We start from the raw sequence: 57671 nt of genomic DNA on the forward strand, positions 1-57671 counted from the left end.
GCGCACCGCCGTCTACGTGCCCGCCTGGCTGCGGCTGGCCCAGGTGACGCGGGCCGCCCTGCCTCCCCTGGTGCTGCGCCGGTGCCGACGCGAACTGCCGCGCCTGGAGGCCGAGGCGGCCCTGCGCCCCACGGGCCTGCTCGGCGCCGGCGGCCGGGCCGACCGCGGCGCGACGACGACGGCCTGACGGGCGTACGGCAGTTCCTCACCCGATGTCGGCCACCGGCCTCCGGCGCAGCACGAGCAGCGCGGTGTCGTCGCTGGCCGTGCCCGCCGAGTGGCGCCGCAGATCGCGGTAGACGGTGGCCGGCACGTCACCGGGGCGGATGTCGCCCCAGCTCGCGGCACGCTGCTCGAGGGGGTAGAAGCCGCCGGAGGGGTCGCGGGCCTCGGTGACCCCGTCCGTGCAGAGCAGGAGCGTGCTGCCGGACGGAAAACCGAACCACTCCACGGTGCGCGGCTCCGGAGCCAGGGCGTCGAGACCGAGCGGAACACATGGCTCGCCCCGGAGAACCGGTCCCGGCCGCTCGGTATGGAGCAACAGGGGCGCGACATGCCCGCAGTTGATCACCTGGACCTCCTCCTCGGAGCCGACGCCGAGCACCAGCGCCGTCACGAACCGCTCGCTCTCGCCGACCCGCGCCGCGAACGAGTTGTGCCGCAGCACCGCGTCCTCCAGGGCGTCGACCACGCCGGTGAGCGTGGGCTCGGACACGGCCGCCTCGCGGAAGGCACTCAGGACCGCGAAGGCCGCGCTGATGGCCGGCAGGCCCTTGCCCTGGACGTCGGCGATGAAGACACGGCTGCCGTAGGGGGAGGCCACGACCTCGTAGACGTCGCCTCCCACCCGGCTGTCCTCCTCCACCGGCTGGTAGAGGCCATGGACCAGGAGTTCGTCCGTCACCAGCGGGAACGGCCGCAGAAGCTGCCGTTGCAGGGCGGCCGCGGCGGAGCGCAGCCGGGCGATCTCCCCCTCGTCGCGGACCCGCTGGGCCGCCCGCGCGACGCTGAGACCGTTGAAGACGAGGGCGAAGACGACGGTCGCCACGCCGGCGCCGACCGAGTCCTCCGCGGCGTCGAACAACGCCCCGATGATCATGACCGTGGCCCACCCGGAGGCGACGGCGGTCTGCCGCACGGTGCCTCGCCCGGCGACCAGCGCGGGCACCACGACCAGGAACGGAGCCAGCCTGGTCTCACGGTCCAGGAACACCCCGACGACCGCCAGGACCACCGTGAGACCCACCAGCCAGAACAGCACGACGGACCAGCGCAGAGGAGGCGTCGTCCGGCCCCCACCGCCGACCGCGGACGCGCCGTCCGGATCCCTCGACGTACCCACCGTCCCTCCCGCTCGTGAGACCTGGGACGAACCCCTCGACAACACCCTCCCTCACTATCCGCCCACCGTCGCGGCGTGACGGTGGGCCGGGACCGCGCGCATGCGCCACGAATCCCGGGAAACCGTCCGCGAAGCACTCCGGGAACTCCGGGGGGAAAGCTCCGGGAACTCCGGGGAAAGTGGGGGAGGGAAGCCGCCGAGTGACAGGGCAGTGCCGGGGATCGGGGCGGGCGCCCGCTTCGAGGACGGCGCCCTCGACTCCGGGCACCAAAGGGCCTACGAGGCACCGGACGCCCCGGCCGACGCCCCGGCCGCGTTCCGGCGGGCCGCGCACTCGACCGCGCCCGGCGCCCGGCGCTCTTCCGCGGCCTGGACGAACGCGGCGCCCGACACACCGTGGGCGAGGCGACGCCCCGAGCGGGCCCCCGGCGGGCAGCCCCGCCGCGTGCGGAATACTGCCTCCGGACGACACGGCACAGGCGGGGGTATCGGTGCGACCGTTGGGGAAGGACGATCCGCGGCAGATCGGCCCGTTCCGCATCATCGGGCTGCTCGGGGGCGGCGGCATGGGACGGGTCTACCTGGGCCGTGCCACGGACGGCCGCACGGTAGCGGTCAAGACCGCGCGGGCCGAACTCGCCGACGACCGCGGTTTCCGCACCCGTTTCGCCCGTGAGGTGGCCGCGGCCCGGCGGGTGGGCGGCCCGTTCGTCGCCCCGGTCGTCGACGCCGCGCCCCACGACGACGTGCCCTGGATGGCGACCGACTACGTGCCGGGTATCTCGCTGACCGACGCCGTGCACGACCACGGACCGCTGCCCGAGCACACCGTGCTGCTCCTGACGGCAGGCCTGCTGCACGCCCTGACGGCGGTGCACGCCCAGGGCCTGGTGCACCGCGACCTCAAGCCGTCGAACGTCCTCCTCACCGCCGACGGCCCCCGTGTCATCGACTTCGGCATCGCGTACTCCGCCGCGCACACCGCCCTGACCACGACCGGCACCGCCCTCGGCACACCCGGCTTCATGGCCCCCGAACAACTGGTCATGTCGGGCCCCGACGTCACGGCCGCGACGGACGTCTTCGCCCTCGGCGGCGTGATCGTGTTCGCGGCGACCGGCGTCGGCCCGTACGGGACCGCCGAACCGCACGCCCTCATGTACCGCACCGTCCACGAGGAGCCGCGCCTCGACGGACTCCCCGGCAGTCTGCGGGAGTTGGCGGCGTCCTGCCTCGCCAAGGACCCCGGGCTGAGGCCCACGCCGGCCGCCCTCCTCGCCCGTGCGGACACACCGGACCGGTACGGCGACTGGCTGCCACGCCCCGTCGCCCTGGAGCTGCGCCGCCTGTCCGACCGGCTCGCCGACCCCAGATCCGCCCACGCCCTCACCGCGCGCCCCACCCCCGACGGGTCCCCGGCCGTGCCCGACGCCCTCCTGCCGGCCGGTACGACCGCGGTCACCCCACCGTCCGGGCCGCCGTCCGCGGCCGCACCACCGCCGGGCGCCCCCGCACACACCCCGCCCGGCGCGCCGCCCACCCCCTCGAAGTCGGCTGCCCGGGGCCCGAGCAGGCGCCGTGTCCTCACCGCGCTCGCCGCGGTCGGGACCGTCGCCGGCGGCGGAACGCTCGCCCGCGCCCTGCTCCCCGACGACACGGGCGACGACAACGGCGGCGGCACCGCGGGCGCCACTTCCACGAGCCGGAGCCCGTCGCCCGGGGCGCTGTACGCCCGGCTGCCGCGGGGGATACGAGAGAAGGGCGCCATCGTCGTGGGCTCGGACCTCGCCTACGCGCCCATGGAGTTCCTGCGCGACGGCGAACCGACGGGCGCCGACGTCGACCTCGCGCAGGCCCTCGGCGGCGTGCTGGGCGTACGCGTCGACATCCGCAACGCCGCCTTCGACACGCTCCTCGCCGGCCTGGCCGCGAGCCGCTTCGACCTGGTCGTCTCGGCGATGACCGACAACGAGGACCGCCGGGAGGGACGCGTGCACGGCACGAAGACCGGCAGCGGCGTCGACTTCGTCGACTACCTCAACGCCGGGCTCGCGCTCGTCGTCCGCAAGGGCAACCCGGAGGGCATCGACAAGCCCGGAGACCTGTCCGGCACGACGGTCGCGGTGCAGCGCGGCTCGACCGCCCACGCCTACCTCGACGACCTCGGCCGGGAGTTTCCCGACCCGCCGACGCCCAGAGAGTTCGACTCGCAGGAGGAGATCTACGCGGACGTGTCCGACGGCCGCTCCTCCGCCGGCCTCGACGACTTCCCCGTCGCGGCCCACACCGTCGCCACCCGCACCGGCGGCACCCCCCTCGAACTCACCGGCGCCCAACTCGACCCGCTGTCCTACGGGATCGCCGTCGCCAAGACGGCCCCGGCCCTGCGTGACGCCGTACGCCAGGCCCTCGACCGTCTCATCGCCGACGGCACGTACACCAAGATCCTCAGGAAGTGGCACATCGAGGACGGCGCGGTGACGCGAGCGGTCGTCAACGCGGGCCGGTAGACGGGTCCCGCGCACCGGACGCCGCCGGTGCGCGGGACCCGCGCGTCACGCCCGACTCCGCCCGCCCGCTACTCCTGGACGCCGCGCCGGCGCCGGACGAGGAACACCACGGCCGCGGCCACGACGAGGACCGCGGCGACGATGCCGGTCCAGGCGGTGGCGGACAACCCGCCGTCGTCGCCCTGCCGGCTCTCGGCCGCCTGCGGGGTGGGCGAGGCGGTCTCCCCCGCGGTCGGTGTCACCGTGGCGGAGGGGGTCGGCGACGCGCTGGGGGAGGGGCCGACGGTCCGCGCGCCGGGCGCGGCCGCCCTCAGCTTCAGCACGGGGGCCTCGTTCCCGTGGCCGTGACCGTGCTCGTCGCCGCCGGACCCGCCCAGTTCGATCCAGCGGTCGATCGTGCCGTCGCCGTAGGTCTGGAGCGTCTTGAACGCCAGCTCCTTCGCATCGGGCAACTGGCGGACGACGATCGAGTGCTCGGCGTTCTCGCCGACCTTCACGGCGGGGCCCTTGACGGTGTAGCCGTCGTCCTCGGCGGTGAACGTCCAGCCCGTGGGGCCCTCGCCGTACACCACGTCGGCGGGCTCGATGCCCTCGGGCAGGACCACCCGCAGCTGAGTGATGCCGGCCGTGGCGGACTCCGACTCGGCGACGAAGGTGATCTCGACGTTCTCCGCGAGGGCCTGGGCCCGGTCGGACTCGACCTCGACGTGGGCGGCGGCCGGAACGGCGGTGAGCAGGACGGCGGTCGTCGCGGCGGCCGCGGCGACGGTCAGACGCCGCGCGGCGCGCGGCAGGGTGATGCGGGACATGGGGGTCTCCAGGCACGGGGAAGGACGGGGCGGCCGTACGGCGATGCCGGACCGGCGCCCCGGCGGGGTCGGTCGACGCGAGCGTTCGGCGCCGGGGGAGGACCCCGCCGCACCACCGTGTGGGCGAGGACCGGCCCCGCGGCCGGCGGTCCGTCGCCCTCCGCCGTCAGCGGGCGTGGCGGCTTCCGTTCCCGGCAGACCGCCGGCTGCCCGGAGGCCGGGCGGCGGACGGCGGCCAGACGGGTGCGCAGCGCGTGGAGCGCAGCCGTCACTCCGTGGGTCAGCGTCCAGCACGCCGCGTCCGCCCGGTGCAGGAGGACCGCGACGAGGACGGCGACGAGGGCGTGGGCGACCGTCATGGCCAGCGAGTCGTGCACATGCCCGTGCCCGGGCCGGCCCGTGGGGACGTCGAGGACGCCGACGGCGTCGTGGACGTGTCCGCCGTGCGGGTGCGAGGACGTCGCCGTCGTGGGCCGGGGGCGCGCGGTGGACGTCAGCCACAGGTGCAGCGCGTACTGGGCGACGACGCCGAAGACGACGACCGTGACCAGACGGCGCGGGCGGCGCGTGCCGGCCAGCCCCAGTCCGAACAGGACGACGGCCGCGGCCGTGCCCGGCGCCCACGGCACCGGCCCCTCGGCGAGCAGATGGTGGGCGCTCATCCCCAACACCGTGCCGACGACGGCGAACACGGCGGCCCGCAGGACGGGCAGGGGCGCGCGGGGCGTCGTGACGGGCTGGTGCATGTCCCGCTCATCATGGGGCACGGCCCGGCCCGTCGGCAGGCAGGTCGGGGAAAGACGCCGACACGTCCCCGTCCGCACCCTTCGAGCGGTTCAGCCGTTTCGAGCCGGTTGGCGCGGACCCGGACCCTCGCGTACGACCGACCCCGCCGGATACCCGGATACCATGTCACAACATGACAAAACGACCAAGTGGCAGAGGGAGAGTGACGACCGAGGGGATTCGATGTCCCGCAGGCCGCGCGACCACTGCGCAGGGGCGTACCGTCCCCGTAGGGGCGCGGTCGGACGGCCGCACGCAGCCGTTCCGGCAGCCGCCCCCGTGACGCTGGAGGTGCCTCGTGACCAGCACCGGTGATCCGGCCACCGGCACCGAGGCACTGGATGCCGCGTTCGCGGAGACGGTGCGGCGCACCGGCGCGTCCATCGGTGCCCTGTATCTGCTCGCCCCGGACGAACAGGTCCTGTGTCTGGACGTGTTGTGCGGGGTGCCGGCCGGGATGGCCGATCCGTGGGCGAGGGTCGCGCTGGCGGCTCCGGCCCCGGTGGCCGAAGCGGTACGCGAGGACCGGTTGGTGTGGGTCGGAAGCCAGGGCCAGATGGCCCACTCCTATCCGCGGACGGCGATGGCGCTTCCCTACCCGCTGGCGATGGTCGCCGCGCCGGTCACCGGCAGCCGGCGGTGGGGAGCCCTGCTGCTGATGTGGCCGGCCACCCGACCGCCCTTCATGACCCGGCGCGAGCGGGGTCACATCGAGTCCAGCTGCCGGCGTCTGGCCCGGCTGATCGAGGACGCCGTCGAGCACGGCAAGCCCCCGCCCGGTGGCGAACGGCCCCGGGTCCTCGCCACGGGAACCGGTCACCGGCTCGCGAGCCCGGCGTTGGCCGCCGCCGACTTCGTCGAGCGACTCCCGGGCGGCAGCTGCGCCCTGGACCCGGAAGGACACTTCACCTACCTCAGCTCCGGTGCCTGCGTCCTGCTGGGCCGCACCGCCGGTCAGCTCCTGGGCACCCTGCCGTGGCAGTCCCTGCGCTGGCTGGACGACCCCACCTACGAGGACCGCTACCGTGCCGCCGTGATCGGCCGTGAGCCCGTCTCCTTCATCGCGTGCCGCCCACCGGACCAGTGGCTGGACTTCCACCTCTATCCCGACGCCAGCGGCATCAGCGTCCGCATCGTTCCCCTCGGTGCCGCGCCCCCGCCCGCACCGGCGCCCCGCCAGTCCTCGGGCACGTCCACCCCGGCCCGCGCCGGTCAGCTCTACCAGCTCACCCACCTGGCGGCCGCCCTGACCGAGGTCGTCGGCGTCCAGGACGTCATCAACCTGGTCGCCGACCAGATCCTGCCCGCCTTCGGCGCCGAGGGCCTGGTCCTGTCCATCGCCGACGGCGGACGGCTGCGGATCACCGGGTACCGCGGTTACACCCCCGAGGCCATCGAGCAGCTCGACGGCCTGCCCCTCGACACCTCCCTCACCCCGGCCGGGCAGGCCATCGGCAGCGGCATCCCCGCCTTCTTCTCCGACCCCGAGGAGATGCGGCGCATCTACCCGGACGCGCCCCTGACCAGCGGCAAGCAGGCCTGGGCCTTCCTGCCGCTGATCATCTCCGGGCGTCCCGTCGGCATCTGCGTGCTGTCCTACGACCACCCCCACGAGTTCCCGGCCGAGGAACGCGCCGTCATGGCGTCGCTCGCCGGGCTCGTCGCCCAGGCACTCGACCGCGCCCGTCTGTACGACGCCAAACACGAGCTCGCCCACGGCCTCCAGCAGGCGCTGCTCCCGCGCACCCTTCCCCGGGTCACCGGCCTGCGGGTCGCCGCCCGTTACCTGCCCGCCACCTGGGGGATGGACATCGGCGGAGACTTCTACGACGTGATCCGGCTCGGCGACACCGCCGCCGCGGCCGTCATCGGCGACGTCCAGGGCCACAACGTCGCCGCCGCCGCGCTGATGGGACAGGTCCGTACCGGTGTCCACGCGCACGCGACCCTCGGCACGAAGCCCGACCACGTCCTGTCCAGGACCAACCGCCTCCTCACCGATCTCGCCCCCGACCTGTTCACCAGCTGCCTCTACGCCCACCTCGACTTCGCCGGCGGGCGCGTGACCCTGGCCAGCGCCGGTCACCCGCCCCCGCTCCTGCGTCTCGCCGACGGCGACACCCGGCCCGTCGACGTGCCGCCCGGACCGCTGCTGGGCATCGACCCCGACGCCGTATACCCGGTGACGGAGATCCCGCTCACGCCGGGGCTGATGCTCGCCTTCTACACCGACGGCCTCATCGAGACCCCGGGGGTCGACCTCGACGACGCCATCTCCCGCCTCGCCGGCCACCTGGCACACGCCGACGACCGGGACCTCGACCGGCTCATCGACGACCTGCTGAGCAAGGCGGGCACGACCGGGCAGCGCACCGACGACATCGCACTCCTCGTCCTCCAGTACGTGCCGGGCGCCTGACGGGGGTTCGGGCGGCCGGGCCCGACCGAGCCGGTGGCCGGACCGAGAACGGCCCGAGCCTGGGCGCCGCCGTCCCGGCACCTCGGCCGCCGCCGGACACCCGCGCACGCCCACGGCGCCGGACGGCGGGACGGGGCGTCGACTCCGGGTGGAGGAGCACGCGGGGGTGCCCGCAGGCCGGCGGTCGGCGCGTGCCCCTTCACCCGCGGAACCGGGTCACCGCGGACGCGTCACGCGTCTCAGCGACGCGCCCCCGTACCCACCAGCTCGGGCAGCGGGTTGACGAGCCCGTCGCCCGGTGTCTGCCGCTGGGCGGAGGGCCCGGTCGGCCAGACCGCGGGGCAGTGGGTGCCCTTGCGGGGGGCCTTCAGGGTGATGAGGTAGGTGTCGATGGCGTCCCGTGCGCACGGGCTCAGCCAGTAGTCGCCGTGACCGACGCCGTCGTACGTGAGGAACACGGCCTCACGGCCGATCTGGCGGGCCGCGTTGGAGCCCCAGGAGTGCGGGGTGGCCACGTCGTAACGGCTGTTGGTCACCAGGATCGGCGGGGTGCCGTCGACACGGAGCCGGTGGGGCGGGTTGGTCACCTCGGTCGGCCAGTCCTGGCAACCCGTCAGGTCGGTCCACGCCAGCGAGCTGAGACGGGTGACGGGGGCGAGGCGGGCGAGTTGGCGCTCGAAGCGGGCGAGCGTGGCGTACGACGGCACGTCGAAGTCGTAGTCCTGGCACATCACCGGCAGGTACGCGAACTCCGTCGGCTCGCCCCGCGCCTTGAGGGACCGTGCGGCCGCGGGATCGGCGGCGTCGAGCTGGGCGAGTTCCTCGGCGAACCGGAACCAGGTGAACGGGTCGTACATGTAGCCGAAGGCGAGGCCCTGGATGTCCTGGGGGGTGACCGTGTAGGGCGGCTCGCCCGGGAGGACCAGCTCGCCGGCGTCGGCGCGCCGGTAGAGCGAGTCGAAGAGGGCGCGGGCGTCACGGTCGTGGAGCGCGCAGGACGGAGTGCGGGCGCACCAGTCGGCGAACTGGCCGTACGACTCCTCCATCGCGACCGTCTCGGTCTTCTGGTAGGCCCACCGGTCGAGGCTGTGGTCCATGTTCGAGTCGAGGGTCATCGCGCGGACGCGGTGCGGATAGCGCTCGGCGTACTGCTGGCCGATGCCGGTGCCGTAGGAGACGCCGTAGTAGCTGATCCGCTTCTCGCCGAGGCCGACGCGGATCGCCTCCATGTCGCGGATGACGCTCGCGGTGTCCATGTGCCCGACGAGCGGGCCGGTGAGGTCGCGGCAGTTCTCGCCGAGCGCGCGGTTCGCCTCGCGGAGGGCCGCGAAGGAGGCGGCACTGTCCGGGTAGAGCAGCGCGGCCTGCGCGGACACCCGGTCCTCGTCGCACAGCACCGGGTTGCTCAGGCCCACGCCACGCGGGTCGAAGCCGACTATGTCGAAACGCTCGAGCAGTTCGGGCGAGAAGGCGTCGGGGGCGCTGAACGCGAAGCCCACCCCGGAGCCGCCCGGCCCACCGGGGTTGATGAGCAGCGAGCCGATGCGGCGCTCGGGGTCGGTGGCCGGGTGCCGGGTGAGCGCCAGATCGATGGTGGCGCCCCGCGGCCGCTTCCAGTCCACGGGCACCTCGAGGGTGGCGCACTCGAAGCCGCCCTCACCCGAGGGCGACGCACAGGGTTCCCAGGCCATGCGCCCGGGGGACGGGGTGTCGGTCGCGGGCGCGGCGACCGCGGGACCGGTGAGTAACTGTCCGAACAACGCGGTGACCAGGGCCCCGAGGGCCAGTCTCCGGCGCCCCTTGGAGCGCGTGGCCGGTGGGGGGTTGGAAGGCAAGGATGTTCCTCCATGCGTCAGGGTTCACAGACGGAACACAGCATGGTGTGAAGATCCTTGTGGGACAAGGATGGTGATGGTCAGTCAGGTTTTTCCGGGACGTCGTTCCTCGCGGTTCCCGTGGCGAAACGGGCCGGATGTCGGGTGGAGGTGTTCGGCCGTGGGACGCCCGCCCGGGCGAAGCGGGGAGTGATGCGGTGACGGCGGAGCCGATCGCGCAACCGCGACCGGTCGAGGCCACCGCGCTCACGCCGGGCGGAGCCGGTCGAGAACGGCGGGGTGGCCTGGGGGACCTGCCGGCCCCCGGAGCTCCGGGGCTCGCGCCTGCGGCTCGCGCCTGCGGCTCGCGCCTGCGGTCCCCGCCGGTTGTTCCCGCCCGTGATCCCCGCCGGTGGCTCGCCCCTGCGGCTCCCGCCGGTGATCCCTGCCGGAGGCTTCCCCTGTGGTCCCCGCCTGTGGCTCACGCCTGTGGTCCCCGCCTGTGGTCCCCGCCTGTGGTCCCCGCCTGTGGTCCGCGCCTGTGGCTCACGCCTGTGGCTCACGCCTGTGGCTCACGCCTGTGGCTCACGCCTGTGGCTCACGCCTGTGGCTCACGCCTGCGGCTCACGCCTGCGGCTCACGCCTTTGGTCCCCGCCTGCGGCTCACGCCGGTGATCCCTGCCGGTGGCTCCCCCCTGCGGCCCGCACCCGTGGCCCCACGCCCGTGGCCTCCACCTGCCGCCCCGCCCGTGGCCGGCCTTCACCTGCGGCCCCGCCCGTGCCCCCTGCCTGCAACCCCGCCCGTGGCCCGCACCCGTCCGCGGCCCCCATCCCCCATCCCTCGCCGCCGCACGACTGCCCGTGGCACGACCTCCCCCGGAAAGCCCCCCGGGAAGGGGCCGGACGGGTCAGGCCCGCCCGTGTGCCTCCTGTGAGCGTCGGGAGAGGGAGTCGATGACGACCGCGGCGAAGAGGACCCCGCCCGTGATGACGAACTGGAGGGCGGCGGGTGTGTCCGTGATCGCCATGCCCGAGGCGATCGACTGGATCACCAGCATGCCGAGCACCGCGGACCAGGTCGTACCGCGCCCGCCGAACAGGCTGGTGCCGCCGATCACGGCCGCCGCGATCGCGTTGAGCAGCAGGACGCCGGAGCCCGAGTTCTGGCTCACCGAGGTGATGCGCGAGGCCAGGAACAGGCCGCCGACCGCGGCCATGGTGCCCGAGACCGCGAGCACCGCGGTCCGTACGCGGATCACGCTGAGGCTGGCGCGACGGGCCGCCTCGACGCTGCCGCCGAGTGCGTAGACCTGCCGCCCGTAGTGCGTGTGCCGGAGCACGATGTCGAGGCCCGCCACCACCACCAGGAAGATCAGGAGGGCGAGCGGCAGCCCCTGGAACCGGTTGAGCAGATACGCGGTGGCGAAGGCGATCACCGCGACCACCCCCGTGCGGAACGCGATGGCCCGGAGCGAGCGGTGCGGCATGCCCACGGCCTTGCGGCGCTGCCGGTCCTGGTGGGAGACGAGGAAGACCAGGCCCGCACCGACCGCCGCCACGCCGTAGGCGACGCCGTCGTGGGTGAAGTGGTAGCTGGTCAACCGGGCGACCAGCCCGTTCTCCTCGAGGTTGATCGTGCCGCTGGTCCCGAGGATGGACAGCATGAGGCCGTTCCAGGTCAGCAGCCCCGCGAGCGTGACGACGAACGCCGGCACCCGGGTCTTGGCGAAGGAGTAGCCCTGGACGGTTCCCGCCACGGTGCCGGCGAGCACCCCCATGACGAGGGCGAGCCACTCCGGCACCCCGTGGTTCACGTTCAGGACGGCGAAGACGGCCGCCGCGAGGCCGCTGATCGAGCCGACGGACAGATCGAGCTCCCCGAGCAGCAGCACGAAGACGATGCCGACCGCGATCAGCCCCGTGCCCACGATGTCCACGCTGAGATTGGACAGGTTCCGGGGGGAGAGGAAGTTCTCGTTGAGGGACTGGAAGATGATCCAGACCACGGCCAGGACGAGGACGACGGGGAGCGAGCCCAGTTCACCGGCGCTCAGCCTGCGCCGGAAGGCGGCGACGCCGTCCTCCACCGCCCGCATGACGGCCAACCCGCGCCGCGGCCGGCGCTCCTCGGGTTCGGGCGTGACGGGTTCGGCCTGAGCGGTGTCCGCCTTGCCACGCGTCCCTTTCACCACGCCGCCTCCTGGGGGGCCGACCGGCGCGGCACGTTCTCCGTGGCGCCGGTGATCGAGGAGATGATCTGTTCCTGGGACGCGGTGTTCACGTCGAAGAAGCCGTTGTTGCGACCGAGCCGCAGCACGGCAGCCCGGTCCGCGAGAGCCTTGACGTCCCCCATGTTGTGACTGATGAGCAGCACTCCCAGACCCCGGTCGCGCAGCCGGTCGACGAGGTCCAGGACCTCGGTGGTCTGCTTGATCCCCAGAGCCGCCGTCGGCTCGTCCAGGAGGAGGACCCGTGGGTCGCCCAGGAGCGAGCGGGCGATGGCGACCGTCTGCCGCTGCCCGCTGGACAGGGAGACGACGGGGGCGCGCAGATCGGGGAGGTCCCGGGTCAGGCGCTCCAGCAGCTGCCTGGTGCGGCGCTCCATCTCCATCTCGTCGAGGAACCCGAACCGGCGGATCTCCCGCCCCAGGAACAGGTTGCCGACGACGTCGAGGTTTCCGCACAGGGCGAGATCCTGGTAGACGGTGGCGATGCCGAGATCCCGGGCGTCGTGGGGGCGCTTGATGTGGACCGGCCGGCCCTCCCACTCGACGGCTCCCTTGTCGGCGGGGGCGACACCGGAGATCACTTTGACCAGGGTGGACTTGCCGGCCCCGTTGTCGCCCAGCAGGGCGACGACCTGTCCGGCGTGGATCTCCAGCTCGATGTCCTTGAGCACCTCGACGACGCCGAAGCGCTTGCACACCCCGTGGAGCGCCAGCAAGGGGGTAGCCGGCACGGAAACCACTCTCCTTCCCGGGTCCGGATCCGGTGGCGCCCGCCCGTCAGGTGAGTCCGGCCCTGCTGCACGCGGCCCCGAGCCGGGCCGGGCAGATCTGCTGAACGGTGTAGAGGCCGTCCTTCACCAAGGTCTCCTTGATGTTGTCGACGGTCACGGACAGGGGAGTCAGCATGAGGGCGGGAACGGTCCTCCCGCCGCGCGTCCTCACGGTGTCCGTGGCCACCCGGTCGAGACTCTCGCCGCGGGCCGCGGCCACGGCCATGGCGGCGCCGCCGGACGCCTCGGGGGCGAAGGGCTTGTAGACGGTCATGTACTGATCGCCGCTGACGATGCGCTGCACGGCGCCCAGCTCGGCGTCCTGCCCGGTGACGGGGGGCAGCGGGTCGACCTTGTTCGCTCGGAGGGCGGAGATGCTGCCCGCGGCGAGGCCGTCGTTGGCGGCGTACACCCCGTGGATGTTGCCTGCGCCGAGAGCGGAGATCGCGCCCGACATGTTCATGTTCGCGGCCTCCGCCCTCCACTGGAGGGTGTCGTACGCTTTGCCGATCTTCACGCGGCCCGTGAGGACGGACAGCGCGCCCTTCTTGAACGAGACCGCGTTGGGGTCACTGGGATCCCCGTTCATCATCACGATCTGCCCGTCCGCCACCTTCTCACCCATGCCCTTCAGCAGGGCCCTGCCCTGGAGCCGGCCGACCTCCTCGCCGTCGTAGGAGACGTAGCCCGAGATCGGCCCCTCGGAGAGCCGGTCGTAGGCGATGACCGGGATGCCCGCCTCGTCCGCCTTCCTGACCTCGGCGCCGAGCGATCTGGCGTCCACGGCCACGAGCACGATGGCGTCGAGCCCCTTGGTGATCATCGAGTTCATCTGCTGCTGCTGGAGGGCCAAGTCGCCCTTCGCGTTGGTGTGCTCGACCTCGCAGTCGCCGCACAGCTCCTTGATCTCCTTCTCGAGCAGGGGCCGGTCGTGGGTCTCCCAGCGGGCCGTGGTGGCGTCCGGCAGCAGCAGACCGATCTTCGGTGCGTCTCCCCCGCCGGAGTCGGTCCCGGTGTTCTCCCCGCAGGCCGCCAGGGCGACGGTCGTCGAGATCGCGGTCACGGCCAGGGCCGCGCCCCGTATGCAGGCCCTCATGCGAAAGACCTCCCTTCGACCGGCCTCCGGCGCGAGGCCCGGGCGTCCTGACGGGCGAGGTCGGCGCGGGGTGCGGACGCGGGCGCGGCGGGGGCGCGGAGTGGCGTCGAGGACGCGTGTGCGGGACGGTGGGGCCGTACCGGCGGCAGCCGGCGGGGCGCGGGGGCGGAGGCGGCCGGGGTGATCCGGATGGCCACGTCGGCGTGGACGGGCTGGCGCGGCTGCGGCGCTCGTGGAGCAGCCGACAGACGACGACGCGGGCGCCGACCGTCCGCCTGGAACGCACCGCGCGGAAGCGGCAAGACGGCCACGTCGTCAGTGTGACACCGGCCACGGCGATCGGCGAACGCAGTACAGCCACCCGATCTGTCCACTTGGTCCGTGTATGCGATTCTGGTGGGTGGGTGCCGGATCTCCACCTGTCGACACCCGCTGCCTGTACGGGGAGGTAGGTCGCGGACATGCCTCATGACGGCCGTGCCCGTGCCGGACTCTCGGAGCCGCCGGCTCCCGGGGCCGGCGCCGCAGACACGGGGGCACCCCCTCCGGCGCCCGAGTCCACCGCGAGCGAGCGGGCCCTGGTCTTCGCCGGAGCGGTGCTGGCCGCCGTCTACGTGCCCGACCGGGGGAGCGGAGAGCTCCGGCTGGTCGAAACGGCCGGACGCACCCCGTCGGCGTACGGCCTGCCGGAACGTCTGTCCCTGTCGGGCCGTTCACCCGCGGCCCACGCCTTCCGTACGAACCGGCCCCTGTGGCTGAACTCCGCGGCCCTCGCCGCCTACGGCGAGGGCGTGCCGACGCCGCCGCGGTCCGACGTGTCGCTCGCCGCGCTGCCGCTCGGCACGGAGGGCGGACAACTGGGCTGCCTCGTCGTCGCGGGGACCGACGCGCAGGGCTTCGAGGACGAGCGACGGCGCTTCCTGGAGCGGTACGCCGACGCGGTCGCGGGAGTGCTGCACCTCGGGGCCGGCCGCCCCGGGCCGTCGTCGCTCCTCGGCCCCGCCCTGCGGAAGCTGGGCGTCGGCTCGTTCGTCCTGGTGCCGGACATCGGCCTGGTTGAGGCGGACGAGACCCTGCTCGAACTGGTCGGCATCACGCCGGACTCCTTCGACGGCAAGGCGGAAACCCTGCTCGCGCACGCCCTGCCGGAGGACATGCACGCGCTGATGTCGGTCCTGGAACCGACCACCCAGACGTTCGGCCGGCGGGAACTGGACTTCCGTGTCCGCTGCCCCACGGGCGAGACGCGCTGGCTGAGCCTGTGGTGCCAGGTGGTGACGGGCGCCGACGACCTGTCGGAGCGGGTGCTGGGGGTGATGACGGCGGCCTCGGTCCTGCGCCGCGGCGCCGGCGACGTCTCCAGGATCCAGTGGCTGACCGCCGAGCTCGACGAGGCCATGACCGTCCCGGCCGTCGGCCGCATCGTGGTGACCGCGCTGCGGGACCAGCTGGGCGCCGACCGGGTGGTGCTCGCCGAGGCGCAGGGCGACCGGCTCACGGTCAGCGTGCTCGACCCGCCGGACCCCGCCGCGTGGCCGGAGCCATGGCGTGCCGCGTGGCGCCCGGAGCGGCCCGGCCTACCGGTCGGCGCCCTGCCCGTCCTGCGGACGGCCCTGCGGGACGGCCGGATCGATCTGTGGCCGCCCGGGACGGCGCTCGAACCCGGTCTCGCGGGTGTCGGCACCGGCGGTCTGGCCCTCCTGCCGCTTCCCGCCAAGGGCCGGGTCGTCGGCGTGTGCCTGGTCGGCTGGGACCAGGCGCACGAGTTCGTCTCCGAGGAGCGGTCCTTCCTGACCGCCGTCGCGGCGCTCGTCGGACAGGCCCTCACGCGTGCGCACGCGCACGACGCGGAGGAGGAACTCGCGACGATGCTCCAGCGCAGTCTGCTGCCCCGGCGGCTGCCCGAACTGCCCGGCGGGACGGCCGTCGCCCGCTATCTGCCCGCGCGGCAGGGTCTCCAGGTGGGCGGTGACTGGTACGACGCCATCGCGCTCACCGAGGACCGCGTGGCGCTGGTCATCGGCGACGTCCAGGGACACAGTGCCGCAGCCGCGACGATCATGGGCCAGATGCGTACGGCGGTCAGGGCGTACGCGGTGGAGGGCCACCCGCCGGACGTGGTCATCTCGCACGCCAACCGGCTGCTGGTCGGGATGGAGACCGACCTGTTCGCCACCTGCTGCTACGCCGAGGTGGACATGGAGGAGGGCACCATCCTGTTCGTCCGGGCCGGGCACCTCTCACCGCTGGTCCGCCATCCCGACGGCAGCACCGAGGAGGTGCAGGTGGAGGGCGGGCCCCCGCTGGGCGTGCTCGCGGAGTCCGAGTTCCCCATGACCACGTTCGCCCTGGCCCCCGGGACGGTGCTCGTCCTGGTCACCGACGGCCTGGTCGAGGCCTCCGACCTGCCCCTGGACGAGGGCATGCACCGCACGCGCGCCGCGCTCGCGGCGGCCGAACCGGCGGACCCCGGGCGGATGGCCGACGCGCTGCTGGGTGACGTCGGCCGCCGCGAGGACGACGTGGCGCTGTTGCTGCTGCGCTACGACGGCATGAAGACCCGGCCGATCAAGGCCGGCTGGGCGGTGTGGCGGCTGCCGGACGCGGTCATGCACGCCCGCCGTTTCACCGCGCGCACGCTGCGCCGGTGGCAGGTCGAGGACACGGCCGACGCGGTGCTGCTGGTCGTGTCCGAACTCGTCACCAACGCCCTGGTGCACACCCAGGGCCCGGTCCGCATCGACCTGATGCTCCGCGGGGACCGGGTCCGCGTCTGTGTGAGCGACTCCTCGCCGCGCGCGCCCGCCAAGCCGGTGATCGTGGACTGGGAGTCGACCGGCGGACGAGGCCTGCTGCTGGTCGAGGCGATGTCGGACGCCTTCGGCTCGGTGCCGGTGGCCGGCGGCAAGCAGGTGTGGAGCGAGATCGTCGTGCCCCGGCGCGAGCCGGCTCCCGCGGACCCGGCGCACCTGACGCCCTCAGGAGGGCCGCCATGAGAGCCCGTACGCGACACCTCACGGCGGCACTCCTCGCCGCCCTCATGGCGATGTCCCTGGCCTCCTGCGCGGGCGAGGAATCCGGGGACACGGACGGCTTCACCGTCGGCCTGCTCCTCCCCAGCCGGGCGATCCCGCGGTGGGAGCACTCCGACAAGCCCCTGATCGAGAAGCGTCTGAAGCAGCTCTGCCACCGCTGCACCATGGAGTACGCCAACGCCGAGAACGACGCGGCGCGGCAGCGCCAGCAGATGGTCTCCATGATCACCAAAGGGGTCCGGGTGCTGATCCTGGACGCCGCCGACACCAGGGCGCTGCGCTCCTCGATCCAGGAGGCGCGCAGGGCGGACGTCCCCGTCGTCGCCTACGACCGGCTCGCCGAGGGCCCGATCTCGGGCTACGTCAGTTTCGACGGCGCCCAGGTCGGCCGGCTCCAGGGCGAGGCCCTGCTGAAAGCCATGGGGGACAAGGCCGACACCGGGAACGTCGTCATGATGAACGGCGATCCGACGAGCCCCAACGCGGCGTGGTACCGGAACGGGGCGCTGTCCGTCATCAAGGGCAAGGTGAGGATCGGCCGGTCCTACGACACCCGGGGCTGGAGCGCGGACAACGCCCACGCCAACATGTCCGCGGCCATCGCCGCCCTGGGCCCGGACCGGATCCAGGGCGTCCTCGCCGCCAACGACGCGATAGCCGCGGGCGTCATCGCCGCCCTCAAGAGCGCCGGCGTCAAGGAACTGCCGCCCGTCACCGGCCAGGACGCCGACCTCGACGCCGTACGGCGCATCGTCAAGGGCGAGCAGTACATGACGGTCCACAAGTCCTTCGAGGAAGAAGCCGCCGCGGCCGCCGCCATGGCCGTCGCCCTGGGGCGCGGCGAGGACATCCGCGACACCGCCACCACGACGACCGACAGCCCGACCACCCAGGACATCCCGTCCGTCCTGCTCACCCCCACCGCGGTGACGCTCGACACCATCGAGGAGACCCTCGTCAAGGACGGGGTGTACACCGTCGGCCAGATCTGCACCCCGGCGCTGCGGTCCGCCTGCGAGAAGGCCGGGCTCGGCCGGTAGCGGAAGATCCGGACCGCGGACCCCCGTCGTCACTCACCGTTCGTACGCTGTGGCGCTGTGTTGCGGGGTCGGGTGCCCGGTGCGACCGTGGACCGGGGGAAACGCCGACGCCCGCGGGACAGCCGCGCGGACGTCGGCCCGACGCACCGGCACACGGCCGAGCCGCGCGCCCGCAGTCCGGGCGCCTGCCCCCGCCGCGCCGGCGCGGGTCCACCAACCGGGGGACGTACACAGAAAGCGGGAAACCCAGATGGCGAACGCACCCATGGACAGACGTGCCTTCGGCGAGCACCCCGACCGACCCAACGGCCACGTCACGGGCCACGGCACGGAGTACACCGGGCGGTATGTCGTCCTGTTCGACATGAACAACCAGGAGAGCGGACTGAACGCACTGCGCTCCGCCGCCGGCATATCGACCGTCGAACGCGTCCGCGGAACCGAGATCACCAACGTGGCCGAACTCCTCCAGCGCCCCGACGTGTCCGTGCTCTTCGAGGAACTCGCCGCCGCCGTCGTCGAGGTACGCCCCGAGCAGCGCCACGCTCTCGTGACCACGGCGGAGACGGAACCCTCGATCATCGCGGCGGAGCCGGAGCGCCTGGTCTACGCCTCGCCGATCACCGCCCCCCAGCAGGCCCCGACCGAGTTCTTCCCGGCCTACCGCAGCGACGAGGAAGTGGTCGCCCGCCAGAGCAGGGCCGAAGCCGCCGCGGTCCTGGGCCCGGCCTGGGACGAACAGCACACGACCTGGGGCCTCCAGGCGATCAGGGCCAACCTCTCCGGCATGACCGGCCGCGGAGTGAAGATCGCCGTCCTCGACACGGGCGTGGACACCGACCACCCGGACCTCGTCGGGTGCCTGGAGGAGACGATGTCCTTCGTGCTCGGCGAGACCGTGGAGGACACCTTCGGCCACGGCACGCACTGCATCGGCACCGCCGCCGGGCCGGCCCAGCCCCAGCACGGGCCCCGCTACGGTGTGGCACCCGAGGCCCGCATACTCGCCGGGAAGGTGCTCGACAACAGCGGCACTGGCACCGACGGCCAGATCCTGGCGGGCATGGCCTGGGCGGTCTCGCGGGGCGCACGGGTGATCTCCATGTCGCTCGGCGCCCCGGTCCAGCCGGGTGAGCTCTTCCCGCAGACGTACGAGATCCTGGCCCGGCGTGCGCTCGAGCGGGGCACGGTGATCGTCGCCGCGGCGGGCAACGAGAGCCGGCGTCCCAGGGTCATCATGCCCGTCGGCCGCCCCGCCAACTGCCCCTCCATCCTCGCCGTGGGCGCCCTCGACAAGGCGCTGACGACGGCGTTCTTCTCCTGCCGTGGCATCAACGGCCAGGGCGGCGAGGTCGACATCGCCGCGCCGGGCGTCGCCGTGCGCTCGGCCGTCCCCGGCGGCGGGTACGACACGAAGATGGGCACCAGCATGGCCACGCCGCACGTCGCGGGTGTCCTCGCCCTGCTGGCCCAGGCGAACCCCAACGCCTCCGCGGCCGACCTGAAGGCCGCTCTGCTGTCCAGTGCGTTCCCGCTGCCGCAGCCCACCAGCGACGTGGGCTCGGGTCTGCTCCAGGCTCCGTGAGCGGGTCGTCCCGGTCCGAGCCGGTCGGGGTCATCCTCGCGGTCGACCCCGACCGGTTCGCGGAAGTGGTCGAGGCGCTGCGGCGGGCCGGGTTGACGGTCACGGGCGAGCAGCAGGTCCTCGGTACGCTCTCCGGCACCGTCGCGGAGGACCGGATACCGGTCCTGCGGGCCGTCGACGGCGTCGAAGCGGTCGATCGGGAGCGCACCGTCCGGCTGCCCCCGCCCGATTCCCCGATCCAGTGACCTCGCCGATCCTCCTTCCGGTGGACACCCCGGTCCGGCTCAGCCGCCGAGGCGCCCGCCGATCGACCGGGCCACCTCGGCGTGGGCGAGGTACTCCACGATGTGGTGGGCCCGGTCACGGGCGTTGAGGACGGCGAGGTCGGTCGGCCCGTCCGCCCAGTCGTCGCCGAGCGGGCACCCGATGGCCACCGCATCGGTCGGGCACCAGGCGTTGAGCCAGTCCGCCACCTTGTCCGGACGCTTGGGCCCGCCGACCAGGAGTCTGCTGTACACGCTGTCCAGGCCGAGCGGGCTCCCCGCCGTGGTCAGGTGGACGAACTGCACACCGGGGGACAGGCGCGTGATGAGGTCCATGCCGACGACCGAGCCGAGGCTGTGACCGACGAGGACCACCTCCCCCGCCTCCGGCATCGTCTCCAGCACGCGGTCCAGGACCTCGTCCCGGACGCGTCGGTCGTCGAGGTACGCGGCCACGTCACGCAGGACCAGGGCGATGGCCCACGCGTCGAGATCGCTCCGGGCGGCCAGCCAGCTCAACTGCCGTTGCAGCGCCCCCACCACGCCGCTCAGGCCGATCCGTTCGGTGGCCAGCTGCCTCTCGTGCGGCATGTTCCACTTGGTGGCCGCCTCGCCGACGATCTCCTCGTACACCGCACGGGCGGAGGGAGTGACGGGCGCGACCACCTCCGCCGCCGTGGCGGTCGGAGCCTCGACGACGCGGGGGACGGCCTCGTGCTCGGCGAGGGACCGCACCAGGGTGTCGCCGTAGTACGGGAACCACACGTCCGCCGGGTCGACCGTGGGGAGCCCCGCGCGCACGAGCCCCTGATTGAGTCCGGCCGCCCATTCGCGGCGCAGGCGCTCCGGGTCCTTGCCCTCCTGGGAGCGGCCGTGCAGGAACACCAGGTGCCGGTGGCCGCCGAACGCGCCGTCCCGGGCGCGCAGCCCCGCACGCGCCGCCGCCGCCTCGGCGGCCGGGCGCGGCGCGGCGGCGGGAGCCGGGGCCGCCACCGGACTGACGACGGTGGCCGGGGCCGCCACCACCGGACTTAGGAGGGAAGCCGGGGCCGGCCCCGGTGCCACGGCGGCCTCCGCGAGGCCCAACTGGGCCTCCGGGCCCATCTCGGCCAGCAGCAGACGCTCGCGGGAGGTGAGCGGCAGGGCGGCGAGGTGCTTCAGGAGGGAGCTGACGCGTACGCCCTCGTTGGCCACCCAGTCGATGGCGTCGTCGCCGTCACCGTGCTGCCAGACCCGTCCGTCGCGGCGCAGGACGCGGCCCTGGTCGTCGGTCCGCGGCACACCGCTGTGATGGAGCGCGACGACCTCCCACTGGTCGTTGAAGACCGGGGAACCCGAGTTGCCCGGCTCGGTGTCCGTCCGGTAGTGGACGAAGTCGTCGAGGCGCACCAGGGCGACGTTGTCGCGTACGGCGATCTCCTTCAGCCGCCCCATCGGGTGACCGATGACGTTGACCGGCTCGCCGATCACCAGCTTTCCCGTCTGGGCGCTGAGCCGGTTCCAGCCGAACGTGTCCCCCGGAGGCCGCCCGTCCGGGCCGGGGGCGACCCGCACCAGGGCGAAGTCCAGGCGCTCGTCCGCCACGAAGAACCCGTCGGGATCGAACTCCAGCCGCGTCGGCGCCTGCGGCACGTTGTCCACGGACACCTGGGCCTCGAACTCCACGAAGCACTGCCGGGCGGCCTCCGCGTCGGTGAGCACGTGGTGGTTGGTCAGCAGCAGGTTCGGCGACACCAGGAAGCCGGTGCCGATCGGCAGTTCGCGGCCGTTCTCCCGCACCGAGATCCGGGCCACGGTACGCGCCGCCCGGGCGCCGCGCGGCAGGAAGCTCCAGGCCTGCAACTCCTTGGACGCCCCGAGGATGCGCTCGTACGCGGCCGGCGCGCTCAGCGGTTCGGCACGGACGGCCTCCACCACCATGGCGGCCGGCACCGCGTGCCGGTCGAGCAGACGGGCCGCGCGCGCCGCGAGCGCCTCCTGCGAGTCCGGGAAGGTGACCCCGGCGTCCCGCTGCCGCTCGACCGCCCGCCGCTCGTCGCTGGTCTCGCCGTACCGCTCGGCGGCCGCCGCGAGCTGGCGCTCCCGCTCGTCGCGGGACCTCTCCGTCGTAGCCATGTCACGTCACCGTCCCTCCGCGGTGCGCCACGGCACGAAGGCGTTCGACAGACCGGCGAGGGCCGTGCGCAGCTCCGGGTGGTGGCGCAGCAGCACGGTGATCATGCTGTTGTCGTCGATCCACGCCATACCGGCCTTGGAGTACACCTCGGGGGTGTAGTACTCGGTGAAGAAGCGGTCGCTGTTGAGCCGGCGCGAGGCCATCAGGATGAAGATGCGGAACGCCGTGTCGCTGAAGGCGAATCCGGCCGGCAGCTTCTCCGCGAACAGCCCGACCATGAGGTCGACCTTCTCGATGTCGCCCTCGTAGAGCTGCTCGATCTGCTCGGCCCACGCCCGGTTCTCCGTCAGTTCCAGGAAGTTCTTCGCGGGCTTCAGCCGCAGCAGCCGCCGGAACTCGTTGTAGCGGGGGACGCCCAGCTCCCGGGAGCGCAGGATGTCGGTGGCGGCGAGGTCCTGCAGATGCCCGTCCGGACGCTCGAACTCCTGGAGGAACCGGGGGAAGTTGTGCAGGGTGACCAGTCCGGGGTGGAGCGTGCCGAAGCTGTAGAGCAGATCGGCCATGTCGGTGGTCTCCAGGACCTTCAGCGCCCCGGGGCCCGAGATGTCACGCAGGGAGCAGTGGCGCAGCGTCCCGTCGTCGGCGAAGGAGCGCAGGTGCCACTCGTCGCGGACGAGCGGATGCATCCGGTAGACGGCCACGAACTCCTCGGTGAGGGCGTACGGGACGCCGTAGTGGTCCGTCGCGCCGCCGGGGATGCCGCTGATCACCTCGCTGTCGCTGATCCGGCCGAAGAGGTTGTGGACGCGTTCGCCCGCGATGCCCCACCAGTTGGCGCGCAGCGCCTTGACGGTGGTGGGGTGGCTGATCACGGCCGGGGTCCACTCCACGGTGTGGATCTTGGCGAGGAGCGCGGCGTTGACGAGCCGGGCCCGCTGGAACAGCTCCTCGTCGCCCCAGGACGGGTACGCGCCGTGCAGGTGGTCGCAGATCGCGTTGTGCTCCCGCGCGAACAGGTCGTGCATCATGGCGAGGCCGAGCCAGAAGCCGGGGATGCGGGAGGGGTCCCGGGAGGGGTCCGAGGGGACCGGGGACTGCTCGTCGTCCCACAGGTGCAGTTTGCCCAGCTCACCGGTGCGCATCTGGCGCTGCTCGGTCTCGTTCGTCCCGTAGATCTGGGAGGCGTCCCACCAGTGGGAGGACACGTTGACGCGTGTGTCGGGCGTCCCGGCGGGTGCCTGCGGGTCGCGGGTCGGGTCGTCCGGTGTCCGCATGATCCGCATGGGATGTTCCGGCCATGGATCGTCGTCCATGAGGGGTACCTCCCACGGCTGTTCCGTGGGGCTGGTCCCGTGGCTGAACCAGTCGCGGACCATGAACTGGAGCCAGGCGGTGACCAGGGAGTTGACCGATTCGGCCGGGATGAGCTCGTCACGGGTGAGCAGGGCGCGGCTCACCTCGCGCGGGTTCGGCCGGGACAGCACCTCCTCGGGGGTGGCCGGAGCGATCCGGTCCAGCGGGATGTTCCGCCCGAAGCGGGTGCCCGCCATGCCCATCCGCGGTTCGGTGAGGTCGTTGTGGCTGCCGTCGGCGGTCCGGTTGACCTTGTGGCTCTCGGAAGGGGGCGCGGGCTCGGGCAGACCGGCCGACGGCAGGCGGCCGGTGTCGTGGAGGTTCTTCTGGCGCAGCCTGATGCGCAGTCCGAGCAGCGTCAGCAGCCCCGGGACGACGGGCAGTCTGTCCCAGCCGATACGCCGGTCCGCCCACTGGGCGACGGCGGTGACGATCCGCCAGGGCAGTGACGTACGGTATCCGGCCGGGGAACTCGGCGCGGCGCGTCGTTGCTTGCTCATCGCGATGCTCCTTGGGCAGAGAGGATCACGTCGCTCGCCTTCTCACTGATCATGTAAATGGGGGTGGCGACGAAGAATCCGGGAATGCGGGGAAAGACCGAGGCGTCGACGATCCGCAGGCGGTCCACCCCGCGCACCCGGAAGTCGCTGTCGACGACGGCCGAGGGATCGTCCGCCCGCCCCATGCGGCAGGTGCAGGACGCGTGGTGGCCCCAGGCCTCGTCCTGCACGAAACGGCGGAGGTTCTCGTGGCCGTGGACCTCCTCACCGGGCCACAGCTCCTCGAGGATCGCGGAGCCGGCCCTGCGGTTCATCCCGCGCACGAACTCCACGGCGTCGGCCATCGCCTCGAGGTCGACGTCGTCCTTGTCCGTGCCCTCGGCGAAGTAGTGGAAGTTCACCAGCGGGGTGTCACGGGGGTCGGCGGAGCGCAGCCGCACCCGGCCCCCGGTGTTGTGCGTACGGCTCTTGAGGATGGCCCAGGTGAAGCGGTCCCGATGGCGTGTCAGGTCCTGCGAGTAGCCGGGGTAGTAGCCCCGGAAGTCGAAGGGGCCGCCGAAGATGAACAGGTCGGGAGCGTCGAGCGACGGGCGGGACTTGCGGGTGACGCCGACGACGGCACCGTTGGTCGTGTACAGGCCCTCACCGCGCCGCCAGGCCCGGTAACAGCGGTCCGGTTCCGCGCCCGGCCGCGGCGCGTGGAAGTCGCAGTCCCGGACGACCGGGAACTCGCGGTCCATCCGGCTGACCACACCGACCTCGTACCGGTCCTGGAGGTGGGCGCCCACGCCCTGGAGGTCGACCCGTACGGGGATGCCGTGCCGTTGCAGCTCCGCACGCGGTCCGATGCCCGACAGCATCAGCAACTGGGGCGTGTTGAAGGCCCCCGCGGCCAGGATCACCTCACGGGAGGCCAGCACCCTGCGCGGCACGGGCGGCCCGGTGGCCTGCCCGCTCGCCGGATCGGCCCGGTAGGCGTGCGCCCCGTCCAGGTAGTCGACGCCGACCGCCGCTCCGCTCCCGTCCAGCACGACCCGGGCCGCCAGGGCGTGCGTACGGACCACCAGGGTGCCCGGATGACTTCGCTGGACCGCCTGCACGCGCTCGCGTACGGCGCTGCGCCGGCCGTTCGCCGTGGACAGCGGGATCTGCCACAGCCCTTGCAGAGCCCGTGTCTGCACCCGCCAGTCGTTGGGATCGACGAAGGCGCCGAACCCCTCCAGCGGGGACAGCGGCCGGTCGAGGAGGTCGGCGAGCGCGTCCTCCGCGGCGGACAGGATGACCTTCAGCAACTGCTTGTCCTGCACGACCAGTTCGGGGTCGGCGAGCGCGGTCGGCAGCCAGCCGTCGAACCCGTGCCGCGCGTCGTTGCGGTACCGGGCGGCCGTGAGGGGCAGGGCCTTCAGCAGCGCGGCCAGCAACGGGTTGGCGGGCGGCTCCTTGGGCCGCGGCCGGTACGTACAGCGCTCCAGCCGCTCGAAGTAGCGGCGCATGGCCGTGCTGTGCCACGTCGTGTCGCCGGTCTCCTCCGCGATCGCGTCCCAGTCCCGGTTGTACGGGTAGACGGTGATCAACGCGTGGTGCGCGGTACAGCCGCCCACCGTCCCGGCGCGCGGGTAGAGGATGCCCCGGTCGGGGACGAGCTTGCTGTCGCGGCGGTGCTGCCGCTCGTCGGCGTAGTGTCGTACGAAGTAGTTCCAGCACTGGACGGGGTCCTCGGAGGCGTCCGGGTGGAAGGCGGGAACCAGGTAGTTGTCGTTCTCGGTGGCACCACCCGCGTCGAGCAGCAGGGTGCGCCGGCCCGCGGCGGCGAGGTTGGCCGCCAGCGGCCCGCCTCCCGCACCGGCACCGACGACGACGTAGTCGAAACCCGTCTCGGCCGGGGGAGCGGTACCGGGCTCCGCCGTCACTTGCGCTTCCCCTTGGGGGAGTTGTCGAGCGAGACACCGGCGGCCGCGGCCAGGGCGGTGTTGGTGGCCGAGATCAGCGTGGTCAGCACGGCGGTGCGCGGGGGGAGCCGGCCGCGCAGGCCGAGCATGGCCGCCGTCGCCGTGTCACTGCCGTGGATCAGCAGGCCCTCGCGCAGGTCCTCCCTCAGCCGCTCGTCGCGGTTGGTCAGCAGGTCGAGGCCGAGCAGGATCGTACGGATCCCGAAGAGCCGGAAGGCGTAGACGGCCGCCGGACTGAGCGGTTCACGCTCGGGATCGAGACGCCGGATGAGCATGTCCGGGGCGAGCAGTCCGGTGGCCCCGTTGAAGATGCGGATTCCGGCGAGCGCGTAGAGCGACGCGGGGCGGGTGACGGCACGGTGCCTGGCCATCGTGTCTCCTGAAGGTGGAGTGAAGTGTGCGGCGACGGGAACTCCTGCCGAACCTCCCGACAAGGGAGACGAAGCTCACGAAACCCCCCTGGAAGCACTCCAACCACCAGGTTATGGGAACAACTTCCCTGCTGCACCTCGAGAACCCGGTCGCCGGTGAGGAAGCGGGCGAGCCGGTCGGCGCCGATGGTCGCCTCGTGGTTGAGCGTGAGGATGTGACCGGTACGTCCCCGCGGGCCCGGTGTGAGGTCCACGGCGGCCCGGTCGCCGCCGTTGTCGCCGCGGACCATCCAGCCGAATGTTGAGCCGACCGGGCCCTGCGCCGTGATGTCGGGCGGGTAGCCGACCGCCGTGCCGACGCGCTCCGATGTGCCGACGCGCTCCGCCGTGCCGACGCGCTCCGATGTGCCGACGCGCTCCGCCGTGCCGACGCGCTCCACCGTCGGGCAGTCGTCGCCCCGGTCTCCTTGACCAGCAGGAGCCGACCCGGATGCGCCCGCCGGTGCCGGGCTCCACGGCGGGGGCCGGGACCGGGCGGACGCAGCACCACGGCCCCACGCGCCGACGGGCACGGCCGGCCGGCGCACCGGGCCCCGTGCCGGTCGCGGTCGTCGCGCACCGGCATGCCGCAGCGGCGGGCGCCGGTCGGTCGGCGTACGACAAGGCGCCGGCCTGCGTCAGCGGCGGCTCATCGCCCCGTCACGCCGGCGGGCGGCCGGACGGCGGCAGCGGAGGGACGGCCGACACGACCACGCAGCCAGCGCTCGGCAGGGTGCTCCACGCAGTGGTAGGCCAGGGCCGCGGCGCCCAGGCTCACCACCAGGACACCCGCCCAGAACAGGAGGGTCTCGCTGCCCGGGGCGGGCTTGCCCCACTCGAACACGGCCGCTCGGATCACGATCTCGTGGAGGAGGTACCAGGCGAACGACCAGTGCCCGAGCCGGATCATCCACGGCCCGCCCAGCCCGGTGCGCCGGCCGTCGAGGTCGGCGCGGGCGGCGGCGCAGATCAGCGCGGCGAAGAGTGGCGCCGACAGCCACTGTGAGGCGTTGTAGGGGCTGTACCAGAGGGCGTCCGGTACCGCGTTCGACCAGGGGATGAGCAGCAGGTGCCAGCCGACGGCGAGTCCGGTCGCCACCGGCAGGGGCAGGGGAGGCCGCCAGCCGCGCTTGAGGGCGAGCCCGGCCACCACGCCCAGCACGAACTGCAGCGAGCGGGTCGGCGGCAGGTAGTCCAGAGCCCAGTTGCGGGTGGTGGGCGGCAGACCGGACAGGGCCGGCCACAGCACGAGGGCGGCGCAGGTGACGGCGAGCGCCGTCCACGCCCAGACCCGGGCGCGGCGGCCCGCGAGCAGCGCCAGCAGCGCGGGGAAGGTCAGGTAGAACCAGGCCTCGTCACTGAGCGACCAGGCCGCCGGGTTGCCTCCCGTGAACATGACCGGCTGCGGGAACCAGGCGTGCGCCAGCAGCAGGGTCGCGGCCACCGCCTTGAGCGACACGGCACGGTCCATGACCGCCCACACGGCGACCGACAGGCCGGTGCTGACGGCGAGCAGGGGCCAGATACGGGCGAAGCGCCGCCACAGGAAGACCCGTGTGGGCACCCGCGCCCCGTCGTACGTCCAGGCGAGCACGACGCCCGACAGCACGAAGAAGAACGTCACGCCGCTGCGGCCGTACCAGACCGTCTCGCTGAGTCCCGGAACGACGCCGACCTGTCGGGACAGGTGGTACAGGACGACGAGCAGAGCCGCCCAGAAACGCAGCCCCGTCAGCGAGGGCAGCCGGTCACGACCGGTCTCCGGTATGGAATGCAAAGATTGGTCCTTCAACTTCTGGCACGCGAGGTCCCGCACGGCGGAGCAGAGGCTAACACCGGGCAGGGGCCGCGCCCGCCCCACCGCGTCCCGGCCGGGATCAGCCCGCCGCCGCCCGCTCGATCAGGTCCGCGGCCCTACGGACCCCGTCGCGGCCCCGGATGGTCTCGGAGGCCTTGGCCAGGGTGCGCCGCAGCCGGGTGTCCCGCAGCAACTTCTCCAGGGCGCCGTGCAGTTCGTCGTCCGTGAACCGGTACGGGTCGAGCCGGACGCCGTAGCCCAGCTCGGCCACCCGCTGGGCGTTGTCGTACTGGTCCCAGAACAGCGGCAGCAGGATCATGGGCTTGCCGAAGTGGAAGCACTCGGTGGTCGTGTTGTTCCCGCCGTGCGTGATGACGAGGTCGACCAGCGGGAGGATCCGCGTCTGCGGCAGGAACTCCGCGCCCCACATCGTGGGCGGCAGCTCGATCTCCTCGTGCAGCGGCCCTTTCGAGACGATGTACCGGTGCGGGGTGCGCGCCAGCGAGGCGATGACCCGGCGCATCAGGCCGACGTCGGCGGAGCCGAGCGAGCCGAGGCTGAAGTACACCAGCGCGCTGCCGTCCGCGCCGCCCGACGGGCCGGTCAGTTCCGCGGGCAGGGCGAACTCCTCGTCCGTCTCCCGGACCGAGGAGTCCAGCCGGTGCCAGGCAGGGCCCAGCGGACGCGCCTTTGTGTAGTCGGCGATCTCCGGATACACGTACAGGTTGAGGTCCCCCTCGTGGATGAACTCCAGGTCGGGCAGCGGCCGCGCGCCCTGCCGCGTCACCCAGGTGTCGAAGTCGGCCCACGCGTCGCGGTGCGTCCGGTCGTACTCGGCGCGGAACTCGGCCCAGCCGGTGGGGTCGTCGGCCGGGTACCCGGAGAACGGCGGGGGAACGTGCTCGCCCTTCACCTCCAGTGGATTGCAGGAGACGATCCGTACGAAGGGCACGCCCGCCGTGGTCAGCGCGGGGAAGCACACGACGTTGTCCTCGACGATCACGTCCGGCCGGACCCGGTCGACGACCGCCTTCAACTGCGGCTCGCAGTACCGGGCACCGGAGACCAGCTCGTCCCAGACCGGCCTGATCCACGTCCGCAGCTGTTCGATCGTCGGCTTCCGGAACTCGGGGGCGGTGTCCCGGACGAAGTCCTTCCAGAACCGGCCCGCGTCCTGGGGCTGTTCGGACGGCGGAGCCAGGTCGACCAGGTCCTCCTCGAAGCCGAGCGGGGCGAGTCTGCCCTTCCAGGACGCCTCCGCCGCGAACACCACCCGGTGGCCCCGGCGGCGCAGGACGTCGCCGATGCCGACGCAGTTGTTCGTCGGACCGTGGGCGCTCTCCGGTGCGAAGAGGATCGTCAGGGGTCGTCTCACGGAGCCGTCTCTCCTTCCGTCTTCCAGGTCGTCGTGCCGTCCCGTCCCGTCATGCGGTCATCCGGCATTCGTCGCCCGGCATTCGTCACCCGTCATGCCTCGTACGGCGTGCCGCCATCCGTTATCCGTCATTCCTCTCCTGCGTGACGCCGTCATCCGTCATTCCGTCTCGATCAGGACCGTGCTGTCCGGATCCCGGCGCAGCGGGGCACGAGGGCCCGGGGTCCGCCGTCGCCGGGCGGTCGTCTCCGTGCCGGCGGCCCGTGCGCGGGCGCCCCGAACCCGGTCCGATGTGCGAAGTCGCCCGGCGCGGTGGAGCCTGGGAACCATGCAGCGCAAGGGCGTGCGCCGACAGCAGACGGCCGGGGAGGACGTGGAGTCCGCTCTGGACGAGCTGTACACCACCCCGCCGCCCCGGTTCGTCGCCCGCCGTGAGGAACTGGCCGCCGCGGCCAAGGCGGACGGCCGTGCGGAGGACGCCCGCAGGATCCATGCCGCCCGCCGCCCCTCACTGGCGGCCTGGGCGGCGAACCTGCTGCTGCGGTCCGAGCCGCGGGAGAGCCGGCGGTTCCTGGAGCTGGGGCAGGCCTTGCGCGAGGCGTACGGCGGCATGGACAGCGCCGGAGTCAGGGAGCTGTCGGTGCAGCGCCGGCGCGTGGTCTCCGAGCTGTCCCGGCAGGCCGTGCGGATCGCCCTCGAGGCGGGGCACCGGCTGTCGGGCGCGGTGCAGCAGGAGGTCGAAGCGACCCTGCACGCGGTCCTCGCCGATCCGGCCGCCGCCGACCAGTGGGCCGGCGGCCGACTGGAGAGCGCCCTCGTCCCGCCGTCGCAGTTCGCGACCGGCACGGCGGCCACCGCCGGCGCGCCGCCCGAGCCGCCCGAATCGTCCGAACCGGCCGGGCCGAAGACCGAACCGCCTCCGGCCCGGCCGAAGGACGACCTAGCGGAGCAGCGCCGTGAGCGGCAGCGACGGCTCGCGCGGGCCAGGACGGCGGCCAAGGAGGCCGAGCAGCGGCTGCGGGCCCGCCGCACGGCGCGGGCCGACGCCGACGCGCGGCTGAGGCAGGCGCGCGGCGACCACGACCAGGCCCGGCAGCGGGTGTCGGATGCCGAACGGCGGCTACGGCAGGCGCGCGAGGAACTCCAGCGCGCCGCCGACACGGAACGGGAGGCCGAGGAACGGAGCCGGGCGGCGGCTGAAGCGGTCGTCCAGGCCGAGCGGGAGACACAGGAGGCTGCCGACGAGGTGGACCGGCTCTCCGCACGGACCCCGTGACAGTGCTCTTCGTACGCCGCACGTTCGGTCACGACGAGTACCCGGTGCCCGCCTGCCGGCCGTGGGCCGTCGCGCCGACGGACGTCCCGGCCGGCCCCTGACGGACACCGGCATCGCCCTCACCCCGGGTGTCGGCCCGCCCGGCCGGGCCCGGTTCGTCGGACGTTGACAAAGGCGCCGCCCGCCGCTGCGTTGTTGTGAGCATCGCCCGACCGGGCCGTCCGCACGCACCTACGGTCCGGCTATGAACACGAGTCGCAGCAGAGCAGGAACCGCGAAGACCCTGCGCAGCGCCGCGCTGGCGGTGCTGCTGACCTCCGGGGCGCTCACCGCGGCGGCCCCGAACGCCCGGGCGGAGAGCGGCCGGACGGAGACGGCCGTCGTCTCGACGAGCCCGGTCACCGGGGTGACCGAGACGGTGGTGCGGGTGAGGGCGCCGCTGCCGGCCTCCTTCGGGGCCCGTCCGGCGGCGTGCGACTGGCTGTCGTACCTGCGCTACCGCGCCTCCGACGGGCCGCGGGCATCGGCCGACGCCGACCGGATCCTCGTCGCCCAGCCGGGCATCCTGGAGGGGGCCGGGGCGTTCGACAGCGTCGCCCGCAACACCGTCGCGCGCGCCGCCGACCAGGGGCGGCACATCGAGTTCTGGGCGCTGGACCGGCGCTCCAACTGCCTGGAGGACCGCACCGGAATCGCCTCCGGCGACCAGCACACGGCCGTCGACTACTACTACCGCGGCAAACAGGTCGACGGGCGCGCCTTCGCCGGGTTCCTCGGCAACGACCGGCTGGGATGGATGGCGAAACTCGGCATCGAACAGACCGTCCGTGACCAGTACGACCTGCTCGCCGCCGAATTGCCCGACCAGGGCCTGCGCCAGCGGAAGGTGCTGTGCGGAGGCCACTCGCTCGGCGGCGTCGTCACCGGGTACTTCGCGACCGCCGACTTCGACGGCGACCGGACCACCACCGCCGACGCCGGGCACCGCCAGTGCGCCGGCTACTTCGCCCTCGACACCACCGTGTCCACCTCGCTCGCCGACCTCAGCGGCAGCATCCCGGACGACACCAACCTGCCCGACATCGGCCTCGGTTACGGCGTGGTGCAGGCCGGGCTCGACAGCGGACTGCTGCCGCGCTCGCTCTCGGCGCCCGTCCTGCTCAACCCGGAGACCATGACCCTGCTGGCCATCGCCGGCCTGGGCGCCGTACGCGATCCCGGCGGCGAGGCCGACCTGCCCGCCTACCTGCCCTCCAACGCCAACATCGAGACGACCAACCGCTTCCTGTTCTCCAAGGACACCGCCGCCTTCCTCACCGGGGCGCCCGCGGTGAAGGACTTCCGCCTCACCAACGAGGCGGTGCTCGGAGCGCTGATGGACGACAACTCCGTACCGCTGGCGTTCCTCCAGAGCAGCGTCGGCTTCTTCGACGGCGGGCCGGTCGCCGACAAGAGCTTCCCCGTCGCCAACGGCGGCGACCAGCAAGCGGGGCTGTTCGGCACCGCGTACAAGGCCATCCCGGACCGGCCCCACGGGCCGCTGTACACCTGGCGCGACTACGACCGCGTGGGCGATCCCGACGACCCCGGGTACCGCTCGGCCGACGGCACGCCGTTCACGAGCGCCGGCAAGGAGGTCACCGACGTACAGGAGCTGGCCCGCAGCCTGGCCGAGCAGCCGCTGGACTTCACCGAGCAGTACTTCCCGACCAAGCTGGTCACCGACCTCCAGCTGTCCTCCTCCCCGCAGGTGAAGCGGCTCGTCGTCCACCCCGACGGGCTCACCGCCAACCCGACGCTCACCGTGCTCGCGGGCGACGGACTGCTGGCCGGCCGCATCCCCGCCGACCTGCACCCGGTGGTCGCCGACGGCTACCAGCACCTCGACGTGCTGACCGCGGCCCCCGCGCAGAACAACGGGCGGCCCGAACCCGTCTCCACCAGCCTCACGGACTTCGCCCGGACTCCCGAGTAGCGCACCCGCAGAGGCGGAAAGGGCCCGGGAGGAACTCCTCCCGGGCCCTTCTGCCGCGTGTTCGCGCGCCGCGGGTCAGACCTTGCCGGCGGCGAAGGCGGCCGCCGTGTCGGCGTCGTCGCGGTAGCCGAGATGGGCCAGCGTGTCGCCCCCGCCGCTCTCGCAGACGGGGTCACCGTCCGCGCAGATGTCGAAGGTGCGGCTCTGGTAGGTGCCGGTGACGCTCTTGCCGAGCGCCCGGATCGGGTTGCCGAACAGCAGTACCGCGGCGACCTTCGGTTCGACCGCGGCGGGCAGGGTGGCCACGATGGGGCTGCCGACCACCGCGCCGGCGCTGCTGATGCCGATGGAGTTGTCGACGACATTCGCGCCCTGCGAATAGCCGACCAGGATGAAACGCTGGTTCGGGCAGGCGGCCGCCTGGCTCCTGACGTGGTTCACCAGATCCGCATTTCCCTGTGCGGCCGAGGTGAGGGAAAGGTCCGCGGGATAGTTCACCCGGTAGCTGGAGAGGTTTTTGCCCGTCAGTTTCCGCTGGAGGGCGGAATACACCGGGTCGCCGACGATGAAGCCGAGAGTGCCCGGCTCGAAGGTGCCGCGGGCCGCGACGACCTCGATGTCCGAGCAGGCCGCGGCCGATGCCGTGGGCGCCGAGAGGGTGGCCAGTCCGGCCCCGCCGACCAGCGAGAGCGCGGCGAGGCACAAGCGAATACGCATGGGGATCCTTTGCGGGTGGGGCGCGTGCGGCGCCTGCGGAAAAGGACGCCCCGAACGTATTCGCGTTCGCCGGCCGGGTGTTATGGACGGGAATTCAGAAACTCCCGGGTTTTTGTTGCCGAGATGAGCGGGGGAAATACGTCACGTGGCACAGCCGCTCCGGTCCCGCAGTTCCTCGGCGCGCAGGGCCAGGATGAGGTCCAGGCGGGCGCCGGGATCGTGCAGCGCGTCGCCGAACAGCTTCTCCAACTGGCGCAGGCGGTAACGGACCGTCTGCGGATGGACGTGCAGCCGGGTGGCGACCTCCGGCACGTTGCTGCCGCTGAGCAGCCAGGCCAGCAGCGTCTCGGCGAGCCGGGCGCGCTGCCCCTCAGACACCGCGTCGAGCGGCGCGAGGACCCGCGCCGCCAACTGGGCGAGCAGCAGCTCGTCGCTGTGCAGCAGCAGGGTCGACAAGTGGTCGGCGCAGCGCACCACGCCCTGCCGGGGAAGGATCCCGCGGCCCATCAGCCCCAGGGCGCGGGTGGCCCAGTGCAGCGACCGGGCGGCCTCGGTGAGCGGGACCGTCGGGCCGATCGCGGCCGGGCGGCCGCGCAGGGCGAGGGCGAACGCCCGGCCGCCGAAGCGGCCGGAACCGTCCGGGTCGGGCACCAGCATCCGGGGCGGCCGCGACTCCATGTCCACCAACGCGCCCGCCGCCGCCAGCGGCCGGTCCCCCTCCCCCTGCTCGGGGCCGGCCGCGAGCGCGACGACGGCGACCTGCCGCGGCACCGGCCACCGTGCGCCGTGCGCCAGGTCCTGCACGGCCTCCGGGGACACCGGACCGTCGCCCAGCAGCAGGTCGAGCAGGCGCCTGCGGCGCCGCTCCAGCTCGTCCGTGCTGCGCAGTTGAGCCTCCGCGTAACCGGCAGCGGCCGCCTCCGCCACCTCGTGCACGGTCCGGAACGCCAGCTCGCCCAGCGCGGCGACGACCGCGGAGTCCAGGCCGAGCTCCTCGGCCGTACGGCCCAACAGCCGCCAGGCGTGCAGCCCGCCGACGCGCAGCGCCGACTGCAACGCGTCCAGACCGCGGCCCTCCGTCGCCTCGCCGCGCCCGAGTTCGTAGTACGTCGCGGCGATCGCGTCCCCCTGACCGCGCGGGTCGGCGATGTGGTCGACGAACAGGGTGAGTGCCTGGACGACCCCGGCCCTGAGGTGCGCGCGGTACGTCCCGTCGGCCGGCCGCGCGTACTCCGGAACCTGTCTGCGCACCTCCTCCTCGACCTCGTCGGCGACGGACTCGAGCCGGGCGCGCAGCAGCTTGGCCAGATCGGGCGGCACGGGGGAGGCGCCGAGGCCGTCCGGTACGCCGTGCGGGGTGGGGGCGGCCACGGCGGACCCTCCTTTCGCACGGAAGCGGCTCACCCGCGGTTGGTTGACCGTGGGGCGAGGCGCCAGTCCCGAGTTGGACGGGCGGCCCCTGCGCTCCGTTCCGTGCCCCGACGGCACTCCCCTCACTCCGGCACCCCCAGCGCACGGGCGAGCATCGGCCACGACGCGGTGAACTCCCGCTTCCAGTAGGCCCAGCTGTGTCCTCCTCCCGCGTAGTAGTGCGTGGTGACCGGGATGCCGAGCAGTGCGAGCGTGTCGGTGAAGCGGTGCGCGGAGGGCCACAGGGCGCTCTCCAGCGTCTCGGGGAGCCAGTCACCGCTGCCGCCGGCCACTCCGCTGCCGCTGGAGACGTACAGGCCGGTGCCGCGCAGCCCCGCGGCCCGGGCCCGCGGGTTGTGGTCGCGCCAGGTGAGCGGATTCAGGACCGGGTTGCCCCACAGGGAGAGCGGCGGCAGCTTCTCGCGGGCCACGATGGCGTCCAGGATCGGCGGCACGCCCGGCGCCGTGGTGTCGAGGATGCCGCTGTAGGAGGCCGCCGCCGCGAAGGTGGCGGGGTGGCGTGCCGCGTGCGCCATCGCGCCGTAGCCGCCGGTGGAGACGCCGGCGACGGCCCGCACGCCGGAGGCCCGGTAGGAACGGGCGAGCAGCGCCGGCACCTCCTCGACCTGGAAGGTCTCGTAGTCGGGACCGGCGCGCCAGGCGGTGGGAATGCCGGTGGATCCCGCGTCCGGCATCGCCACGATCAGGTCCCGGCCCTCGGTGAAGGCCTCGATGTCCGTCTCCCGGGTCCAGGACGTGTAGTCGTCGTGGGCGCCGTGCAGCAGGTACAGCACGGGATAGGTCCGCCCGGCCCGCGCGTCGAAACCCGACGGCAGGATCAGCCGCACCGGCGCGCTGCGGCCCAGGGCGGCGGAGGAGACGGAGACGTCGAGGGTGCGCGGTCCGAGCCGGGTCGCGGCCCGGGCGGTGACGGCGCGGGCTCCGAACAGGGCGGTCAGACCGGCGGCTACCGCGGCTTTGGTGACGGTGCGTCGGGACGCTCCGGTGAAGTGGTGGGGCATGCGGCTCCTCGGATCCGGTTCAGCGGGTGTGCTCGGCGAACCGCCGTCGAAGGTGGGCGGCGATCTCGTCGACGTGCGGTGGGTCGAGCAGCGACAGATGGTGTCCCGCGACCCGCACCACCGTCAGGCGCGGGCACACCTCGTCCCAGCCCAGTGCCTCGTCGTCCCGCTCGTACGCGGGATCGCGCACGGTGTGCGGAGCGGGCTCGGTCGCCCGGTACAGGACCACTCGTCCGTCGTGGCGCCCCGGCCGGTGGGCCTCGCCGATCCTCAGGTCGAGGTAGGAGGAGCGCTGGTGCTCCAGGGCGGCGGCCGGCACGTCGGCGGCCTCGCGCAGCGCCCGCAGCACGGTGTCGATGCGGTCGCCGTCGTCGTCCATCGCGACGAGGTCGTCGTACGGCAGCTCCAGCCGGACCCCGTAGGCGTCGGCGACATGGCGGGCGAAGCCCGTGAAGTGGGCGCGGATCCGGTCGGCCGGTGTCAGGCCGGGCCGCGGGAGGGGCCGTACGGAGTCGATCAGCACCACCAGCTCCACCTCCCGTCCGGCGGCGGTGAGCTGCCGCGCCGTCTCCTGGGCGACGAAGCCGCCGAAGGACCAACCGCCCAGCAGACAGGGCCCCTCGGGGTGGACGGCGGCGACGGCCTCGGCGTAGCGGCGTGCCCTGTCGGTCACCGTGGGAGCGTCCTCGAGCCGCTCCAGTCCGTACACCGGCCGCTCGTCGCCGAGCCGTTCGGCGAGGGACCGGTAGACGTCGGTGGTGCCGCCGGCGGCGTGCACGAGGAACAGCGGCGGCCCGGACCCGGCGGCGCGCAGGGTCGTCAGCGGGGAGCGCTCACCCGCCGGCCGTGCGGTGAGCGCCTGTTCGATCCGAGCGGCCGCCTCCTCGACGGTGGCGGCACCGAGCAGGTCGCGCAGGGGCAGTTCGATCCGCAGCTCGCGTTGCAGGGCGGTGCGGATGCGGACGGCCATCAGCGAGTCCAGACCGAGGTCGGCCAGGGCGGTGGAGGGCGCGACACGGGCCGAGGGGTGGCCGGTGACGGCGGCGATGTGATGACGGAGGCGACCGCAGACGGAGGCGTCCTCCGCCGCGCCGGCCTCGTCCTCCGGTGCCGCCGGTGCGCTCGTGGCCGCGGCGGCGCTCGTCCGCCCGTCCGTCCACCAGTACCGCACGTGCCGCCAGCGCGGCGCGGGCAGGTCGATGACCCGGCCCGGCGGCAGGGGCAGGCGTCCGCCCGCGGCATACAGGGCTCCCACCTGCGTGAGGAACGCCGAGGAGCCGTCGGCGTCGCGGCGCAGCGTGCCGAGGGCGAGGGCGCCCGGCACGGTGTCGGTGACGGCCCGGGACAGGACCGGGTGGGGCGAGATCTCCACGAAGGCGGTGTGACCGTCGGCCGCCGCCGCAGTGACGGCCCGGTCCAGGCGCACGGGCCGTCGCAGGTTCGCGGCCCAGTGGGAGGCGTCGAACACCGCGTCGCCGCGCGGGTCGTCCAGGACGGTGGAGTACACCGGAACACGCGGCCGTCCGCCTCGGATGTCGGCCAAGGCGTCCATCAACTCCGGCAGCAGCGGCTCGACTTGGGGTGAGTGCCCGGCCCCGGTGACCCGCATGGCGCGGGCGGTCCGCCCCGCGCGCTCCAGCCGTCGTACGACCCGTGACACCGTCGGCTCGTCGCCGGTGACGACCTTCTGACCGGGTGAGGAGTGGACGGCGACGTGCACACCCGGGAAGTCCCGCAGCAGGGCGTCGAGTTCGCCGTCGTCGAGGTCGACGACGGCCATGGCGCCGCCCCGCAGCCCGCCGAGCAGCCGGGCTCGCACGGCGACGACCCGTGCCGCGTCCGGCACGCCCAGCGCGCCCGCGCACACCGCGGCGGCCACCTCGCCCAGGGAGTGGCCGATGACGGCGGCGGGCTCGACACCGTGCGCGCGCCACAGCTCGGCGAGCGCCACCTGGAGGCCGAACAGCACGGGCTGGGCGACCTCCACGCGATCGAGGGCGGCACCGGAGGCCAGCTGGTCGTACAGGGACAGACCGCACTCCGGGGCCAGGTGGGCGTCGAGCTTCTCCACGGCCGCGGTGAAGGCGGGCTCCTCGGCCAGCAGCCGACGCCCCATGCCGGCCCACTGGCTGCCGTACCCGGAGAACACCCACACCGGACCGGGCCCGACGAGATCGCGCTCACCGGTCACCACCCGGGCGTGGGGACGCCCCCGCGCCAGCGCGCCCAGTGCGTCCGCGAGTTCGGCACGGTCACGGGCGGCGACCGAGGCGCGCACGGGCCCGCGGCCGGCCCGCCCGGCGAGTGTGCGCGCCACGTCGGCGGGGTGCGCCGCGCCCCCCTCGGGTGTGCGGAGCCAGTCGGCGAGCCGGGCCGCGGTGTCCCGGAGGCGTGCGGTGTCGACGTCGGAGAGGAGGTGGAGTCGGGCGGCGGGCTCCTCGGCCCGCGGCGGCGCGGCCGTGGGACGCCACTCCTCCAGCACCGCGTGGGCGTTGGTGCCGCCGAAGCCGAAACCGGAGACCCCGGCCGTGGCCGTGCCGCCGTAGCGGGGCCACGGCTCGCACTCGGTCACCACCCGCAGCCGTACGTCGTCCAGGGCGCTGCCCCCGGCGCAGTGCAGGGACGGCGGCACCAGGTCGTGGTGCAGGGCCAGCACCGTCTTCACCAGCCCGGCGATGCCCGCGGCGGACTCCAGGTGACCGAGGTTGCCCTTGACGGAGCCGAGGAGCAGCGGCTGGTCCGGGTCGCGGCCCGCACCGAGCACGGCGCCGAGCGCGCCCGCCTCGATCGGGTCGCCCAGCGGCGTGCCCGTGCCGTGCGCCTCGACGTAGTCGATGTGCGCCGGGGTGAGCCCGGCCCGCGCGCAGGCGGCCCTCAACAGGGCCCGCTGTGCCGCGGGATTGGGCGCGAGGAGACCGTTGGAGCGGCCGTCGGAGTTGACGGCCGTGGCGCGGATGACGGCGAGGACGCGGTCGCCGTCCCGTTCGGCGTCGGACAGCCGCTTCAGCAGCACGGCCGCGCACCCCTCGCCGCGTCCGATGCCGTCGGCCACCGCGGAGAACGGTTTGCACCGCCCGTCCGGGGCGAGGGCGCCCGCCCGCCGGAACGCGACGGTGACGGTGGGGGAGAGCAGCAGGTTGACCCCGGCGGCGACGGCCGTGTCGCTCTCGCCCGTCCGCAGGCTGACGCAGGCGTGGTGCATGGCGACCAGCGACGACGAGCAGGCGGTGTCGACGGCCATGCTCGGCCCGCGCGTGTCCAGCACGTACGCCACCCGCCCCGCGGTCACGCCCAGCGCGCCGCCGGCCGGCGCCCAGGGGTCGACGGCGGCCGGGTCGGCGCCGGTCAGCGCGCCGTACTCCGGGGCGGACACACCGACGAAGACACCGGTGGCGGTGCCGGCCAGGGACGCCGCCGGGACGGCCGCGTGGTCGAGCGTCTCGTGGACGACCTCCAGCAGGATCCGCTGCTGCGGATCCATCACCGCGGCCTCGCGCGGCGAGACGCGGAAGAAGTCCGCGTCGAATCCGGCGATGTCGTCGAGGTAGCCGCCGTACGCAGGCGCGTCGGCGGGCGGGAAGGCGGTGAAGTCACGCCACCGGTCCTCCGGGACCCGCCGGATCGCGTCGACGCCCCCGGTCAGCAGCCGCCAGTAGTCGTCCGCGCCGTGCACACCGCCCGGCAGCCGGCAGCCGACGCCGATGACCGCGACGGGCTCGTCGGACACGGGAGCCGGCGCGGCCGGCGCCGCCGTCGGCGTGACCGCCGCGCCGCACAGGTGCGCCACCAGGGCGTCCCCGGTGGGCGCCTCCCACAGCAGCGTCGCCGGCAGCTCACGACCCGTCACCCGGGAGAGTTCCCCGGCCAGGACCACCGCGTCGCGCGAGGACATGCCGAGGTCCGCCAGCGGCCGGTCCATCCGGACGTCCGCGACGGCCGTGCCGGTCCAGGCGGACACCCGCCCGGCGATCAGACGGCGCAGCGCGCCCTCGTCGACGGCCCTCACCCGGCGGCCCCCGGCGCGAAGGCGCCCGCCAGATAGCGCTCGCGGGTCAGCGCCCGTGACACCTTGCCGCTGGACGTCCGGGGCACCGTGCCCGGCGGAACCACGACGACATCGGCGAGCCGCAGCCCGTGCCGGGCGGAGACCGCCGCACGCACCGCGCGGACGAGGGCCGGCAGATCGGTCTGCGCGGGGTCCGCGTTCCGCGCGTGCTCGGCGACCACGACCACCCGCTCGCCCGGGCCGCCGGGAACCGCGAACGCGGCGAGCCGGTCGCGCCGCACGGCCGGGTGCGCGTCCTGGGCCGTCGCCTCCACGTCCTGCGGGTAGTGGTTGCGGCCGTCGACCACGATCAGATCCTTCAGACGGCCGGTGACGACCAACTGGCCGTCCAGGACCGTCCCCAGGTCCCCGGTGCGCAGCCAGCCACCGGGACCGTCCGCGGCGTCGGCGAACGAGGCGCCGAAGACACGCCCGGTCTGCTCCTCCCGGTTCCAGTAACCACGCCCCACGTTGGGACCTGCCACCCAGATCTCCCCGACCTCCCCCTCGGACAGCCGGACGCGGGACACCGGATCGGCGATGCGGACCCGCTGGCCCGCCGGAGTACCGCAGCCCGCCACCAGCACGGCCAGGGGATCGTCGGGCCGCGCCGGCAGCGCCTTCCCGGCGGTGAGGGCGTCGCGGTCGAGCGCGAACCGGCGCAACGGTTCCCCGGGCCGCGCGGCACTGACGAAGACGGTGGCCTCGGCGAGCCCGTACGACGGACAGTGGGTGTCCGGCGCGAGTCCACGGTCGGCGAACGCGGCGTGGAAGCGGTCGGCCGTGCCCGGGCGGACCGGTTCACTGCCGTTGATGAGCGCGGCGACGCCGTCCAGCCGCAGGTCCGCCTTCTGCGCGTCGGTGACGGCCGAGGCACAGTAGTCGTAGGCGAAGTTGGGCGCGGCACTCACCGCGCGCGGATGCGCCGCGAGCAGCCGCAGCCAGCGCACGGGCTCGTGCAGGAAGGCCACCGGATCCATGAGCACCGACAGCAGACCCCGCACGACGGGGGCGGCGACACTCAGCACCAGCCCCATGTCGTGGTAGAGCGGCAGCCAGCCCACGCAGGTCACCGGACGGTCGTCGGCACCGTAGGCGGTCAGCGCCTGGCGGGCGTTGGCGACGACGTTGGCGTGGGTGATCTCCACGCCGGCCGGGGTCCGCGTCGAGCCGGAGGTGTACTGGAGGTAGGCGACCGCCGAGCCGTCCGGCGGGACCGGCCGCCCGTCCCCGGCGGCGGCGTCCGGCACCTGGTCCGCCACGACGATCCGCACCGGTGCGCCCTCGCCCTCGCAGAACTCCCGTACGTCGCCCGTCGTCCGACTCGTCGTCACCACAGCACGCGGACGCGCGTCGGCCAGGACGGCCGAGAGCCGGTCGCCGTGCCCGGGCAGCCCGGGCGGGTACAGCGGTACGGCGACCAGCCCGGCCGCCTGCGCGGCCAGGAAGGCGGTGACGTACTCCGTGCCCTGAGGGCACAGCAGCGCGACCCGGGATCCGGGCTCGGCCTCCTCGGCCAGCCGGGCGGCCAGCGCCCGCACGCGCAGGTCCAGGCGCCGCCAGGTCAGGGTGCGGTGAACGCCACGCGCGTGCGGAGCCGGATGGTCGACGAAGGTGAACGCCCGGCGGTCCGGGGCGTGTTCGGCCCAGTGCCGCACGTACTCCGGCAGACTCCGGTACGCGGGCGCGAGCGGGGGGCGGCGGGTGTCCATCGGGGATGGCTCCTCACATCGCGGGAACGGCTTGCGGGTCGGGCGGTGCCGGGCGGGTCAGAGCGGGATGTTGCCGTGCCGGCGCTGCGGCATCGGGGCCCGCTTGCCGCGCAGCGCACGCAGGGCACGGCAGACCTGGGCGCGGGTGTCGCGCGGGGCGATGACGGCGTCGACGTAGCCGCGCTCGGCGGCGGGATACGGCGTCCCGTGCGTGCTCTCGTACGCGGCGACGAGCCGGGCGCGCAACGCCTCCGGGTCGTCGGCGGCGGCCAGTTCGCGCCGGTGCAGGACGCCCACGGCACCCTCGGCGCCCATGACGGCGATGCGCGCGGTGGGCCAGGCCAGGTTGATGTCGGCGCCCAGGTGCTTGGATCCCATCACCGCGTATCCGCCGCCGTACGCCTTGCGCACCACGACGGTGACCTTGGGGACGGTCGCCTCGGCGTAGGCGTACAGCAGCTTGGCACCGCGCCGGATGATCCCGGCCTGCTCCTGGCGGACGCCGGAGAGATAGCCGGGGACGTCGGCGAAGGTCAGCAGCGGGATGCCGAAGGCGTCGCAGAACCGCACGAAGCGCGCGGCCTTCTCGGAGGCGTCGATGTCGAGGACACCGGCGGCGTGCAGCGGCTGGTTGGCGACGACACCGACGGAACACCCGTCGACGAGCGCGAACGCGCAGATGATGTTCGGTGCGAACAGCTCCTGCACCTCCAGCAGTTCGCCGTTGTCGACGACCGCGCGCAGGATGTCGCGCATGTCGTAGGCCTGCCCGAGCCGGTCCGGCACGATCTCGTCGAGCCGAGCGCCGGCCGGCGCGGGCGCCGGCGCGTACTCCGGGGGCGGCTCGAGGTTGTTGGCGGGCAGGTACGACAGCAGGTCCCGTACGGTGTCCAGGGCGTCCACCTCGTCGGCGGCGAGGAAGTGGGCGTTGCCGTTGACGGTGTTGCTGGTACGCCCGCCGCCCAGTTCCTCGGCGCTGGCGCGTTCGCCGGTGACCGCCTCGATGACGTCGGGTCCGGTGACGAACATGTGCGAGGCGCCGTCCACCATCACGGTGAAGTCGGTGATGGCCGGCGAGTACGCGGCCCCGCCGGCGCACGGCCCGAGGACGACCGAGATCTGCGGGATCACACCGGACGCCTTGACGTTGCGGCGCACCAGCTCGGCGTAGAGGGCGAGCGAGGCGACGCCCTCCTGGATGCGGGCGCCCCCGCCGTCGTTGAGCCCGATGACCGGGCAGCCCGTCTTCAGGGCGAGGTCCATCAGCGCGACGGTCTTCTCACCGAACGCCTCGCCCATGCTGCCGCCGTGGACCGTGGGGTCCTGGGCGAACACACACACCGGACGTCCGTCGACCGTCCCGTACCCGGTGACCACCCCGTCGCCGTAGGGACGACGGGCTCCGTCCCCGCTTCCCCTGCCCCGGACGAACAGGCCGGTCTCGGTGAAGGAGCCCGCGTCCAGCAGCAGGTCGATCCGCTCCCGGGCGCCGAACTCCCCGCGCCGTCTCGGCCCGAACGGGGCCACCGCCCGCGCCCAACGGCTCTCCAGATCGGCCAGGCGCCCGGCGGTGCCGTCGGACTCGCGCGCCGCCGTCTCCCTCGTCCGGGATGTCGTCGCCTCTCGCGTCACAGCCACCTCCGAAAGTGGCTTCGACTATGGCAGCGAGACGGCGCAGGATCCTGGGGAACCCGGTTCTGTTTGCGCGAGGTGAGTCCCGTGGGAACCGGGTTCGTTCCCCTATGACAAGAGGCTGGCGGCGGGCTCTATTCGACCTTGGCCCAGTCGAGTGTGCGCTCCACCGCCTTCTTCCAGCCCGCGTAACCTTCCGCGCGCTGCTCGTCGGACCACTGGGGCTCCCAGCGCTTGGACTCCTGCCAGTGGGTTCGCAGTTCGTCCGTGTCCCGCCAGAAACCGGTGGCGAGTCCCGCCGCGTAGGCGGCGCCGAGCGCGGTGGTCTCGGCGACGACCGGGCGGCTGACCGGAACGCCGAGAACGTCCGCCTGGATCTGCATGCACAGGTCGTTGGTGGTCACACCGCCGTCGACCTTGAGCACGTCGAGGTGGACACCGGAGTCCTGCTCCATGGCCTCGACGACGTCGCGGCTCTGGTAGCAGATGGCTTCCAGGGTCGCCCGGGCGAGATGGCCGTTGTCGTTGTAGCGGGCGAGGCCGACGATCGCGCCGCGGGCGTCCGAGCGCCAGTAGGGAGCGAACAGGCCGGAGAACGCGGGGACGAAGTACATGCCGCCGTTGTCCTCGACGGTACGGGCCAGCGTCTCGCTCTCGGCCGCGCTGCTGATGACCTTCATCTGGTCGCGCAGCCACTGCACCGCGGACCCGGTCACCGCGATGGAGCCCTCCAGGGCGTAGACCGCCGGGCTGTCACCGAACTGGTAGGCCACGGTGGTGAGCAGGCCGTGCTGCGAACGCACCAGCTCCGTACCCGTGTTGAGCACGAGGAAGTTGCCGGTGCCGTACGTGTTCTTGGCCTCGCCCGGCGCGTAGCAGACCTGTCCGACCGTGGCGGCCTGCTGGTCGCCGAGCACCCCGCTGATCGGGATGGCGGTCCGCAGGGGCCGGGAGGTGCGGGTGACCCCGAACGCCTCGCGGTGGGAGGAAGGGTTGATGGTGGGCAGCATCTCCCGGGGGATGCCGAAGAAGCCCAGCAGCTCGTCGTCCCAGTCCAGGGTCTCCAGATCCATCAGCATGGTGCGGCTGGCGTTGGTCACGTCGGTGGCGTGGATGCCGCCGTCGGGGCCGCCGGTGAGGTTCCACAGCACCCAGGCGTCCGTGTTGCCGAAGAGGGCGTGGCCCTGCTCCGCGGCTTCGCGGACACCGTCGACGTTCTCGAGGATCCACTGGATCTTCCCGCCGGAGAAGTAGGTCGCCGGCGGCAGCCCCGCCTTGCGGCGGATGACCTCACCCCGACCCGAGCGTTCCAGGGCCGCGGCGATGGAGTCGGTGCGGGTGTCCTGCCAGACGATGGCGTTGTAGTAGGGACGTCCGTTGCGCGGATCCCACACCACGGTGGTCTCCCGCTGGTTGGTGATGCCGATTGCCGCGAGGTCGTCGGGGGACAGGTTGCCGTGCCTGAGCGCGGTCTGCATCACCGAGTTGGTGCGTTCCCAGATCTCCACCGGGTCGTGCTCGACCCACCCGGACCGCGGAAGGACCTGGGTGTGCTCCAGCTGGTGCTTCGCCACCTCGTTGCCGGCGTGGTCGAAGATCATGAATCGGGTGCTGGTGGTCCCTTGGTCCACCGCACCCACGAAGTCAGCCATGGGATGCCGCCTCTGTCGTGGGTGTCAGCCCTCGGGCGTGGGCATGCGGCCGGGAGGCTCCGGAGCCCCCTTGGGCAGGAACCGGCCGATGAGAGCCTTGTACAGGCCGGCGCCGAGCAGGCCGCCGATCAGGGGACCGACGATCGGTACCCAGAAGTAGAAGTTTCCGTACTGATCTCGCCATGCTCCGCCGTAGCCCGTGATGAAGCTGGCCAGTCGGGGCCCGAAGTCGCGTGCGGGGTTGATCGCGTACCCCGCGTTGGTGCCCCAGGCCATGCCGATGGCGACGACGATCAGGCCGATGATGAACGGGGCGAGGTTCGCGCCCGGTGGTGAGTTGAGCAGGTCCGTGACGGCCAGGACCAGCAGCAGCAGGAGGGCGGTGCCGATGACCTGGTCACGGAAGGCGCCCCACTCGTAGACCGGCAGGTTCGTGTTGCCGTTGGCGGGGAGCGTGGAGAAGACACCTTGTGTCTTGATGGTGTGGCCGGGGTCGGCCTTCGCCAGTGCCTCGGTGTAGTTCCAGCGCACGATGAGGGCGGCGACGAAGGCGCCCGCCGTCTGCGCCACCGCGTACGGCGCCACCTTGCTCCACGGGAAACCCTTGAACGCGGCCAGGGCGAGGGTCACCGCGGGGTTGATGTGGGCGCCGCTCAGCCGGGCGGCGACGTAGACGCCCATGGTGACGCCGATGCCCCAGCCCCAGGCGATGCTGTCGTGGTCTCCGAGACCGCCCGGCGGCGTCGTGAGAGCCCCGCCGGCGACCACCTGGGCCACCACGCCACAGCCGAACAGGATGAGAATCATCGTGCCGGCGAACTCGGCCGACAATTCGCCGACCAATCCCGACCTTTTGAGTCGCTCAGCCATTGAAAGCCCCGCTTCCCACCGGCCCAGGGACCGGGTGTCGAGTGCCCGAGCTTTTCTCGGATCAGGATAGGCCGATCATGAAGTAAGCGCATATGTAGCAAAAAGTCCCTGTCCTTCCGTGTTGTGGATCCGGGCGTGGGCGCCCGAGGGAATGGTTGCGCCGGTCCGCAGTGACATCCGTCACCCCGGTTCACCGCGTCAACGCCGTTCGGTAGTACATGGCGCGCGGGCGACATAGGCGGATGTGCCGTCTGCAAGCAGACATACGGTGCACATGATCCGGCCGCGTGGGTCCGCATCGGCTCCTTCACGCCGCCGCCCCGGCGCCGGTGGGTTCCTGGCGGAGCGTCAGCTCCTGACGCCTCCCGGTCGAGCCGGGTCAGCACACCCCCGCGCCGGATTCAAGGGCTCCGGGCGTCTACGAGGCGGGGTAGTGGTGAGGGTCGTTGCCGCCCTCGCACCCAGGTTTGAGAATGACGGGCTCCAGAAGGCGTCACCGCAGGTCAGGGCAGCATCCGTGCAGGCCGGGCCCACCGGAGGCGCACCCTCGAGATGACCGAGCGAGGCCCGCATGAGGAAGCACCGCAGGACGACGCGCCACCGGCACATAGCCATCGCCGCCGTCACACTTGGCGCGCTGGCAATACCGTCCGCCGCCATGGCCTGTCTGAACGATCAGAGCGCCGAGGGCGCCGAGTCCTACGGTCGGTGGAAGAACTGGACGAACGCGTCCTCGGGGGAGCGGTGGAGGGACGGCGACGCCACTTCCCGGCCCGTGGCCCCGGCTTCACCGGCGGCCACCGCGCCCGCGTCGACGGCGCCCCCCAAGCCCAAGGCGCCCGCCGCAGCGTCTCCGAGCGGCTCCGGCACCGCGGCCCCGGCGTCCAGCGCCGTGGCGCGGATCGTGGCCCTCGTCAACAGCGAGCGCGGCAAGGCCGGCTGCTCCCCGGTGACCCTGGACGCGAAGCTCTCCAAGGCCGCCCAGGCCCACAGCGCGGACATGGCGAGCCACCGGAACATGTCGCACACGGGCTCCGACGGTTCGAACCCGGGCGAGCGGATCACGCGGGCCGGCTACAACTGGAAGACCTACGGCGAGAACGTCGCGTACGGATACTCCACCCCCGAGCAGGTCATGGCGGGCTGGATGTCCAGCCCCGGCCACAAGCGCAACATCCTCACCTGCGGTTTCAAGAACATCGGTGTCGGCCTCGCCCAGCCCGGCAACTACTGGACGCAGGACTTCGGCACGGCCCGCTGACCGACCAGGACGGGCCCGCGCACCCAGCCGGCTCCGAGCACCCCGACCTGCCGCGCGAGTCGAGGCGGGCCCCTCGCGGGGGCCCGCCTCGACGTTCCGCGAGGGGGGTACCGGTGTGGGGGCGGAGGGGGAGCGGGCCGCCGTACGGCTGCCGTGCGCCCCGTCACTCGCCCCCGCCGTCGGTCACCCAGCCGGATCCAGCACGACCGGCAGCTCCGCGAGGCCGCGGAAGGCGGGGAAGGGGACTTCCATCCACCGTGCCCCGCCCGCGGGATCGGCCAGAGTCATCCTCGGGAACCGGCCGAACAGCCCGGTGAGGGCCAGCTGCATCTCCAGCCGGGCCAACGGGGCTCCCAGACAGTAGTGGTTGCCGTGCCCGAACCCCAGGTGGGCGTTCTGGCTCCCCGGCCGCTTCACGTCGAACTCGTCCGGGGCGTCGAACTTCAGCGGATCGCGGTTGGCCGAACTGAGCGCGATCTGCACCAGGGCGCCCTTCGGGATCCGCGTCCCGGCGTACTCCAGGTCCTCGGTCGCGTAGCGGAACGTCGAGCTCTCCACGGAGCCGTCGTAGCGCAGCACCTCCTCGACCGCCGGACCGACCAGCTCCGGGTTCTCCCGCACGGCGCGCAGCTGCGCGGGATGGGACAGGAGGTGGTGGACGGCGTTGCCGATGAGGTACGCGGTCGTCTTGTGACCCGCGAACATCAGCAGGAACGCCGTGGAGACCAGCTCGTTCTCGGTGAGCCCGCCGTCGTTGTCCCGCACCTGGGTGAGCGCGCTCATCAGATCGTCACCCGGCCGGTCGCGCTTGGCCGCGATGAGGTCCGTGAAGTACGCGTGCAGATCCTCCTCCGCCTTCTGCTGGGCCCGTCTGGACTCCTCGCTGAAACCGGTCTGCGCCACCGTGGTGGACAGGTACTGCATCCGTGACCGCTCCTGCGGCGGCACGCCGAGCAGTTCGCAGATCACGATGATCGGCAGCGGGAACGCGAACGCGGGCAGCAGGTCGAAGGGCTCCCGGGCCGGGCACTCGTCGAGCAGCTCCTCGACGATGTCCTGCACGCGCGGCCGCAGAGCCTCCACCCGCCGCGGGGTGAACGCGGAGTTCGCCAGCTTGCGCAGCCGGGTGTGCTTGGGCGGGTCGGAGTTGAGCATGTTGTCGTCCAGTGCCACGGACGAGTCACCGAAGATCCTCCGGTAGGCGTCCATGGCCCCGTACATGTCCTTGCTCAGCCGCGGGTCCGACAGGGCGGCCCGCGCGTCCTCGTACCGTGTGATCAGGTACGTCTCGTTGCCGTGCGGCGGTCTCATGGGGCAGACCGGCGCCGCCTCCCGGAGCCGGGCGTAGACCGCGTGAGGGTCGCGCCGGTACTCCGGAGTACACCGCTCGGCCGCGGTGATGGCGTCCTGTGTGGTGGTCACGGACGGCTCCTCAGGTCGAAGAGGGTCTCGGCGTTGCCGCCGAGGATGAGCTGCTGGGACGCCTTGTCGACCGGCAGCTTCTCGATCATGCGGATGGAGTCCTCCAGCGGCGCCGCCATCGGCGGTGAGTCGGTGCCGAACAGCATCCGCTCGGGCCCCAGCACCTCCGCGTTCAGGCTCAGGTGCGCCGGGCTGAACGGGCTCGTGTCGACGTACATGCGCCGGAGCGCCGCGGCCGGATCGGCCGCCGGTGCCTCGGCCTGCGGCGGCGGAGCGGCGCCGGGCCGGCCGGCGGGCGGCGCGCCCCCGGCCCAGTGCCGGGGCCGCGCCGCGGTCTGCAGGCGCTCCGGCAGCAGCGCCATGGCGCCACCGCCGGTCGCGCCGATCAGCCGCAGACCGGGGTACTTGTCCAGCCATCCCGCGAACGCGATCATGGCCATGCCGACGGTGAGGTCGCCGAACCGGCCGATCTGCTCGACGAAGCCGGTCTCCTCGACCCGTTCCGTGCCCACCGGTTCGGCCGGGGCGTGCACCAGGACCGGCACTCCCGCCTCCGCGGCCAGCGCGAAGAAGGAGTCGGCACGCGGGGAGCCGAGCAGCTCCCCGTGAACGCTGGACGTGGTGATCAGGCCGACGAAGGCGGGGTCCGCCAGCGTCTCCCGCACGCCCTCCAGGTGATCGTCGTCACCGAACGGGTTGGCGTACACGTAGCCGCGCAACTGGTCCGGGAACCGGGCGATCAGGCCTGACATCCAGGCGTGGAAACCGCGCAGCCGGTCGCGTGGTTGCGCGTAGTTGTCGACGCCCGGGACCCGCGCCATCGCGCCGGCGCCGACGGGGCTGCCGATGATGGTGAGGTCGATTCCGGCCTCGGCGCGAGCGGCGAGCATGCCGTCCACGTCGGTCAGGCTCGGGGGCATGGGGTAGCGTTCGGCCGCCTCCGGTGGGGACAGGTGCCCGTGGATGTCGATGATCATGTGGCGCTTCCCGGGTTCGGTGTGAGTGCGCGGGCGACCGCGGCACAGTCCTCGTCACCCAGCCCTTGCTCGGTGGCGCGGACGTGGGTCTCGGCCGCGGCGGCCGCCAGCGGCAGGTGGAGACCCGCCGCCGCTGCCTGCTTGGAAGCGAGCATGAGGTCTTTCGCCATCAGCCGCAGCCGGAAGTCCGGCTCGTCGAAGCGGCCGGAGGCCAGACGCTTCGACTTGAACGCCATGACGGGCGAGGCGAAGCCGCTGCCCGCGATGGTCTTGAGGACCAGCTTCCGGTCGAGTCCGGCGGCGGCCGCCAGTTCGGTGGCCTCGGCCATGGCCTGCACCTCAACGCCCATCAGCAGGTTGAGGAGCAGTTTCATCCGCATGCCGGAACCGAGTGCGCCCAGATGGACGACCTCCTTGCCCAGCGTCTCCAGCAGCGGCAGGCCGGCGTCGAACGCCTGCCGCTCACCGCCGACGAACAGCCGCAGCTCGCCGTCGCGGGCGTGGTCACGGTTGCCGAGCATGCCGACGTCCAGGACGGCCGGGATGTCCCCGGCGATCTGGACGACCTCTTCGGGGGCGACCGTGCTGGCGCAGATCAGGGTGCCGGGGTAGGGCCCCATGGCCAGTACGCCATGCGGTCCGCGCAGCACGTCGCCGAGGGCTTCACCGTCGGCGACGGTGCAGATGGCGGCGGTGGTGCCCGCGACGGCTTCGGCGGGGTGTGCCGCCACGAAGGCGCCCACCTCGGCGAGCGGTTCGGCCCGGCGCGCGGTGCGGTTCCAGACCCGCACCTGCACGCCCTGGTCGAGGAGGCGGTTGGCCAGACCGGTGCCCATGAGGCCGAGTCCGAGTACGGCGACGGGGCCGTTGGGTATGTGTGTCATGACGACACCCCCACGGTCTCCTTGACGACCCGGAACCGCAGCGACTGGGTCGAGTCGACCCACTGGCGCAGCGGAGCCACCAGCGCGCGGTGCTCCTCGCTCTGCTGCCACGCGAAGAAGTGCTCGGGCGTCTCCCACTCGCTGGTGATCACCCACTGACGGGAGTCGTCCACGGGTTCGCCCAGCCTCTCGACGATGTGACCGGGGGTACGGGCGACGGACTTTCGGATCTGGTCGTACAGCTTCAGGAACCCTTGCTCGCCGCCCTCGATCACGCGGACCGTGAAAACGACGGACAGGTTCTCGGCCGAACGGCCCTTCTGCTCAGTGCCCATCTCTCCTCCTGGTGGTGAGATCCGGCAGGACACGACTCCCACCGACTCATGACGCCCATGCGGACGCAACTCCGAATGGGGGAGGGGCCAGTAGACACAAGGGGTTCACGCTCTGTTGTTGGTCCGTTCGGGTGGGTGACGAGGTGTGCGGCCGCGCCGCTGCCGACGCGCCCGGCGGCTCACCGAACGGGGCGCTGCCCCGCCCCTCCCGACACCGCCAGGACGCCGGTCGCATGGGCCCCCGACGAGTACGGCGACCCTGGTGGCGAGCCGGAGCATCGTGGCGCCGGTGGCACCGGTGACGGCGCCGAGGTCCCGGACAGGGGCGAGGCCCGGACAGCGGCGAGGACCACGCGGCCCGGAGCGCCGGCGTGGCGCGGCCGCCCTGCCCCGCACCCGTCCGGCCGCCGTTCCTGACGGTCGGATGCCCGGCTGGATCACCCCGGCCGCCGTTCCCGATGGTCGGATGCCCGGCTGGATCACCCCGGCCGCTGTTCCTGACGGCCGGATGCCCGGCCGGATCACCCCGGCCGCCGTGCCTGTCCGCCGGAGGGCCGGTTGAGGAATCGCCCCATCTCGCGCGCCACGATCTCGGGCTGGTCGAGCATGGACAGCACGTACGCGTCCGGCACCTCGGCGTACCGCCCGGCGGGCAGCAGCTCGGCCAGACGGCGACCGTGCTCGGGCGGCATCACCCGGTTGTCGGGCGACCACAGCACGAGCGTCTCACCGGCGAACCGGCTCAGTGCCTCGGTGTCGCGGACGAGTTGCTGCTTGTCGAACGGGCCGCGGCAGTAGGCCGGCAGGTCACGCCGGACGGCAGGGTCGCGCAGCAGGGGCTCGGTCCAGCGGTGGACGAGGTCGTCGGCCAGCGGCCGCCGGGCCATCTGCCCGAGCAGCACGGGCAGTCGGCGAAGCCGTCCGGCGCGCAGCTGACGAGCGGCGAGCCGGAGGCCGCCCGGGAGCCGGGCGGCGAGGGACACCATCGCGCCGGGCAGGCCGGGCGGGAAGTTGTCGAACGCCTCGCACGGAAGGATCACCTGTCGGGCTACGCGCCGGTCCAGGCCGTGGGCGGTGAGGAACAGGGCCCCGCCCCAGTCGGTGTGCACCAGGGTGACGCCGTCGAGGTCGAGTGCGTCGAGGAAGTCGGCCACCAGACGGACCTGTCCGCGCAGCGTGAGATCGGCGCCCGGGTTCATCGGCCGGCGGTGGGCCCCGAGGGGCAGGACGGGGCGCAGGTATCTGAAGCCCCGGGGAAGCAGCGGCATGACCCGGTCCCACAGCGTGTGGTCCATCAACAGCCCGTGCAGAAGGACGACCGGTGGCCCCGATCCCGTGTCGTCGTAGGCGACGACGCCGGCCGGTAACTCGACGTTCCGCATGGCAGCCTCCCGGTCGAAGAGCGATGCGCCCGATTGTCCCTGGACGGAAGCGCCGCGGGTCGGCGCCCGCGCGAGTCTCGTCGTGCGACACCGGTCGGCGCCCGCCGCGAGTCGTCGTGCGGGACCGGTCGTCATGCGACGCGGGCCTTGTGCGGCAGGAGCCTTGTGCGGCACGAGGCCCCGGGCGTGTTCGGCGGGCGGGTGTCAGTGCCGGATGCCACGCTGAGTGGCACAGGACCTGCGAAAGGCACTCGTCATGATCACCACTGACTTCGCTCCCGGATCCCCCTGCTGGCTCGATCTCGGCACCCCCGACGTCCGGGCCGCCGCGGCCTTCTACGGCGCGGTGCTCGGCTGGGACTACGAGTCCATGGGCCAAGGGGAGGACATGGAAGGCGGGATGTTCCGCAAGGACGGCAAGATCGTCGCCGGCCTCGGCAAGCTGACCGAGGAGGGAGCGCGCTCGGCCTGGATGATCTACTACGGCGTCACCGACGCGGACGCCACGACCCAGGCCGTGGAACGTTTGGGCGGCACGGTACGGGTGGCGCCGATGGATCTCGACGACTGGGGCCGCATGGCGCAGTACAGCGATCCGCTGGGAGGCCAGTTCGCCGTGTGGCAGCCGGGGACGAACAAGGGTGTCGAGCTGGTGGACGAGCCGGGCTCGCTGTCGTGGACCGAGCTGTACACGAGCGACGCGTCGGCCGCGAAGGAGTTCTACGGAGCCGTCCTGGGCTGGCAGTTCAGTGACATGGAACTGCCGGGCGGTGGGGGCACGTACTCCCTCATCACGCCCGACGGGCTCCCGGAGGAGCGCATGCACGGCGGTGTGATGCAGCTCCGCGTGGAGGACCTGGCCCTGGCGAACGGACGGCCGTACTGGCACCCGGTCTTCGCCGTCACCGACTGTGACGAGGCGGTCGCCAAGGTCACCGAGAACGGCGGCAGCGTGCAGATGGGACCGGAGGACGCGGAAGGCGTCGGCCGGCTGGCCGTCTGCCTCGACCCCGCGAACGCGGACTTCGTGGTGCTCACCCCGGCCGGTGACTGAGTCCGCGCCGGTGGCCGCCACGGCGACGTGCGGCTCGGCGCACCGGTGTCCCTGACCGCCCTCCTCAACGCCGGCGGGCTGCCAGAGAACGCCGGCGGGCTGCCGGACGAATGTCATCGTCCGGCAGCCCCGCCGGTGATCACCGGCCCGGCCGGTCCGGACCGCCGGGAGCGCGTGGCCCTGAGGGCTGGTGCGGTCGCGTGCCGGTGCGGTCGCGCGCCGGCCCCGCGGAACGGGCCGGCGGGCCTTGCCCACCTGCCGACGGCAGGTGGCGTGGAGGCCGTGGCCACCGTGGTGGGTTCCGGCATGACAAGCTGTGCTTTCCACTGTCCGAACCCAGGAGGCCGACATGGCTGAAGAACTCTCATCGCAGGAAGGTTCGGATCCGGAAGGCGCCGGAACCCCCGCCCTCGCGCCCGACGAGGAGGGCCAGTACGACCTGAAGCGCAAGTTCCGGGAGGCCCTGGCGCGCAAGCGCGGCGTGCAGGCGGACGCCGCCGATCCCGCCGCGAACTCGGGAGCGTCGAAGGTCCGCGGTGCGCACGGCCCGGCTTCGAGCCAGCGGTCGTTCCGCCGCAAGAGCGGCGGCTGAGTCCCGGACCCCCACCGGACGGGACTCGGCCGGACACGGCCCGACCACGATGTCGGCGCTGTGTCGGCCGGGTCCTACCGGGTGACGGTGCCCGACTCGTGGAGCCCGGCGGAGCCCCACGACGTCCGCCCCACGCCGACGGCGGACCACGACCGGCCCCGCTGCGCGGCGGCGTGGCCGTCCGGTGACCCGACGCAGGACCGCCCCGCCGTCCGCGGGTGCCATCGGGTCCCCCACCGCCGCGCAACGCCATCGGGTCCCGCACCGCCGCGCCCCCCTCCCGTGCCACCCGAGCGGCACCCGCACCGGGAACCGCTCGCGCCCGTTCCCTCACGTGCCACTCTCAGGTGCCACTCCGCCGGGACCCGGCGATGTCCGGTCCCCGCCGCCTTCGTCCGACGACGACGCGACCCTGCCTCGTCTCAATTGGATCTATCTCCCTGCACAGGGGTTGTCCTGACATTAGGCCTGTCCTAGGGTCGGCCCGGCGCAAGCGCTTTCTGCGTCTCCTGTCCGTCGGCCGTCCGAGGTGGACCGCATGTCCCCTGCCCCTGCCCGCCGCCGCGTCGCCGTCATCGGCACCGGCGCCATCGTCACCGGCAGCCACCTGCCCGCCCTCAGAGCCCACTGCGACCGCACCGAACTGGTCGCCGCGGTCGACGTCGACCCCGACCGGCTCGACGCCTTCCGGGAACTCGCCGGCGAGGACGTCGTCGGCCACACCTCGGTGGACGCGATGCTCGACGCCGTACGCCCCGACCTCGTCCTCATCGGCACACCACCGTCCCTGCACCGGGAGCAGACGGTGGCCGCGCTCAAGGCGGGCGCCTGGGTGCTGTGCGAGAAGCCGCTGTGCCTCTCGCTCGCCGAGTACGACGACATCGCGGCGGCCGAGGAGGCGTCGGGGGCGTACGCCTCCGTGGTCTTCCAGCACCGCTACGGCTCCGGCGCCGTCCACGCCCGCGAGCTGATCGCGAGCGGCGAGCTGGGCGCCCCGCGGGTCGCGCACTGCCAGACCACCTGGCACCGCGACACCGCCTACTACGCGGTGCCGTGGCGCGGAAGGTGGTCCACCGAGGGCGGCGGGCCGACGATGGGCCACGGCATCCACCAGTACGACCTGCTGCTGCACCTGCTCGGCCCGTGGACGGAGGTACGGGCCATGGCCGCGCGACTGGTCCACGACACCGAGAGCGAGGACGTCTCCACGGCCCTCGTGCGCTTCGACAGCGGCGCCCTCGCCACCGTCGTCAACAGCGTGCTCTCCCCGCACGAGGTGAGCCGCATCCGCGTCGACTGCGCCGACGCCACGGTCGAGCTCACCCACCTGTACGGCCACCGCAACGAGGACTGGACCTACACCCCCGCCCCGCACGTCACCGCCGAACGCTTCGACGCCTGGCGCACCCCCACCGCCGACGTCCCCAGCTCGCACACCGCGCAACTCGGCGCCCTCCTCGACGCGTACGACAGGGGCACCCGCCCTCCGGGCAGCGGCCCGGACGCCCGTGGCACGCTCGAGTTCGCGGCCGCCCTCTACAAGTCCGCGTTCACGGGACACCCCGTCCACGCGGGCGAGATCGGCCCCGGCGACCCGTACTACTCGGCCATGCACGGCGACCACCCCCACTGGGCCCCCAAGGAGCGCGCATGAGCATCCGCGTCAGTCACACCCACGGCGACCACATCGCGGTCGTCGCGGGGAACGGCACGGAGATCCTCCGGTACGTCTACCGCCCCGACCCCGAAGCGTTCGAGTCCCGCAAGCCGTACGCCCACCCGGTACGCACCCTCGCCGGACGCACGGTGACCGGCTACCGCCCGAACGACCACCGCTGGCACAAGGGCCTGCAGATGACGGCGAGCCACCTGTCGGGCCAGAACTTCTGGGGCGGCAACTGCTACGTCCACGGCCAGGGCTATCTGGCCCTGCCCGAACGGGTCGGCTCCATGCGCCACGACGGTTTCACCGACTTCGCCGTCACCGACGACCGGCTGGCCCTCACCGAGGAACTGACCTGGGTGGAGAACGGCGGCGCCGAGTGGGCGCGCGAGATGCGCGGGCTGACCGTCCACTCGGTCGACGAGGAGGCCGGCGCCTGGGCCCTCGACTGGTCCATCCACCTCACCAACCTGCGCGACGAACCCCTCGCCTTCGGCTCCCCGACCACCGCCGGCCGCGAGATGGCCGGCTACACCGGCTTGCAGTGGCGCGGCCCGCGCGACTTCACCGGCGGCACCGCCTTCGCCCCGGACTCCGACGCCGGCGCCGAGAAGCTGATGGGCACCCAGGGCCCGTGGCTGGCCTTCACCACCGAACACGACGAGGTCGACACCCACTCCACGATCGTCTTCGCGCACGCGCCCGAGAACCTCGACGAGCAGCGCGCGATCCACGAGTCGCACTGGTTCGTCCGCTCCGAGCCGATCCCCACGGTCGCGTTCTCCTGGGCGTTCTTCGAGGAGTTCCGGCTGCCGCCCGGCGAGTCCTTCGGCTACCGCTACCGGGTCGTCGTCGCCGACGGCGCCTGGGACCGCGACCGCGTCGCCACCCACCTGGAGGGCCTGGCGTGGTGAGCGGCCCCGAGCCGGCCCTCCCGCACCCGCTGCCCGGCGCCGTGGGCCTGTCCCACCTGAGCGCCTACGACTGGGAGGCCGCCGACGGCGTGTGCGGCGGCAGCCCCCACCTGCACCTGGTGTGCACGGAGGCGTACGTCGTCACCGGCGGCCGGGGAGCCGTGCAGACCCTGAGCCCCGACGGCTACCGGGACATCCCCCTGGAGCCCGGCTCCCTCGCCTGGTTCACCCCGGGCACCGTGCACCGCATGGTGCAGGGCGGCGACCTGCGCATCACCGTGCTGATGCAGAACAGCGGCCTGCCCGAGGCCGGGGACGCCGTCTTCACCTTCCCGCCCGAGGTGCTCGCCGACCCCGACGCGTACGCGGCCGCGGCCACTCTCCCGCCCGGCACCGGACCGCGGACGGCGGCCGCGGCACGCCGCCGCCGGGACCTCGCCGTCGAGGGCTACCTGGTCCTGCGCGAGGCACTCGCCGCCGGGGACGACAGCCCCTACCGGGAGTTCCAGCGGGCCGCGGCCCGGCTGGTGCGCGACAAGGTGCCGGCCTGGCGCGAGCTGTGGCGGGCCGGCGCACTGGCCACCGCCGAACGCACCGGCGCCCAGCTCGACGCGCTGGCGGCGGGCGAGCCGGCGTACCTCGGCGAGTCGACCGCGTACGAGGCGGCGCCGACCCGGCTCGGCGGCTTCGGCATGTGCGGCCGCAGGGACGAGTACGCGCTGCCGGGCACGACGCTTCCGTACCGGGGGGAGTAGCTGCGCAGCCGCCGCCCGAGGAGAGGTCTTCGGCCCCGGAACGCGCACCCACAGGGCCCGGTCCGCGTGCCGCCACGCCCGGCAGGGTCGGGGGCCGGGGCCAGGGCCGGGTCGTCCCGGACGGGGCCGGTACCGGTGCCGGTCCGCGGGCGGGTGTGTGCAGTGCGGCGAGCGGCGGCCTCCGCCGGGACCGCGAGGACGCTCAGTGCGGCGAGCGGCGGCCTCCGCCGGAACCCGACGACGCCCAGTGCGGCGGGTACCGGTTGGCGCCGTCCCGATGACGGCGGACGCGCGGACACGCGTCGAAGTGACGTCGTGCGGGTGGCCGTACCCGTACACGCGGTCGGTCGGGGGCGGGCACGGCGGCCTGGGTCGCCTGGCGAGGGCAGGCTGTTCTGCTCGCGTCGCCGGAGTGGCTCACCGTCGCCGCTGAGCTCGAACGGCGGATTCGTGTGGCCCGAACGGGCGCCGGCCGCGCAAGCCCCGAGAACGTCAGCCGCCCTCCGGCCGGACCTCGAACCCTCCCCGCCCGTCGAAGCGGACCTCGTACACGGCATCGAAGCCGTCGGCCCGCGCGGGACGGCGCAGCCGCCGCAGCGTCGCGTGGACGCCCACTTCGGGCACGCGCGCGCGATCCGTGCGCGCGGCGTTGCGGCGCAGGGATTCCATCAGGTCCGGCCGGAACCAGTACGCGGTGACCGTGGCGCCGCGGGCGCGGGCCGCGGCCACCAGCGGGCGCCATTCCTCGGGCGAGGGGTTGGTGTTGTCGACGGCCACCGACCGGCCGGCCGCGAGCGCCTCCTCCACCAGCCGCATCTGCCGGGCCTGCTTGTGCCGGGCCGAGCGCGGGAAGAGGTCCTTGCTGACCAGCGTGTGGTGGTCCTTCAGGCACTGCTCGTAGAACGTCGACTTCCCCGACGCCT

Annotated in this window: 42 protein-coding genes (2 of these 42 only partly in view); 15 read left to right on the forward strand and 27 right to left on the reverse strand. The window is 73.2% G+C overall.

The genetic code is table 11. The annotated features are described in order from the left end of the window. Positions 1 to 187, forward strand: partial view of an SDR family oxidoreductase gene (locus ACF1A1_RS33850; protein WP_392005111.1) — the 3' end only. Its footprint begins 692 nt before the window's first position; the window shows 187 of its 879 coding nt (coding positions 693-879); its start codon lies beyond the left edge, outside the window; the stop codon is at positions 185 to 187. 18 nt (positions 188 to 205) lie between these two features. On the opposite strand, the gene ACF1A1_RS33855 is transcribed toward ACF1A1_RS33850, so the two are convergent. After that, positions 206 to 1342 carry a PP2C family protein-serine/threonine phosphatase gene (locus ACF1A1_RS33855; protein WP_392005113.1) on the reverse strand — a complete coding sequence of 379 codons (1137 nt, stop codon included), beginning with the start codon at positions 1340 to 1342 and terminating at the stop codon, positions 206 to 208. 491 nt (positions 1343 to 1833) lie between these two features. Here ACF1A1_RS33855 and ACF1A1_RS33860 point away from each other — a divergent pair, with 491 nt between their 5' ends. Continuing rightward, entirely contained in the window at positions 1834 to 3852 is a 2019-nt protein-coding gene (locus tag ACF1A1_RS33860; protein ID WP_392005115.1) for a transporter substrate-binding domain-containing protein, read from the forward strand. 68 nt (positions 3853 to 3920) lie between these two features. On the opposite strand, the gene ACF1A1_RS33865 is transcribed toward ACF1A1_RS33860, so the two are convergent. Both ACF1A1_RS33865 and ACF1A1_RS33870 read right to left on the reverse strand, forming a co-directional pair. Then, positions 3921 to 4661, reverse strand: a complete 741-nt coding sequence (locus ACF1A1_RS33865; protein ID WP_392005117.1) for a DUF1775 domain-containing protein — start codon at positions 4659 to 4661, stop codon at positions 3921 to 3923. Continuing rightward, complete coding sequence (locus ACF1A1_RS33870) at positions 4622 to 5407, reverse strand: hypothetical protein (RefSeq protein WP_392005119.1); 786 nt, start codon at positions 5405 to 5407, stop codon at positions 4622 to 4624. Before ACF1A1_RS33870 ends, ACF1A1_RS33865 begins: the two co-directional genes overlap by 40 nt. Before the next feature lie 338 nt (positions 5408 to 5745). Between ACF1A1_RS33870 and ACF1A1_RS33875 the strand changes: the two genes are divergently transcribed. After that, positions 5746 to 7866: a SpoIIE family protein phosphatase gene (locus ACF1A1_RS33875; RefSeq protein ID WP_392005121.1), complete on the forward strand. Its 2121-nt coding sequence runs from the start codon at positions 5746 to 5748 to the stop codon at positions 7864 to 7866. A gap of 239 nt (positions 7867 to 8105) precedes the next feature. Here the strand turns inward: ACF1A1_RS33875 and ACF1A1_RS33880 are convergent, their stop codons facing one another. From ACF1A1_RS33880 to ACF1A1_RS33895, 4 genes are all read right to left on the reverse strand, one after another. After that, on the reverse strand, positions 8106 to 9701 hold the full coding sequence (locus ACF1A1_RS33880; RefSeq protein ID WP_392005123.1) for an alpha/beta hydrolase: 1596 nt from the start codon (positions 9699 to 9701) through the stop codon (positions 8106 to 8108). An 887-nt stretch (positions 9702 to 10588) separates the two neighbouring features. Beyond that, positions 10589 to 11776, reverse strand: a complete 1188-nt coding sequence (locus ACF1A1_RS33885; protein ID WP_392005308.1) for a sugar ABC transporter permease — start codon at positions 11774 to 11776, stop codon at positions 10589 to 10591. An 89-nt stretch (positions 11777 to 11865) separates the two neighbouring features. After that, positions 11866 to 12648 (reverse strand): ATP-binding cassette domain-containing protein, encoded by a 783-nt coding sequence (locus ACF1A1_RS33890; RefSeq protein ID WP_392005125.1) that lies wholly within the window; start codon positions 12646 to 12648, stop codon positions 11866 to 11868. Between the two features lie 37 nt (positions 12649 to 12685). Next, positions 12686 to 13774: a substrate-binding domain-containing protein gene (locus ACF1A1_RS33895; RefSeq protein ID WP_392005127.1), complete on the reverse strand. Its 1089-nt coding sequence runs from the start codon at positions 13772 to 13774 to the stop codon at positions 12686 to 12688. A gap of 461 nt (positions 13775 to 14235) precedes the next feature. On the opposite strand from ACF1A1_RS33895, the gene ACF1A1_RS33900 reads away from it, so the two are divergent. From ACF1A1_RS33900 to ACF1A1_RS33915, 4 genes are all read left to right on the forward strand, one after another. Continuing rightward, the gene (locus ACF1A1_RS33900) at positions 14236 to 16770 is read left to right on the forward strand and encodes a SpoIIE family protein phosphatase (RefSeq protein WP_392005129.1); all 2535 of its coding nucleotides are present in this window, start codon (positions 14236 to 14238) and stop codon (positions 16768 to 16770) included. Next, a complete protein-coding gene (locus ACF1A1_RS33905; protein WP_392005131.1) occupies positions 16767 to 17849 on the forward strand; it encodes a sugar ABC transporter substrate-binding protein in 1083 nt (360 codons plus the stop codon). Before ACF1A1_RS33900 ends, ACF1A1_RS33905 begins: the two co-directional genes overlap by 4 nt. Before the next feature lie 250 nt (positions 17850 to 18099). Next, positions 18100 to 19434: a S8 family serine peptidase gene (locus ACF1A1_RS33910; RefSeq protein ID WP_392005133.1), complete on the forward strand. Its 1335-nt coding sequence runs from the start codon at positions 18100 to 18102 to the stop codon at positions 19432 to 19434. After that, positions 19431 to 19679: a hypothetical protein gene (locus tag ACF1A1_RS33915; RefSeq protein WP_392005135.1), complete on the forward strand. Its 249-nt coding sequence runs from the start codon at positions 19431 to 19433 to the stop codon at positions 19677 to 19679. Before ACF1A1_RS33910 ends, ACF1A1_RS33915 begins: the two co-directional genes overlap by 4 nt. A 39-nt stretch (positions 19680 to 19718) precedes the next feature. Here the strand turns inward: ACF1A1_RS33915 and ACF1A1_RS33920 are convergent, their stop codons facing one another. From ACF1A1_RS33920 to ACF1A1_RS33945, 6 genes are all read right to left on the reverse strand, one after another. Continuing rightward, positions 19719 to 21812 carry a trypsin-like serine peptidase gene (locus ACF1A1_RS33920; RefSeq protein WP_392005137.1) on the reverse strand — a complete coding sequence of 698 codons (2094 nt, stop codon included), beginning with the start codon at positions 21810 to 21812 and terminating at the stop codon, positions 19719 to 19721. A gap of 6 nt (positions 21813 to 21818) precedes the next feature. Next, positions 21819 to 23666, reverse strand: a complete 1848-nt coding sequence (locus ACF1A1_RS33925) for a peroxidase family protein (RefSeq protein ID WP_392005139.1) — start codon at positions 23664 to 23666, stop codon at positions 21819 to 21821. Beyond that, entirely contained in the window at positions 23663 to 25576 is a 1914-nt protein-coding gene (locus tag ACF1A1_RS33930; protein ID WP_392005141.1) for a GMC family oxidoreductase, read from the reverse strand. The genes ACF1A1_RS33925 and ACF1A1_RS33930 overlap by 4 nt, the downstream gene beginning before the upstream one ends. Further along, positions 25573 to 25986, reverse strand: coding sequence for a hypothetical protein (locus ACF1A1_RS33935; RefSeq protein ID WP_392005143.1), 414 nt, complete (start codon positions 25984 to 25986; stop codon positions 25573 to 25575). Before ACF1A1_RS33935 ends, ACF1A1_RS33930 begins: the two co-directional genes overlap by 4 nt. 688 nt (positions 25987 to 26674) lie before the next feature. Next, positions 26675 to 27802, reverse strand: coding sequence for an acyltransferase family protein (locus ACF1A1_RS33940; protein ID WP_392005145.1), 1128 nt, complete (start codon positions 27800 to 27802; stop codon positions 26675 to 26677). A 100-nt stretch (positions 27803 to 27902) separates the two neighbouring features. Beyond that, entirely contained in the window at positions 27903 to 29198 is a 1296-nt protein-coding gene (locus tag ACF1A1_RS33945) for a glycosyltransferase (protein ID WP_392005147.1), read from the reverse strand. A 328-nt stretch (positions 29199 to 29526) separates the two neighbouring features. Between ACF1A1_RS33945 and ACF1A1_RS33950 the strand changes: the two genes are divergently transcribed. Both ACF1A1_RS33950 and ACF1A1_RS33955 read left to right on the forward strand, forming a co-directional pair. Further along, positions 29527 to 30474, forward strand: a complete 948-nt coding sequence (locus tag ACF1A1_RS33950; RefSeq protein WP_392005149.1) for a hypothetical protein — start codon at positions 29527 to 29529, stop codon at positions 30472 to 30474. Between the two features lie 244 nt (positions 30475 to 30718). Further along, entirely contained in the window at positions 30719 to 32449 is a 1731-nt protein-coding gene (locus tag ACF1A1_RS33955; RefSeq protein ID WP_392005151.1) for a hypothetical protein, read from the forward strand. Between the two features lie 75 nt (positions 32450 to 32524). Here ACF1A1_RS33955 and ACF1A1_RS33960 read toward each other — a convergent pair whose 3' ends face one another. The 8 genes from ACF1A1_RS33960 to ACF1A1_RS33995 all read right to left on the reverse strand — a co-directional run bounded on the left by ACF1A1_RS33960 (position 32525) and on the right by ACF1A1_RS33995 (position 45509). Then, complete coding sequence (locus ACF1A1_RS33960) at positions 32525 to 33166, reverse strand: cutinase family protein (protein WP_392005153.1); 642 nt, start codon at positions 33164 to 33166, stop codon at positions 32525 to 32527. Between the two features lie 141 nt (positions 33167 to 33307). After that, positions 33308 to 34537, reverse strand: coding sequence for a PucR family transcriptional regulator (locus ACF1A1_RS33965; RefSeq protein ID WP_392005155.1), 1230 nt, complete (start codon positions 34535 to 34537; stop codon positions 33308 to 33310). A gap of 122 nt (positions 34538 to 34659) precedes the next feature. After that, a complete protein-coding gene (locus tag ACF1A1_RS33970; protein WP_392005157.1) occupies positions 34660 to 35598 on the reverse strand; it encodes an alpha/beta hydrolase in 939 nt (312 codons plus the stop codon). Between the two features lie 19 nt (positions 35599 to 35617). Then, positions 35618 to 39604: an acyltransferase domain-containing protein gene (locus ACF1A1_RS33975; protein WP_392005159.1), complete on the reverse strand. Its 3987-nt coding sequence runs from the start codon at positions 39602 to 39604 to the stop codon at positions 35618 to 35620. Beyond that, positions 39601 to 41355 (reverse strand): fatty acyl-AMP ligase, encoded by a 1755-nt coding sequence (locus tag ACF1A1_RS33980; RefSeq protein WP_392005161.1) that lies wholly within the window; start codon positions 41353 to 41355, stop codon positions 39601 to 39603. The genes ACF1A1_RS33975 and ACF1A1_RS33980 overlap by 4 nt, the downstream gene beginning before the upstream one ends. A gap of 57 nt (positions 41356 to 41412) precedes the next feature. Further along, positions 41413 to 42987: an acyl-CoA carboxylase subunit beta gene (locus ACF1A1_RS33985; RefSeq protein WP_392005310.1), complete on the reverse strand. Its 1575-nt coding sequence runs from the start codon at positions 42985 to 42987 to the stop codon at positions 41413 to 41415. A 134-nt stretch (positions 42988 to 43121) separates the two neighbouring features. Then, a complete protein-coding gene (gene glpK, locus ACF1A1_RS33990) occupies positions 43122 to 44639 on the reverse strand; it encodes a glycerol kinase GlpK (protein WP_392005162.1) in 1518 nt (505 codons plus the stop codon). Between the two features lie 24 nt (positions 44640 to 44663). After that, positions 44664 to 45509, reverse strand: a complete 846-nt coding sequence (locus tag ACF1A1_RS33995; RefSeq protein WP_392005164.1) for an MIP/aquaporin family protein — start codon at positions 45507 to 45509, stop codon at positions 44664 to 44666. Between the two features lie 571 nt (positions 45510 to 46080). Here ACF1A1_RS33995 and ACF1A1_RS34000 point away from each other — a divergent pair. After that, entirely contained in the window at positions 46081 to 46770 is a 690-nt protein-coding gene (locus ACF1A1_RS34000; protein ID WP_392005166.1) for a CAP domain-containing protein, read from the forward strand. 183 nt (positions 46771 to 46953) lie between these two features. On the opposite strand, the gene ACF1A1_RS34005 is transcribed toward ACF1A1_RS34000, so the two are convergent. From ACF1A1_RS34005 to ACF1A1_RS34025, 5 genes are all read right to left on the reverse strand, one after another. Next, positions 46954 to 48192, reverse strand: a complete 1239-nt coding sequence (locus ACF1A1_RS34005; protein WP_392005168.1) for a cytochrome P450 — start codon at positions 48190 to 48192, stop codon at positions 46954 to 46956. After that, positions 48189 to 49169 (reverse strand): amidohydrolase family protein, encoded by a 981-nt coding sequence (locus ACF1A1_RS34010; RefSeq protein WP_392005170.1) that lies wholly within the window; start codon positions 49167 to 49169, stop codon positions 48189 to 48191. Before ACF1A1_RS34010 ends, ACF1A1_RS34005 begins: the two co-directional genes overlap by 4 nt. Beyond that, positions 49166 to 50053 (reverse strand): NAD(P)-dependent oxidoreductase, encoded by an 888-nt coding sequence (locus tag ACF1A1_RS34015; RefSeq protein WP_392005172.1) that lies wholly within the window; start codon positions 50051 to 50053, stop codon positions 49166 to 49168. The genes ACF1A1_RS34010 and ACF1A1_RS34015 overlap by 4 nt, the downstream gene beginning before the upstream one ends. Next, positions 50050 to 50388 (reverse strand): antibiotic biosynthesis monooxygenase family protein, encoded by a 339-nt coding sequence (locus ACF1A1_RS34020; protein ID WP_392005174.1) that lies wholly within the window; start codon positions 50386 to 50388, stop codon positions 50050 to 50052. Before ACF1A1_RS34020 ends, ACF1A1_RS34015 begins: the two co-directional genes overlap by 4 nt. Positions 50389 to 50909: 521 nt before the next feature. Then, entirely contained in the window at positions 50910 to 51770 is an 861-nt protein-coding gene (locus ACF1A1_RS34025) for an alpha/beta fold hydrolase (RefSeq protein ID WP_392005176.1), read from the reverse strand. Between the two features lie 256 nt (positions 51771 to 52026). Between ACF1A1_RS34025 and ACF1A1_RS34030 the strand changes: the two genes are divergently transcribed. From ACF1A1_RS34030 to ACF1A1_RS34050, 5 genes are all read left to right on the forward strand, one after another. Further along, positions 52027 to 52824, forward strand: coding sequence for a VOC family protein (locus tag ACF1A1_RS34030; RefSeq protein WP_392005178.1), 798 nt, complete (start codon positions 52027 to 52029; stop codon positions 52822 to 52824). A 349-nt stretch (positions 52825 to 53173) separates the two neighbouring features. Beyond that, a complete protein-coding gene (locus ACF1A1_RS34035) occupies positions 53174 to 53416 on the forward strand; it encodes a DUF5302 domain-containing protein (protein ID WP_392005180.1) in 243 nt (80 codons plus the stop codon). Positions 53417 to 53954: 538 nt separating this feature from the next. After that, entirely contained in the window at positions 53955 to 55070 is a 1116-nt protein-coding gene (locus ACF1A1_RS34040; protein WP_392005182.1) for a Gfo/Idh/MocA family protein, read from the forward strand. After that, on the forward strand, positions 55067 to 55993 hold the full coding sequence (locus ACF1A1_RS34045; RefSeq protein ID WP_392005184.1) for a PmoA family protein: 927 nt from the start codon (positions 55067 to 55069) through the stop codon (positions 55991 to 55993). Before ACF1A1_RS34040 ends, ACF1A1_RS34045 begins: the two co-directional genes overlap by 4 nt. After that, entirely contained in the window at positions 55987 to 56748 is a 762-nt protein-coding gene (locus tag ACF1A1_RS34050; RefSeq protein ID WP_392005186.1) for a cupin, read from the forward strand. The genes ACF1A1_RS34045 and ACF1A1_RS34050 overlap by 7 nt, the downstream gene beginning before the upstream one ends. A 492-nt stretch (positions 56749 to 57240) precedes the next feature. Here ACF1A1_RS34050 and ACF1A1_RS34055 read toward each other — a convergent pair whose 3' ends face one another. Next, positions 57241 to 57671, reverse strand: the 3' portion of a protein-coding gene (locus ACF1A1_RS34055) for an AAA family ATPase (RefSeq protein ID WP_392005188.1). The gene runs 160 nt beyond the window's last position; only the last 431 of its 591 coding nucleotides appear in the window; the start codon falls outside the window, past its right edge — the gene reads right to left on this strand; its stop codon occupies positions 57241 to 57243.

It is taken from the genome of Streptomyces sp. NPDC014995, assembly GCF_043080745.1.
Classification (GTDB): Bacteria; Actinomycetota; Actinomycetes; order Streptomycetales; family Streptomycetaceae; genus Streptomyces.

Excerpts from the sequence above, each read along its gene's own strand:
- ACF1A1_RS33895 (WP_392005127.1), bottom strand. The coding sequence starts at position 13,774 with ATGAGGGCCTGCATACGGGGCGCGGCCCTGGCCGTGACCGCGATCTCG.
- ACF1A1_RS33935 (WP_392005143.1), bottom strand. The coding sequence starts at position 25,986 with ATGGCCAGGCACCGTGCCGTCACCCGCCCCGCGTCGCTCTACGCGCTC.
- ACF1A1_RS33920 (WP_392005137.1), bottom strand. The coding sequence starts at position 21,812 with ATGGCTACGACGGAGAGGTCCCGCGACGAGCGGGAGCGCCAGCTCGCG.
- ACF1A1_RS33970 (WP_392005157.1), bottom strand. The coding sequence starts at position 35,598 with ATGCCCCACCACTTCACCGGAGCGTCCCGACGCACCGTCACCAAAGCC.
- ACF1A1_RS33980 (WP_392005161.1), bottom strand. The coding sequence starts at position 41,355 with ATGGACACCCGCCGCCCCCCGCTCGCGCCCGCGTACCGGAGTCTGCCG.
- ACF1A1_RS34030 (WP_392005178.1), top strand. The coding sequence starts at position 52,027 with ATGATCACCACTGACTTCGCTCCCGGATCCCCCTGCTGGCTCGATCTC.
- ACF1A1_RS33995 (WP_392005164.1), bottom strand. The coding sequence starts at position 45,509 with ATGGCTGAGCGACTCAAAAGGTCGGGATTGGTCGGCGAATTGTCGGCC.
- ACF1A1_RS34010 (WP_392005170.1), bottom strand. The coding sequence starts at position 49,169 with ATGATCATCGACATCCACGGGCACCTGTCCCCACCGGAGGCGGCCGAA.
- ACF1A1_RS34000 (WP_392005166.1), top strand. The coding sequence starts at position 46,081 with ATGAGGAAGCACCGCAGGACGACGCGCCACCGGCACATAGCCATCGCC.
- ACF1A1_RS34025 (WP_392005176.1), bottom strand. The coding sequence starts at position 51,770 with ATGCGGAACGTCGAGTTACCGGCCGGCGTCGTCGCCTACGACGACACG.
- ACF1A1_RS33865 (WP_392005117.1), bottom strand. The coding sequence starts at position 4,661 with ATGTCCCGCATCACCCTGCCGCGCGCCGCGCGGCGTCTGACCGTCGCC.
- ACF1A1_RS33905 (WP_392005131.1), top strand. The coding sequence starts at position 16,767 with ATGAGAGCCCGTACGCGACACCTCACGGCGGCACTCCTCGCCGCCCTC.
- ACF1A1_RS33900 (WP_392005129.1), top strand. The coding sequence starts at position 14,236 with ATGCCTCATGACGGCCGTGCCCGTGCCGGACTCTCGGAGCCGCCGGCT.
- ACF1A1_RS33925 (WP_392005139.1), bottom strand. The coding sequence starts at position 23,666 with ATGAGCAAGCAACGACGCGCCGCGCCGAGTTCCCCGGCCGGATACCGT.
- ACF1A1_RS34040 (WP_392005182.1), top strand. The coding sequence starts at position 53,955 with ATGTCCCCTGCCCCTGCCCGCCGCCGCGTCGCCGTCATCGGCACCGGC.
- ACF1A1_RS34015 (WP_392005172.1), bottom strand. The coding sequence starts at position 50,053 with ATGACACACATACCCAACGGCCCCGTCGCCGTACTCGGACTCGGCCTC.
- ACF1A1_RS33960 (WP_392005153.1), bottom strand. The coding sequence starts at position 33,166 with ATGCGTATTCGCTTGTGCCTCGCCGCGCTCTCGCTGGTCGGCGGGGCC.
- ACF1A1_RS33950 (WP_392005149.1), top strand. The coding sequence starts at position 29,527 with ATGCAGCGCAAGGGCGTGCGCCGACAGCAGACGGCCGGGGAGGACGTG.
- glpK (WP_392005162.1), bottom strand. The coding sequence starts at position 44,639 with ATGGCTGACTTCGTGGGTGCGGTGGACCAAGGGACCACCAGCACCCGA.
- ACF1A1_RS34035 (WP_392005180.1), top strand. The coding sequence starts at position 53,174 with ATGGCTGAAGAACTCTCATCGCAGGAAGGTTCGGATCCGGAAGGCGCC.
- ACF1A1_RS34045 (WP_392005184.1), top strand. The coding sequence starts at position 55,067 with ATGAGCATCCGCGTCAGTCACACCCACGGCGACCACATCGCGGTCGTC.
- ACF1A1_RS34020 (WP_392005174.1), bottom strand. The coding sequence starts at position 50,388 with ATGGGCACTGAGCAGAAGGGCCGTTCGGCCGAGAACCTGTCCGTCGTT.
- ACF1A1_RS33955 (WP_392005151.1), top strand. The coding sequence starts at position 30,719 with ATGAACACGAGTCGCAGCAGAGCAGGAACCGCGAAGACCCTGCGCAGC.
- ACF1A1_RS33870 (WP_392005119.1), bottom strand. The coding sequence starts at position 5,407 with ATGCACCAGCCCGTCACGACGCCCCGCGCGCCCCTGCCCGTCCTGCGG.
- ACF1A1_RS33910 (WP_392005133.1), top strand. The coding sequence starts at position 18,100 with ATGGCGAACGCACCCATGGACAGACGTGCCTTCGGCGAGCACCCCGAC.
- ACF1A1_RS33885 (WP_392005308.1), bottom strand. The coding sequence starts at position 11,776 with ATGCGGGCGGTGGAGGACGGCGTCGCCGCCTTCCGGCGCAGGCTGAGC.